We start from the raw sequence: 52,599 nt of genomic DNA, 5'->3' as shown, positions 1-52,599 counted from the left end.
CGATCTCGGCCAAGGGGCCGGGCGTCGTGACGGCCGGCGACATCTCGGAATCGAGCGGCATCGAGATCCTGAACAAGGACCACGTGATCTGCCACCTCGACGAGGGCGCGGACCTGTTCATGGAACTGACGGTCAACACCGGCAAAGGCTATGTCGCGGCCGACAAGAACCGCCCCGAGGACGCGCCGATCGGTCTCATTCCGATCGATGCGATCTACTCACCGGTGAAGAAGGTCAGCTACGAAGTCCAGCCGACCCGCGAGGGCCAGGTGCTCGACTACGACAAGCTGACCATGAAGGTGGAAACCGACGGCTCGCTGACGCCCGAGGACGCCGTGGCCTATGCCGCGCGCATCCTGCAGGACCAACTGTCGATCTTCGTCACCTTCGAAGAGCCGGAAGCCGCCGGCAAGGCCGAGGCTGAAGAAGGGCTGGAGTTCAACCCGCTCCTCCTCAAGAAGGTGGACGAGCTCGAACTCTCCGTCCGTTCGGCCAACTGCCTCAAGAACGACAACATCGTCTACATCGGCGATCTCATCCAGAAGACCGAAGCCGAGATGCTCCGCACCCCGAACTTCGGCCGCAAGTCGCTCAACGAGATCAAGGAAGTGCTTTCGGGCATGGGCCTGCACCTCGGCATGGATGTCGAGAACTGGCCGCCGGAAAACATCGAAGACCTCGCGAAACGCTTCGAGGATCAGTTCTGATAGCTCGGGTGGGCGCTCCGCGCCCACCCGGCCACTACCCGGGCATTCCGCCCCAAGGAGAGCGTCCCGCACGTGACGGGCGCCGGACAAAGCAAAACGAAGAAAGGAAGACATCATGAACCACGGAGCCGGCTACCGCCGCCTGAACCGTACCCACGAGCACCGCAAGGCGCTCTTCGCCAACATGGCCGGGTCGCTCATCGAACACGAGCAGATCAAGACGACGCTGCCGAAGGCGAAGGAACTTCGCCCGATCGTCGAAAAGCTCATCACGCTCGCCAAGCGCGGCGACCTGCATGCCCGCCGCCAGGCCGCGGCGCAGCTGAAGCAGGACGCGCATGTCGCGAAGCTCTTCGACGTGCTCGGCGCCCGTTACAAGGAACGCCAGGGCGGCTACGTCCGTGTCCTGAAGGCCGGCTTCCGCTACGGCGACATGGCTCCGATGGCGATCATCGAGCTTGTCGACCGCGATCCTTCCGCGAAGGGCGCCGCCGACCGGGCCCGCCTCGAAGCCGAAGAGGCCGCGGCGGAATAACGCCCCGATACAGAGCAGAAAAGAAAACCCCGCCCTGTCGGCGGGGTTTTTTCGTTTTTCCGCTCTTCTTTCACCCACTTGACCGAATCGCATCCGGGACTCATCGTCGCGCGAGTAGGCCATCTTGATGTCGTATTAAGGTTGTTAAGATGCTACCGAGCCGCGCCGATCCCGGCGTCGCGCATCGTTTTTTTGGAAGCACGTCTGGATTTGGGACAATGGATATGGACGGCAATTCGGCCAGAAGTGGAAAAGCGTTTATCTACCCCTCTTATCAACAATTTAAGGTTGACCAAACCAAGGGCAACTTGTCTAAAAAAGACATGTCCATGCAAGCGGCGATAGATCAGAAACTGAATGAATTGGGGCGGATTGCTCCGCTCGGATACTTCGTCGGCCTGCATATTCGGTTCACGTCGCCACTCATGACCTTCCAGACCTATGATCAGGCCTGGTTGGATCACTACACGAACAATGGGTACGTCCTGCGCGATCCGATGACCGCGTGGGGATTCAGCACGACAGGCTCCATCCGCTGGAGCGACTCGTCCCTGCCCGACCCGTTCGGACTGTTCAAGGAGGCCGCTGCCTACGGCCTGAAGTACGGTGCGACGATTTCCTACGGACCGATCAGCTCCAGGACTATTGCGAGCGTGGCGCGGGGGGACCGCGAATTCGACGATGGTGAGATCGCGCGGGTCGAGAAGATCGTTCATCGGCTGCATGACATCACCGAACCGCCGCAGGAGCTCACCAAGGCGCAGATTGAAGCTTTGAAGTGTATTGCGGGGGGTGACCGACACGCAGCCGCGGCTGCGAAGTTGGGGATATCGGAAAGCGCTCTGAAGGCAAGGCTGACGTCTGCTCGTCAGCGGCTGATGGCGCGAACGACGGCCGAAGCCATTCAGCGCGCCAAAGACGCAAGGTTGCTCTGACGGCTGGCGCCTCCCGCAAGGTTTTTACCTAACCACCAACCCTGCAGGAGGCTGCCATGCAGACTACGACACTTTCCTTCGAGAACCTTCACAACTATGGCGAGCTTTTCGCCAACATGCTTCGTGCCCGGCGGGAACTCTTCATCGTCCACAACAAGTGGAACCTGCCCGAGGCCATGGGCATGGAGTTCGACCAGTACGACACGCCGGCCAGCCGCTGGGTCGTGGTGCATGACGAGAATGGGAAGGTCCTCGCCGGTAACCGCCTGACGCCGACCACGGCCCAATGCGGCATCTACTCCTACATGATCCGCGATGCGCAGCGCGGTCTTCTCGACACGATTCCGTCGAACCTCCTGTATGACGAAGCGCCGGTTTCCGACCACGTCTGGGAAAGCTCGCGTCTTTTCGTCGCGCACGATACCCCCGCCAACATTCGCCGTCAGGTCCATGCCCGCCTGATTGCCGAAATCGGCAATTCTTCACGCCAGCTTGGTGCCAGCCGCTGCCTGACGCTTCTCGCAGCGAACTGGCCCCGCTGGGCCGGGCGCGTCGGTGTCGAGATGACCGCGATGGGCCCTGTGCTCAACATCGATGGGGTGGAAAACCAGGTCGTGTCGATGAATTTCGCCCCCAGCCTGAACTGACGGTGGCGCAGGCCCGGCAGGTTTTGCGCTTTCGCGCGATCGAGCGCGGAAGTAGTTTGAGCCGATGCAGGACCTGTTCGACACCGTTGCCAAAGACACTCCGCCAGAAGCCCCCCGGCCTCTGGCGGACAGAATCCGACCGCGGACTCTCGAAGAGGTCATCGGGCAGGACGAGGTTCTGGGACCCGAAGGCCCCTTGGGCGCGATGCTGGCCTCGGGCTCGCTCTCCTCGCTGATCCTCTGGGGGCCGCCAGGTGTCGGCAAGACCACGATCGCCCGGCTTCTGGCCGACCGCACCGACCTGACCTTCGTCCAGATCAGCGCGATCTTCTCCGGCGTGCCCGAACTGAAAAAGGTCTTCGACGCGGCGAAGCTCAGGCGCAGCCAGGGGCGCGGCACGCTTCTCTTCGTCGACGAGATTCACCGCTTCAACAAGGCGCAGCAGGACAGCTTCCTGCCCCACATGGAGGACGGCACGATCCTCCTCGTCGGTGCCACGACCGAGAACCCCTCGTTCGAGCTGAACGCGGCCGTCCTGTCACGCTCTCAGGTGATCGTCCTCACACGGCTGACACTCGCGGACCTGGAACGCCTCGCGCAAAGGGCCGAGCACGAAGTTGGCCGCCCCCTGCCGCTGACGCCCGAGGCGCGCGAGGCGCTCCTCGAGATGGCGGACGGGGACGGGCGGGCGCTTCTGAACCTCGTCGAACAGGTCATGGCCTGGAAGCTCGACCGCCCGCTGGACGTCAAGGCCCTCGGTCAGCGACTGATGCGGCGCGCGGCGAAATACGACAAGTCGGGCGACGAGCATTACAACCTGATCTCCGCGCTCCACAAATCCGTGCGCGGTTCCGATCCCGACGCGGCGCTCTACTGGTTCGGGCGGATGCTCGAGGGGGGCGAGGACCCGCGATACCTCGCGCGGCGCATCACGCGCATGGCAGTGGAGGATATCGGTCTGGCCGACCCCGAAGCGCAAACGCACTGCCTGCACGCCTGGGAGACCTATGAACGCCTCGGCTCGCCCGAAGGTGAACTCGCGCTCGCGCAGGCGCTCGTATACCTCGCGCTCGCGCCCAAGTCGAACGCGGGCTACGTGGCCTACAAGATGGCGCGCGATCTTGCGCGCAAGACCGGGTCCGAGCCGCCGCCGAAACACATCCTGAATGCGCCGACGAAGATGATGAAGGAACAGGGCTACGGTGCCGGCTATGCCTACGACCATGACGCGGAGGACGCGTTCTCGGGCCAGAACTACTTCCCCGAGGGGGTGAAGCGCCCGGTCCTGTACCAACCGGTCGAACGCGGGTTCGAGCGCGAGCTGAAGAAGCGCGTCGAGTGGTTCGCGAAGCTCCGCGAGAAGCGGGGCGGTTGACTCTTCCGCCCCCGCGACAGAGAGAAGCGCCATGATCCAGAACCTCTTATCCGTGGCCATTGGCGGCGCAATCGGCGCGTCGTGCCGCTACCTGACCAACGCCGCCGTGATGCGCACCATCGGCCCCGGCTTTCCCTGGGGCACGATCGTCGCGAACGTCCTCGGTTCGTTCCTCATGGGCGTCCTTGTCGTGCTTCTGGCGCACAAGGGCGGCATGCGTTTCGCGCCGTTCCTGATGACGGGAGTGTTGGGCGGCTTCACGACGTTCTCTGCCTTCTCCCTGGATGCGCTGACGATCTGGGAACGCGGCGACACGGCCTTCGCCGCGGCCTATGTCCTCGGTTCCGTCGTGGCATCTCTGGCGGCGATCGTCCTTGGTATGGCACTGGCCCGGGGGGCATTGGCATGAGCGGCGTGAAGGTCCTGACGGTTGCGGCGGACGAGGGCGAAAGCCGCCTCGACCGCTGGCTGAAGAAGCGCTTCCCGCAAGTGACGCAAGGCGCGGTGGAAAAGATGTGCCGCACCGGCCAGATCCGGGTGGACGGAGGCCGGGTGAAGGCGTCGACCCGCGTCGCGCCCGGAATGCAGGTCCGCGTGCCGCCGCTGCCTGAGACCGGACCTGCGCGGGCAAGGGACGAGATCACGGTTCCGGAGTCCGACGCACAGATGATCCAGTCCGCCGTGCTCTGGAAGGACGAACACATTATCGCGCTGAACAAGCCGCCGGGCCTGCCCTCGCAGGGCGGCTCCGGCCAGGGGAATCGCCACGTCGACGGCCTGACCGAGGCGCTGAAGTTCGGCTACAAGGACCGCCCGAAGCTCGTCCACCGGCTCGACAAGGATACATCTGGCGTCCTTCTTCTGGCGCGGACCGACCGGATAGCGCGGGCGCTGTCGGAGGCGTTCCGCCACCGCACCACGCGGAAGATCTACTGGGCGGCGGTCGCCGGGGTCCCGACTCCGCGGATGGGCACGATCCGCTTCGGCCTCGTGAAGGCGCCGGGTCGCGGCGGTGGGGGCGAGGGCGAGAAGATGCTCTGCGTGCCGCCCTCGAAGATCGATGCGACCGAAGGCGCCAAGCGCGCCACGACGGATTACGCGGTGATCGATGCGCTCGGCACCCGCGCCGCCTGGGTCGCGCTCGTCCCGGTGACGGGGCGAACGCACCAGCTGCGCGCCCACATGGCCGAGATCGGGCATCCTATCGTCGGCGACGGGAAATACGGTGGCTCGGGGCAGGAGAACCTCGGCGACGGCTGGGGCGCGCAGCTCGGCGGGGAGATCAGCCGGAAGCTGCACCTGCATGCCCGCTCCTTCGCCTTCGATCACCCGATCACCGGCAAGCGGATCACGCTGACGGCGCCGCTGCCGCCCCATATGGCGAAAACCTGGGCGACGGTCGGCTGGCGGGAAGGCGACGCCCCCGCCGATCCCTTCGAGGAAGAAGAATGACCGACGCACTGCGGCTCATCGTCTTCGACGTGGACGGGACGCTGGTGGACAGCCAGAACCACATCCACGATTCGATGATCGGGGCCTTCGAAAGCCTGGGCCTGGCACCCCCGCCGCTGGACGCGGTTCTTTCGATCGTCGGGCTGTCGCTGCCCGAAGCCATCGCGCGGCTCGCGCCTGGGGCCGAGCCCCCGACGCAGGCGCGGCTGGTAGATGCCTACAAGGCAGGCTACTTCACCCGGCGTTCCGCCGGAGTCGCGCCGCTCTACCCCGGCGCGCGGGAGGCCGTGACCCGCCTTGCGGCCCAGCCGGAGACGCTTCTCGGGATCGCCACCGGTAAATCGCGCCGTGGTCTGGACCATGTGCTTTCCGCGCATGGGCTCGACGGGCATTTCGTGACCCGCCAGGTCGCCGACGATCACCCGTCCAAACCGCATCCCTCGATGCTGCTGGCAGCCCTTTCGGAAACGGGGATGCAGCCGGCGCGGGCCGTGATGATCGGTGACACGAGCTATGACATCGAAATGGGCCGGGCGGCCGGAATGGCGACGATCGGCGTCGCCTGGGGCTACCACGCGGCCGAGAGGCTGGCCGAGGCGGGCGCCGGACGCATAGTCGCGGATTTTGCTGAACTTGAAACGGCGCTCGCCGAAGCATGGGAGATCGCCGAATGAGTGAATGGGCGCCGAAACGGTTCTGGAAGGAAGCCCGCGCCGAGGAACTGCCCGGCGGCGGCTTCACCGTGACGCTCGACGCGCGCCGGGTGAAAACCCCCGCGAAGGCTGACCTTGTCCTGCCCACACGCGCGCTTGCAGAGGCCATCGCGGCCGAGTGGGACGCGCAGGAGAAGAAGATCGATCCGCACAGGATGCCGCTGACGCGGGCCGCCAACTCGGCGATCGACAAGGTGGCCGTGCAGCGGGAGGAAGTCGCGGAACTGATCGCGGCCTATGGCGGCAGCGACCTTCTCTGCTATCGCGCTACCGGGCCGGAGGCGCTGGTCTCGCGTCAGGCGGAGCATTGGGACCCGATTCTCGATTGGGCGCGCGAAAAGCTTGGCGCGCCGCTCGTCGTGACGGCGGGCGTGATCCATGTCGAACAGCCGCAGGAAAGCATCGCGGCGCTCTCCGCGCGTGTCGCGGCGCTGTCTCCGTTCGAACTCGCGGCGCTTCACGACCTCGTCGCGCTTTCCGGCTCGCTCGTCCTCGGTCTCGCGGTGGCTCAAGGCGCGATCAAGCCGGCACGCGCCTGGTCCCTCAGCCGGATAGACGAGGACTACCAGGCGGAACTCTGGGGGCACGACGAGGAGGCGGCCGAAGCCGCGGAAATCAAACGCGCGGCCTTCCTTCAGGCGCATCGGTTCTGGACCCTGGTGACGGTGACGGGGTGACATTCTGCCGCGCGAGCAAGGCGCTCGGAGAGGAAGGCTTACGCCACGTCCGGCCGGGAGGCGACGCGATAGCGCCCTTGACGCCCCGATCGGAATTATCTCAAACTCGCCCGCAGTGGGGAACTCCCTGGCACCGACCGCTGTCGATCGTCCGGGGCCAAAGATAAACGCCTATGGAAGGCGGAAACTCAGGAAGAGGTAAGCATGAAAAAATCCGTATTTCTCGGCACGCTGGCCCTGGCGGGTCTCGCGTCGGGGCTGGCGTTTGCTGGGACGCTGGACGACGTCAAGGCGAGAGGCGAGTTGATCTGTGGTGTGAACACCGGCCTCGTCGGCTTCGGTGCGCCGGACGCGAACGGCAACTACCAGGGCTTTGACGTCGATCTCTGCAAGGCGGTCGCGGCGGTTGTCCTGAGCGACCCGTCGAAGGTGAAATACGTTCCGACGACCGGTGAGACCCGGTTCACGGCGCTCGCTTCGGGCGAAGTCGACCTTCTGGTGCGCAACAGCACCTGGACCTACTCCCGCGACAACGACCTGAAACTCGACTTCGTGGCGGTCAACTACTACGACGGCCAGGGCTTCATGGTGAAGAAGGACCTCGGCGTCGCCTCGGCGAAGGAACTCGACGGCGCGACGATCTGCATTCAGACCGGCACCACGACCGAACTGAACCTCGCCGACTACTTCAAGGCGAACAACATGAGCTACAACCCGGTTTCCGTGGTCGATGACGCGGAGGCGCAGCGCCAGTACATGACCGGCGCCTGCGACGCGTTCACGACCGACGCCTCGGGCCTCGCTGCCGCTCGTGCCGCCATGGGCGACCCGGAAAACCACATCATCCTTCCCGAGATCATCTCCAAGGAACCGCTTGGCCCGGTCGTCCGCCACGGCGACAACAACTGGGCTGACGTCGTGCGCTGGACCTTCTTCGCGCTCGTCACCGCGGAAGAAAAGGGCGTGACCTCGACCAACGTGGCCGAAGTGGCCAGCTCCAGCCAGGACCCCGAAGTGAAGCGCCTTCTCGGCGTCGAGGGCGACCTGGGTGCGATGCTCGGGCTTGACGCCGACTGGGCGATCCGCGCCATCAGCGCCGTCGGCAACTACGGCGAAATCTTCGCCCGCCACATCGGCGAAAGCACCCCGATCGGTCTGGCGCGCGGCCTGAACGCGCAGTGGACGCAGGGCGGCCTGATCTACTCGCCGCCGTTCCGCTGACATATGCCTGAAGCGAAGGGCGCGCCCCACGGGACGCGCCCTTCGTGCATCGAAGGACAAAGACCGGATCGCGCAAGGCAAGAACTGGCCCAAGAAGAAAAAGGGCCGGCGGTGCGCGGGGTAGGGGAGGTTCAGAATGGCGACGGCATCTGACGCGCCCAAGGCCGGATTCCGGCCGAGCATGCTCATCTATGATACCAGGTATCGGTCGATCACCATCCAGGTGTTCGTGCTCATCCTGTTCGTTCTGGGGCTGGTCTGGCTTCTGGACAATACGGCGAAGAACCTCGCCGCCGTCGACAAGGACTTCAACTTCGGCTTCCTCTGGACCCGGGCGGGTTACGACATCAACCAGCGCCTCGTCGAATACACGAACGACAGCACCCACGGACGGGCGCTGCTGATCGGGATTCTGAACACGCTCCTCGTCGCCGTTCTGGGCTGCATCCTCGCAACGGTCGTCGGCGTGCTCGCGGGGATCCTGCGGCTGTCCCGGAACTGGCTCATCTCGCGGATGATGACCGTCTACGTGGAGATCTTCCGCAACATTCCCGTGCTGCTCTGGATCCTCCTGATCTTCGTCATCCTGACCGAAACCACGCCGTCGCCACGTGATTTCCGCGTCACGGACGAGATGATCGCGGCCGGCGAGGCACCGAAGGCATCGCCGTTCTTCTTCGATTCGATCGTCATAACAAACCGCTCGGCGGTTATCCCGGAGCCCCTGTTCACGCGGAGCCTCGGCAATATCGACATCGGCATCTTCCTGATCAGCATCGACCTTCTCGCCTTCCTCGCGGCCATCGCGGCCGGGGTCTTCGCGAATCGCGCGCTCGTCCGACACGCGCAACGCGTTCAGGAGGCCACCGGCATAAGACCGGTCACCTGGTGGAAGAGCATCCTCCTGATCCTCGGCCCGCCGATCCTCACCCTCTACGCGCTGGGCTTCTACCTCGGCTATGGCGAGCTCGCGGGCTTCAACTTCGTGGGCGGCATCCAGGTGCTGCATTCCTTCACGGCGCTCTGGCTCGCGCTTTCGCTCTATACCGGCGCCTTCATCGCCGAGAACGTGCGCGCCGGCATCCTGTCGGTTTCCAAGGGCCAGACCGAGGCCGCCTCCGCGCTGGGCTTGCGGCCGGGGCGGACGATGCGGCTCGTGATCCTCCCGCAGGCGCTCCGCGTCATCATCCCGCCGCTGATCTCGCAGTACCTCAACCTGACGAAGAACACCTCGCTCGCCGCGGCCGTCAGCTACATGGACATCAAGGGCACGCTTGGCGGGATCACGATGAACCAGACCGGGCGGGAGCTCGAGTGCATGCTTCTGATGATGCTGATCTACCTCGTCCTCAGCCTGATGATCTCGACGGTGATCAACATCTACAACCACGCCATCCGGCTGAAGGAGCGTTGAGATGAGCGATCAGACCAACGCCTCCGCTCCGTTCGTCCGCAGGGAGATGATCGCCGAACAGCCGGCGCCCGCCAGCGAGGCAGGTGTCGTGAAATGGCTGCGGGAAAACCTCTTCTCCGGACCCGTCAACACGATCCTCACCCTGATCGGGCTGACCGTGATCTATTACATGGTCTCTTCCGCCTGGCCCTGGTTCCGGCACTCCGTCTGGAACGCGAGTTCCCTGCACGAATGCAAGGAGATCGTGACCAGCAACTACGGCGAAGGCGCTGTCGGCGCCTGCTGGGCGATGCTGAGAGAGCGCTGGCACCAATTCCTGTTCGGCTTCTACCCGCCCGAGGAATACTGGCGTCCGACCTTCGCCTTCGGTCTGCTCTTCGTGGCGCTGGCCCCGGTGCTCTACTTCGGCAACCGCAAGACCTGCAGTGTCGTCGTCGGTACGGTCGCGGTGCTGCTCCTCGTCTACTTCCTGCCGCATGAGGGGCACCCGGTCGCGAAATTCGTCGCGGCTGCCTCTCTTGCTGCGCTCGGCGCCCTTGCCTGGTTCGCGCCCAAGCGGCTTCTGTGGTTCACGCCGCTTTATCCGGCGCTCACCTTCTGGCTGCTCTGGGGTGGGTCCGTCTGGACGCCGGTCTTCGCGCTTGCGGGCGTGGCGGTCGGTGTTCTCGCCTACCGGCTGGCGGGCAGCCTTGGCACCGTGATGGCCACGTCGATCGGTTTCCTCGCGACGGTGCTCTGGTGGCTCTTCCTGTCGGGCAGCGTCGCTGCACAGGTGAACGGGCTTCTGCCGATCGGGCTGGAGCACGTCGATTCCGACCGGTTCGGGGGCTTCCTCCTTGCCGTCGTGATCGGCGTCACGGCGATTTCGGGGTCACTGCCGCTCGGCATCCTTCTTGCGCTGGGGCGGCGGTCGGACATGTTCCTGATCAAGTCGCTCTGCGTCGGCTTCATCGAGGCGATCCGCGGCGTGCCGCTGATCACGCTCCTGTTCACCGCGTCGCTGCTGCTGAACTACTTCCTGCCGCCGGGCACGACCTTCGACATCATCCTGCGCGTCATCATCATGGTCACGATCTTCGCCGCGGCCTACCTCGCCGAGGTGGTGCGCGGGGGCCTCGCCGCCCTGCCGCGCGGCCAGTACGAGGCGGCGGACGCGCTCGGCCTGGACTACTGGAAGGCGCAGCGGCTGATCGTCATGCCGCAGGCGCTGAAGATCTCGATCCCCGGGATCGTCTCGGTGTTCATCGGCCTCTTCAAGGACACGACGCTCGTGTCGCTCGTGGGCCTCATGGACCCGCTGCGCGGCGTGACCCAGGTCGTCCGCTCCGACATTGCGTGGAAGGGCATCTACTGGGAGCCCTACATCTTCGTCGGCGCCATATTCTTCGCCTTCTGCTTCGGCATGTCGCGGTACTCGATGTACCTCGAACAGAAGCTGAAGCGTGAACACCGTTAAGGAGCTCCTCATGTCGGACCCACATGCCATCGACCGCGAGATCGACCGCAGCCACATGCAGGTGTCGGACGAGGTCGCGATCCAGATCACCCGGATGAACAAGTGGTACGGGGCGTTTCACGTCCTGCGCGACATCAACATGACGGTGATGAAGGGCGAACGGATCGTGATCTGCGGCCCCTCTGGATCGGGCAAATCCACGCTGATCCGCTGCATCAACCGCTTGGAGGAGCATCAGTCCGGCCAGATCGTCGTGGACGGGACGGAACTCACCTCGGACCTGAAGAACATCGACAAGGTGCGCTCCGAAGTCGGGATGGTGTTCCAGCACTTCAACCTCTTCCCGCATCTCTCGATCCTCGAGAACTGCACGCTCGCCCCGATCTGGGTGCGCAAGATTCCGAAGCGGGAAGCCGAGGAAACCGCGATGCATTTCCTCGAAAAGGTGAAGATCCCCGAGCAGGCTCACAAGTATCCCGGCCAGCTTTCAGGCGGTCAGCAGCAGCGCGTGGCGATCGCGCGGTCGCTCTGCATGAAACCGCGGATCATGCTCTTCGACGAGCCGACCTCGGCGCTCGACCCCGAGATGATCAAGGAAGTGCTCGACACGATGATCGAGCTGGCCGAGGAAGGAATGACGATGCTCTGCGTCACCCACGAGATGGGCTTCGCCCAGGCCGTGGCGAACCGGGTCGTCTTCATGGACCAGGGCCAGATCGTCGAGCAGAACGAGCCGCGGGAATTCTTCAACAATCCGCAGTCGGACCGGACGAAGCTGTTCCTGAGCCAGATTCTCGGCCACTGATACGTGGGGCGTTCAGCCCCGCGTCGACGGAACGAAGAAATCCAGGACCGAACCGAGCCGGGGCGCGACGTCGCCCCAGGCCGGGATCTGGAAATCCACGACAAGCGTCGCCGCCGTCGGGTAGCGGTCGAAGTCCGGGTGGTGCGGCCGTTCGGCGGGCAGCATCCCGGCGAATTCGCCGATGCCGGGATTGTGGCCCAGCATCATGACGGATGCGCCGACCGCGGCCTTGAGCACCTTCAGCATCAGGTCCGGCCCGGCATGATAGAGCGCCGCCGACATCTCCGGCTCGGGCGCTTCGGGCAGGGCCGCGGCGACGCTGTCCCAGGTCTCCGCCGTGCGCCGCGAGGTCGAGCAGAGGATCTGGTCCGGCAGGTAGCCACGGGAGGCGAGCCATTCGCCCAGTTCCTTCGCCGCAGCCCGGCCACGCGGGTTGAGGGGCCGCTCGTGGTCGTCCAGCGTCGGGTCGTCCCAGGAGGATTTCGCGTGCCGCGTCAGGATGAGACGCCGGTGACCTTCAGGTATCATGTGTGGAAAAGCCTCATGTGATGGGCGTTCTGTTCGGAAAGCCTGCCATAGCTTTGGCTGACGGGGCAAGCGCGGCGCACCGCGCAGCCTTGCGTCAGACAGTCGGATCCGGCCCCCGTGTCGAGGAAGCCGTGGCAGGTGGCGACATCGTATTGCGCCTCGGTCAGTGCGCGCGGCGGGCAGGCCCGAAGGCAAGGCTTGTCTTCGCAAGCGGCGCAGGGGGGCGTCGCAGGCGCGGGCGGCAACTCGAGCCGGTGATCCAGCGCCAGAGCGCCACGGAACGACGCAAACAGCCCCATCCTGGCATGGACGAGAAGCGTGACGGGAGAGGCCCAGCATCGCTCGGACCGCAGCGCCCAGGAATAGAAGGGCGCATGGGGCGGCCCCCCGAAGGGATAGTGCGCCTTCGCCCCGACATCCGCCGCGATCTTGTCGATGACCCGCTTCGACCAGCGGTCGAGCGGGTCGGGCGCGCCGTCGGCCCATTCCGGCGTGGCCTTGAGATGGGCCCAGAACCCCGGCTCCGACGGCGAAAGCAGAAGCAGCGTCCCGACGCCTTCCAGCCCGTCGTCGGCGCGCGGATGGAACCCCCCCGCAATCATCAGTGATTGCGCGGCGGCCAGCCCTCCGATGGCTTCGATCGTCGTCACTGGCTGCGCGGTTTGACGCGCGGCTCGGTCGACCGGATGATGCTTCCGGCGCCGTGATCGGTGAAAAGCTCCAGCAGGCAGGCATTGGGCTGCCGTCCGTCGAGGATGACGACCGCGCGCACGCCCTTTTCCAGCGCGGCCAACGCGGTTTCCGTCTTGGGGATCATGCCGCCGGCGATCACGCCCTTGTCGGTCAGCGCCTTCACGTCGGCGGGCGTAAGCTGGGTGACGACGGCGCCGGTTTCGTCCTTCACCCCGGTAACGTCCGTAAGAAGAAGGAGGCGGTCGGCCTTCAGGGCCCCGGCGATTGCGCCTGCGGCGGTGTCGCCGTTGACGTTGAAGGTCTCGTTCTCCTCGCGGCCCGTGGCGACCGGCGCCACGACCGGAATGATCCCGGCATTATAGAGGTCGCGCAGCACCTGCACATTCATCTCGACCGGCTTGCCCACGAACCCGAGTTCCGGGTCGTCGGCCTCGCAGACCATGAGGTCATCGTCCTTGCCGGAGATTCCGACAGCGCGGCCGCCCTGGTCGTTGATCGCCTGCACGATCCGCTTGTTCACGAGACCGGACAGGATCATCTCCACGACCTCGACGGTCGCCTTGTCGGTGACGCGCTTGCCGCGCACGAATTCCGACTTGATGCCCAGCTTGTTGAGCATGTCGTTGATCATCGGCCCGCCGCCGTGAACGACGATCGGGTTCACGCCGACCTGGCGCATCAGCACGATGTCGCGCGCGAATTCCGCCATTGCGGCCTCGTCGCCCATGGCGTTCCCGCCAAACTTCACGACGACCACGGCGCCTGTGTAGCGCTGAAGGTAGGGCAACGCCTCGGAAAGCGTGCGGGCGGTGGCAATCCAGTCGCGGTCCATCTTTTGCTGTCTCATCCCTTCACGTCCCCCAAGGAAGGTCTTTGTGATAGTCGGTCCCGCGCGCCCTGCCAAGGGCCGCGCGCGCCGTTGCCTTCGCCCGCGTTTGGGATAGGTTCTGGCGGGATGGAATGGAGGCCGGAATGGCAGAGAGCGGCGAAGGCAAGGTCATGGTCCTGACGGGCGCGAGCCGGGGAATCGGTCACGCGACGGTCAAGCGCTTTGCGCGCGAGGGCTGGCGGGTCATCACCTGCTCGCGCCAGCCGTTTTCGGAACACTGCCCTTGGGGAGGCGGGCGCGAGGATCACATCCAGCTGGACCTCGCCGACCCCAACAAGACGATCGAGGCGATCAAGGTGATCCGTTCGAAGATCGACGGCAGGCTCCATGCGTTGGTGAACAACGCCGGGATCTCGCCCAAGGGACCGGACGGCAAGCGCCTGAACACGCTGGAGACGGACCTGAAGACCTGGGGCCATGTCTTCCACGTGAACTTCTTCGCCTCCGTCGTCCTCGCGCGTGGACTGAAGGACGAGCTTTCCGCCGCGAAGGGCTCGGTCGTCAACGTCACCTCCATCGCCGGAAGCCGCGTCCACCCCTTCGCGGGCGCGGCTTACGCGACCTCCAAGGCGGCGCTGGCCGCGCTGACGCGCGAGATGGCCTATGACTTCGGCCCGCTCGGCGTGCGGGTGAACGCGATCGCGCCGGGCGAGGTCGAAACCTCGATCCTCTCTCCGGGCACGGAAAGGATCGTTGAAAGCCTGCCGCTGCGGCGCCTCGGCCAACCGCGCGAGGTCGCCGACGTGATCTGGTTCCTCTGCTCGGACGCGTCGAGCTACGTCACCGGCACCGAGATCGAGGTTAACGCCGGCCAGCACGTCTAGGCCGGGCGCCTCACTCCAGAGAGGCGATGATCGCGCGGAGCGTCTCGATGCCCTCGCCCTTTTCGGACGAGGTCACCACGATCTCGGGATAGGCGGCCGGGTGCTTCTGCAACGCCTTGCGGACCTGCGCCAAGACGCGCTCCCGCTCCGCCCGGCCGATCTTGTCGGCCTTGGTCAGCACGACCTCGAAGCTGACGGCCGACTTGTCGAGAAGCGTCAGAATCTCCTCGTCCACCTTCTTCACGCCATGCCGTGCGTCGATCAGCACGAAGGCGCGGCGCAGCGTCGGGCGGCCGGACAGGTATGCCTTCAGCAGCGCCTGCCACTTGGCCACCACGGCGACGGGGGCCTCGGCGAAGCCATAGCCCGGCAGGTCCACCAGGTAGAGGTTCGGGGCGGTGAAATAGTTTATTTCCTGCGTCCGGCCCGGCGTGTTCGAAGCGCGGGCGAGGCTCTTGCGCCCCGTGAGCGCGTTAATGAGGCTCGACTTCCCGACATTCGAGCGCCCGGCGAAGCAGACCTCTACCCGGTCCGCGGGCGGCAGGCCATCCATCGCGACGACGCCTTTCAGGAAGTCGATCTGCCCCGCGAACAGCAGACGTCCGGCTTCCCTCGACTCGTCCGACGGTTCGGGCGCTAGGGGAAACGCGACCTCCATCACAGCACCTCCAGGTGATCGCCCGCGGCAATGGTCCCGCCCGAGATGACGCGGGCATAGACGCCGAATTCCTGCTCTCCGCGAAGGCTGCGGAGCGCGGTCAGCGTGTCCGCGTCGATCACGCCCGTTTCCGGGTTCGAAGAGGTCGCCTTGCAGCGGATGATCGGTTCGACGACTTCGAGGATCGCTCCGCCGATCCGCAGGCGTTTCCCGATCCAGTCGAACTCTTCCCAGGGAGCGAGATCGCTGAGCCAGAGGTTTCCTCGCCACCGATAGGGCGAAAGCTTCATGCCCATGGCGCCGCCCAGGACCGCGTTGGAGGCAAGGTTGATGAGCGAGACCGAGGGATAGTCCGTGTCGGTCATGCCCCGACCCGGCACCGAGACGATCCGCGCCGGTTGCGCGCGATCGGCAGGGCAGAGTGGCCGCACCCAGTCGAGGAACCGCTCGGTGTCCGTCGCGTCGTCGGGACGGAAGGTGATCGGCGCGCGGCCGGGATGGGTCAGCGTGATCGTCCGCCGCTCTTCGTCCAGCCGGGCGTCGATCGCCATGAGCGACGGCGCCTTCGCTCCGCGCGAGAAGTTCGCGCAGGGCACCCATTCCGGTGCATCCGCGTCGATCTTCGCCGCCTCGTGTGCGACGGCCCAACGCCGGTCCCAGGGCAGGCAGGCCCCCTCAGAAAGCACGACGGACGCGAGTTCCTCGCGTCCGTGCGACTTGATCGGGTGGCGGATGATATGCGCCAGATACGGTGTCACTTCGCCTTGCCCTTGGGCTTTTCCGGTTTCTTGGGCGCCTCGGTCTTGGCCCCCTTGCGGGAGAAGCTCTTGCGGATGTTCCCGAAGAGGTCGGGCCGGTGGCCGTGGCTCGTCATGATCAGGTATTGCTGCGCAAAGGTGATCGTGTTGTTCGCGATCCAGTAGAGCACGAGACCCGAGGCGAAGCCGCCAAGCATGAACATGAAGATCCAGGGCATCCAGGCGAAGACCGCCGCCTGGGTCGGGTCGGTCGGTGCAGGGTTCAGCTTCTGCTGGAACCACATCGAGATGCCGAGGAGTATCGGCAGGATGCCCAGCGAGAAGATGAAGAAGATCGAGCCCGGCTCCGGCGTCGCAAACGGCAGGAGGCCGAAGAGGTTCAGGATCGAGGTCGGATCCGGCGCCGAGAGGTCGTGGATCCAGCCGATCCAGGGCTGGTGATACAGTTCGATCGTGACGAAGATCACCTTGTAGAGCGAGAAGAAGATCGGGATCTGCAGAAGGATCGGCAGGCAGCCCGCGGCGGGGTTCACCTTTTCCTTCTTGTAGAGCGCCATCATCTCCTGCTGCATCTTCTGGCGGTCGTCGCCGACGCGCTCCTTCAGCTTTTCGATTTCGGGCTGAAGCTCCTTCATCTTCGCCATCGAGACGTAGGACTTCCGCGCCAGCGGGAAGACGATCGCCTTGATGATGAAGGTCAGCGCGATGATCGACCAGCCCATGTTGCCGATGAAGCCATGCAGCCAGTGCAGGACCCAGAAGATCGGCTTCGTGAGGAAGAAGAACCAGCCCCAGTCGATCGAATCGATGAAGCCCGCGATCCCGATCGAGGTCTCGTAATCGCGGATAGTCTCCCATTCCTTGGCGCCAGCGAAAAGCATCGTGTCGACGCTAGCCGTTGCGCCGGGGGCGACATCCATCACCGGAAGCCGCGCCTCGGTCTGGTAGATGTCGGCGCCGGGGACGTATTTCACGACCGAGGTGAAGGCCTGACCGGGGTTCGGCGCGAGCGTCGCCATCCAGTACTTGTCCGTGAAGCCGATCCAGCCGTTCTCGGCGACGTCGATCACATTCGCGGGAACGCCTTCGCGTTCGGCGACATCGAGGTCCGGGATGTCCTTGTACTTGGTCTCTTCGAGCTTGCCGTCCGACATCCGCACGAGACCCTCGTGCAGCACGAAGAAGTTCTTCGACTCGGGTTGGCCGTGGCGGGCGACGATGCCGTAGGGGGCGAGCCGGACAGGCGCCGCTCCGCGGTTCTCCACCGATTGCGTGATCGTGAAGAGATAGTCGGCGTCGACCGCCACCTTGCGGCTGAACACGAGGCCCGCGCCGTTGTCCCAGGTCAGCGTGACGGGCTTGCCGGGCGCGAGCGTGTCGCCCTCTGTCAGCGTCCAGACCGTGTTCGGGTCGGGCAGGAGCTTGCGGTCGAGCCCGCCGGCGGGAAGCCAGCCATAGACCGCGTAATAGGGTTTCGCCGCGCCGATTTCGGTGCCTCCGACCGGTGCGAGCAGGCGGATATTGGCGGAATCAGGCTCGAGCGTCTCGCGGTAGTCCTTGAGAAGCAGGTCGTCGATACGTCCGCCGAGGAGCGAAATCGAGCCTTCGAGGCGCGGGGTGTCGATCTTCACGCGCGGCGTGGCCGCGAGCTCGGTTGCCGTCGTGTCCGTGGTCGGGCCGGCCGTGACTTCCGTCGGCGCGGTCGGGACCGGCGGCGCGGCCGGGGCTTCTGCCGTCTGCGACTGGGAGGCCGGCGCCGTCGTGTCGACCGGAGGCGTATCCGGAGCGAAGAGCGTGTACCAGACCAGGATCACGAGGAAGGAGAGAACCGTCGCAAGGATGAGGTTCTTGTTCTGATCGTCCATGAGGGGAGGTCCACTGGCCAGCAAATTTCCCGGCAGGTTCAACAGAACGGAGGGGCAAAGGTCAAGCGGTTTTCAGGTCCGCGCCCAGAGCCGGCCGGGCGCGAGGAGCTTGCAGACAAGCCTTCGCCGCCTTCCCGGCGCGGCCATCGGCGCGGTTTTCGCACCCACGTCGGCTCGACGGGAGCGGCCTCGGGGTGTCACCCACGCTCAACCCGTGCGCCGGCCGACGCTTGGCGTCGCCTGGAGTTTCGTGCGGTGTCGTTCGAGCCACCCGATCGTGCCCTCGAAGGGCATCGGCCGGGCGATCCCGAAGCCCTGGACGTGGCTGCATCCAAGCTGCGCCAGCATCGCGTGTTCGCCGATCGTCTCCACCCCCTCGGCCAGTGTCGCGAGGCCCAGCCTTTCCGCCATCGAGAGGATCGCGGCAACCATCTCCTGCTGCCCCTTGTCCGTGTCGACCCGCGTCACGAAGGAGCGGTCGATCTTGATCCGGTCCACGTCGAAGCGGCGGATGCTGGCGATGGAGGCATGCCCGGTGCCGAAATCGTCAAGATCGATGCCGCAGCCCAGCTGGGCGAGCGCGGCGATGTTGCGCACGATCACGTCGTTGGCGGACTCCGCCACCACGGATTCGAGAACCTCGACGACCAGCCGCTCCGGCTCGAGATCGAAACGGTCAAGCTCCCACTTCAGTTTCTCGGGAAGTTTTGGGTTCCGCAGCTCTTCCCGGCTGAAGTTGACAGCGACCGCAGGCACCTTCAGCCCCGCCCTGTCCCAGGCCTTGAGCGCCGAGAAGGAGTGGAACAGCACGACTTCCGAAAGGCGGGAGGACAGCCCGGCTGTCTCGATCGCGTGGAGGAATTCGGACGGGGGCAGCAGCCCGCGTTTCGGGTGCATCCATCGCGCCAGCGCTTCGAAGCCCGAAACCGCTCCGGTGTCGTTGGACAGCTGGGGCTGGAAATAGGGAAGGATCATCCCGTCTTCGAGCGCGTCCTCGACCTCGTCCTGAAGCAGTGCCCGCGCCGCGATTGCCGCCTGCACCTCGGCAGAGAAGGCGCGAATCGCCCCCGGCCCGCAGCGTTGCGCCTCGTCCATCGCGCTCTCCGCTGCCGAAAGGATTGCCACGCCGCTGGGACCTGGTGACCTGTTCGCCAGGCAAAACCCGACCGATATCCGCAGATAGACCGTTGCCGCATCGATCGACAAGGGCGCCTCGGCCGCCGACTGGAGCCGCGCGGCAAGCTGGATCACCGATTCCAGGTCCGCCCGCCGGACCGGTGCAAGCGCCACCCCGAAGCGCGCGCCGTCGAGCCGAACGACGAGGTCTGCCCCGCGCAGGGCGGCCGAAAGCCGTTCCGCCGTCCGTTGCAGTGCCTGGGTCAAAGCCCCTTCCCCGAATTTCCGGACCAGGTCGTCCGCCTCGTCGATCCCCGCGACGAGGCAGGCGGTGGTCCTGCCCGTGTTCGGTGCCGCGGCGAATGCCGCATCCAGCGCGGCGATCGCGGCGGCGCGAAGCGGAAGGTCCGTCACCCCGTCACGGGGGAGTTCGATCGCGGGCGTTTTCTGAGTGGGTTGGCGCGTCGAAAGATAAACCGTCGGCAGCGCGCAGGCCGAGGCGAGGGCCAGGCCGCCCGGACCGTACCAGAGAAGGGCAAGCGCGAGGGCGGGCAGGAAGACAAGGAACTCCGGCCGGAACAGGGCGAACCGGCCACCCGCGATCTCTCTCCGCGCATTCCCATCCGACATCGGCGAACCTTCCGCATGGAGGCGGCCGAGAGCCGCCGGTTTCCCGGAAGGCTAGGGCGAAGTGGTCATCTATGGGTTAATCGGTTTCCCGAAGGATCGGGGGATTATCGCTAAAATCCGACTTAACTGCCGCGCTCCGTTCGAGCCCTGCGAAATCGAACAGGGCCGGGTCCAGAAGATGCGAGGGCCGCGCGTTCATGAGCGCGCGGAACATGACCTGCCGCCGACCGGGGCTACGCGCCTCCCATCCGTCGAGGATCTGCTTGACCTGCTGGCGCTGCAACCCGTCCTGGCTGCCGCAGAGATCGCAGGGGATGATCGGGTAGTTCATCGCGCGCGCGAAGCGTTCGCAATCTGCCTCGGCCACGAAGGCGAGCGGGCGGTAGACGAAGAGGTCGCCGTCCTCGTTCACGAGCTTCGGCGGCATCGTCGCGAGCCGACCGCCGTGGAAGAGATTCATGAAGAACGTCTCGAGGATGTCGTCGCGGTGGTGGCCGAGCACCACGGCCGAACAGCCCTCCTCCCGCGCGATGCGGTAGAGGTTGCCGCGCCGGAGCCGCGAGCAGAGCGCGCAATAGGTCCGCCCCGCGGGCACCTTCTCGGTCACGATGGAATAGGTGTCGGCGTATTCGATGCGATGCGCCACGCCCATCCGTTCGAGGAATTCCGGCAGAACGGTCGCCGGGAAGCCGGGCTGCCCCTGGTCGAGGTTGCAGGCCAGAAGCTCGACCGGCAGGAGTCCGCGCCACTTCAACTCGTGCAGAACGGCTAGAAGCGTGTAGCTGTCCTTGCCGCCCGAAAGGCAGACGAGCCAGCGCGCGCCGCGCTCGATCATCCCGTATTGCTCGATCGCTTCCCGCGTCTCGCGCACGATACGCTTGCGGAGCTTCTTGAACTCCGTGGAGGTCGGCGCGCCGTGGAACAGCGGGTGGATATCGTCGAGATCGTCGAGCATGGGCGTCCTATGCCAGATCGCGCGAGCGCGGGGAAGTCAGTCGCCCTTCTTCGGCGGCACCGGGTCATAGCCCGATCCACCCAGAGGGTGGCAGCGGCCGATACGGCGCGCCGCCAGCCAGCTGCCCTTGATCGCGCCGTGCTTTTCCAGCGCTTCCAGCGCGTAGGCCGAGCAGGTCGGCTGATACCGGCAGCCGTGCCCGACCCAAGGCGAAAGGATCAGCCGGTAGGCCCGAACGGGCAGGGCGACGATATGGGCGAGGGGCGTCATTGCTTGTCCCGGCTCCCGTGGATCTGGCCGAGCGCCCGAATGAGATCCGCGTTCATCGCGGCGAAATCGCGAGTGACCGTGGCCTCTGGGCGCGCCACAAGGACATAGTCCCAGCCGGGCCGTCCGTGAAGGGGCAGGACCGCACGCGCGATCTCGCGCAGGCGCCTTTTGGCGCGGTTGCGGATCACGGCGTTGCCGATCTTCCTCGATGCCGTGAAGCCCACGCGGATTGTATCTGGCGCCGCCTCGTGGGGGCGCCGCTCCCGTGCCTGAAGCAGAAATCCCGGTGTGCCCTGCCGTCGGGCCTGCGATGCGCGCACGAAATCTCCGCGCCGCCGCAGAACCTCCAGACAAACGGAAACCGCCGGGGCCATTCCCGCCTTCTGGTCTTGAAGACCTTCCGCGGGCGCCTCCGGCGGTGTCATGCCGTGAGCCGTGCTTGCGGCCCTCAGGCCGAAAGAACCTTGCGGCCTTTGGCGCGGCGGGCGTTAAGGACCTTGCGGCCGCCCTTCGTCGCCATGCGCGCACGGAACCCGTGGCGGCGGGCGCGAACCAGGTTCGAGGGCTGATAGGTGCGCTTCATCGTTCCATCTCCGTCAGGCGCGGCGCGAACCGGAAGGATTCGAGCACCGCGATCATTCGAAGCCCGGTCTTTAGACGCGCTTCCGACCCAAGTCAATTCGCGCGCAGAGTTTTTTCTGCAACATTTCCGCCCTTCGTAAAGGCGAGGCGCGGGAATTGTTACAGCCGCCCCGCCTGCGTGTCGCAAAGGGCTCACCCGGCATCAAGGCGGCGTGATGCGGCTGGCTTTGGGACGGCGGGCAGCGCATCTTCGTGACGTGTTTTCAAGGAAGAGCGGGATCCCATGGACGGGGCGGACGGCAAGAACGGCGAAAAGCGCGCGGGTCTCCTGCGCCACCTTCCGCTTGCCGTGATCGTGACGGCCGCGGCGCTGGGCGCGGTCTTTCTGCGCGATGTCCTGAGCTTCGATACGCTCAGCGCGCACCGAGACGCGCTCCTCGACTTCCGCGACGCGAATTACCTCGCCACGGCGCTGGCCTTCGTCCTCACCTACGTCGCCGTGGTTGCCCTGTCTCTGCCGGGGGCGGGAATCACCTCGATGACGGGCGGTTTCCTCTTCGGAACGGCGGCCGGCACGCCGCTCAACATCCTGGCGGCCACGATTGGCGCCACGCTGATCTTCCTTGCAGCGCGATGGGGCGCGGGGCAGCGCCTGGCGCAGCGGATGGACGACTCCGAGGGCCGGGTGAAGCAGGTGAAGCTGGCGATCGACGCCAACCAGTGGGAGGCTCTGTTCCTGATCCGCCTCGTGCCGATCGTGCCCTTCTTCGTGGCGAACCTGCTTCCGGCGCTCTTCGGCGTGCCGCTCTTCCGTTTCATCGTCTCGACCGCGCTGGGCATCATCCCCGGCGCGCTGGTCTTCACCTCGCTCGGCGCGGGCCTGTCGGAGGTGTTCGCTGCCGGGGAAACGCCGGACCTCGACATCGTGTTTGCGCCGCACATCCTCTTGCCGATTCTTGGACTCGCGGCCCTTGCGGCGCTTCCAATCGTGCTGAAGGCGCTGCGAGGGAGGGCGCTGTGACCGAACGCATCAAGGCCGACATCTGCGTGATCGGGGCGGGTTCGGGTGGCCTGTCCGTAGCCGCAGGAGCGGCGCAGATGGGCGCGCGCGCCGTCCTCGTCGAGGGTGCGGAGATGGGGGGCGATTGCCTGAACACGGGCTGCGTGCCTTCGAAAGCGCTGCTCGCCTCCGCCGCCGAGGCGCAGCGCTCCGGCGCCCGCTTCGGCGTGACGCGCGTCGAGCCGCAAGCCGATTATGCCGCCGCGATGGAACATGTCGAGGCGACCATTGCCGCCATCGCGCCGCATGACAGCCAGGAGCGCTTCGAGAGCCTCGGGGTCCGCGTGATCCGCGCTTGGGGGCGGTTCACCTCGCCTTCGGATCTCGCCGCTGGCGACGCCGTCATCACCGCCCGCCGTTTCGTGATCGCCACTGGCTCGCGCCCCTTCGTGCCGCCGATCCCGGGGCTCGAGACCGTGCCGTATCTGACCAATGAAACCCTCTGGTCGCTTCGCGAGCGTCCGGCGCGGCTTCTCGTCATCGGCGGCGGCCCGATCGGGATGGAGCTTGCCCAGGCGCACCGCCGCCTTGGCTGCGAGGTCACGGTCATCGAGGCCGCGACCGTGCTCAACCGCGAGGACCCGGAGCTTGCCGCGATCCTTCTGGACCGGCTCCGGGCCGAGGGGGTCGAGATCGTCGCGGGCGCGAAGGTCGCCAGCGTCACGGGTCAGGGCGGCGCGATCCGGGTGGAGGTCGAGGGTGGGCGGACGTTCGAAGGCACCCATCTCCTGGTCGCGGCGGGGCGCGTGCCGAACACCGAAAGCCTCAACCTCGACGCGGCCGGCGTGGAGACGAACAAGTCGGGTATCAGAACAGACGCGCGGCTCCGCACCACGAACCGCCGCATCTACGCGATAGGCGACGTGGCGGGGCGGGGCCAGTTCACGCATCTCGCGGGCTATCACGCGGGCGTCGTCGTGCGCTCCGCCGTGCTCGGGCTGCCGGCCAGGGCTCGCCACGACCATATCCCCCGCGCGACCTATACCGATCCCGAACTGGCCCATGTCGGCCTGACGGAGGCCGAGGCGCGCAAGCGCCATGGCGACAAGCTGACCGTTCTCCGCGCGCCGCTCTCCGCCAACGACCGGGCGCAGGCCACGGCCCGCACCGAGGGCATGGTGAAGGTCATGGCGGTCGGCGGCCGTCCGGTAGGGGTGTCCATCGTCGGCCCCGAAGCGGGGGAACTGATCGCCCCGTGGGCCCTGGCGATGGCGAACGGGCTGAAACTATCTGCCTTCGCCAACACTGTTCTTCCCTATCCGACCCTGTCGGAGGCTTCCAAACGCGCCGCGAGTACCTATTTTACGCCCAAACTCTTTGATAATCCTTGGGTGAAACGGGTGGTGGGTTTCGTGCAAAGGTTTATTCCCTGAGCCACCCGCGAAGGGGCCATATGTTCTTCAATACCCTCTCCGGCCGGTTCCTCCTCTTGACGACGGCGTTCGTCATGCTGGCCGAGGTGTTGATCTTCGTGCCCTCCGTGGCGCGTTTCCGCGAGGACTACCTGCTCTCGCGCCTCGAGCGTGCGCAGCTTGCCTCGCTCGCGCTTCTGGCAACCGACGAGATGATCGCGCCCGAACTGGAGGCCGAACTTCTCTCCAATGCCGGTGTCTTCAACGTCGTCCTTCGCCGCGACCAGGTGCGCCAGCTCGTCCTGTCCTCGCCGATCCCCGCGCCGATCCAGGCCACGTATGACCTGCGCGATGCGGGGGAATGGGAGCTCATCCGCGATGCACTCGCCTGCCTGATCGACCCTGAGAACCAGGTGATCCGGGTGATCGGCGACCCGGTGAAGAGGGCCGGCCTTCTCATCGAAGTCACGATGGAGACGGCACCGCTGCGCGACGAGATGATCGCCTACGGCATCCGCATCCTGCTGCTTTCGGCGGTGATATCGGTCGTGACCGCGTTCCTGCTGTTCCTCGCCGTCCAGCGCCTTCTCGTCACGCCGATCAAGCGGGTGGTGCGCCACATGTCGGCCTATGCCGACGCGCCGGAGGACGCCCGACGCATCATCGAGCCCAAGGCCCGCGTCGCGGAACTGCGCGAGGCGGAGGACGCGCTTCAGATGATGCAGAAGCAGCTCACAGGCGCGCTGAAGCAGAAGGAGCGTCTCGCCCAACTCGGCGGCGCGCTCGCGAAGATCAGCCATGACCTCAGGAACATCCTGACCACGGCTCAGCTTTTCGCGGACCGGATGGAGGCAAGCAAGGACCCGGCCGTCCAGCGTGCCGCGCCGAAGCTCGTCGGTTCGATCAGCCGCGCGGTGAACCTCTGCGAGGCGACACTGGCCTTCGGCAAGGCCGAGGAGCCGCCGCCGCGGCTTGGGCGCTTCATGCTTTCGGGCCTCGTCTCCGACGTCGTGGACAGCGAACGCCTCTCGGCCAATGCCGCGCATATCGACTTCGTCATCGACGTGCCCCCGAACTTCGCGATTCGGGCCGATCAGGAACAGCTTTACCGGGTGCTGACGAACCTTGTCCGAAACGCCCGCCAGGCGATCGAGGCGACGGGTGAACCCGGCACGATCGAGATCGGCGCGGGCGAGGACGAATCGGAATGGTGGATCCGCGTCGGCGATACCGGCCCCGGTCTGCCGGAGAAGACGCGCGAACACCTTTTCCAGGCGTTCCAGTCCGGGGGCAGGAAGGGCGGCACGGGTCTCGGCCTCGCCATCGCTGCCGAACTGGTGCGGGGCCACGGCGGAACGCTCATGCTCGTCCGCTCCGACGCGGCAGGGACGGAGTTCATGCTCCATCTGCCCAAGACCGTGGGCGCGGCGGATCATGCTCCCGCCCCCGATGCGACGCCGGCGGTGGGTGCCTGAGCGGGCAAAGCAACGTCGGGTTCGAAAGTATTTCGTTTTCGCCCTTGCATTGCCCCGCCACGGGGGCTAAATGCCGCCCCACGCGCCCGTAGCTCAGCTGGATAGAGCACCAGACTACGAATCTGGGGGTCAGGAGTTCGAATCTCTTCGGGCGCGCCATTCCCCTCTCATCGAACGGAATGCGGATAGCCCGAAAGGGTCCGACGTGTCGGACCGCCATTTCCCGAGGCTGTATTCCAGTCGGGCCCGCTCAGAGCCCGAACGCGATATCCGTGCGCGAGGACGTCGCAAGCGCTTCCATGCAGCCCTCCTGGGCTCCGCCCGCCGTCGAACATTCCGCAACGCTGTTCACCAGCAGGCGGGAGATGTTGCCGCAGGAATCCTCAGCGAGGTCGAACTGCACGACCTTGGTCTTGTTCACCGGCAGCTTGCCGAATTCGAGGATGAGAAGCCGGGACACCGCCCCGTCCTTGTCGAACACGGCGACTTCGTAGGAGGCCGCCTCCAGTTCGACGCCCATGTTGTTGGTGGCCACGTAGGTCAGTCTGCAGCCGCCGTTCACTTCGCGGGCCGTGTTGAGCTCAAGGTTGAAGCTGCTGTCCTGGGCGAAACCCGGCGATGCCAGAGCGGCCACGGCGCCGAATGCGGCAACGGACACCAACGAAAAGACGGAGTTTTTCTTCACAGCTTATCCTCCCAAGATCGATAACACACATCCAACGCAAAACTCTTTTGTTACATCTGGTTATCACGCGGTGGGGATTCTCGCAAAAGATTATCCCCCCGCGCTCCGGACTCGCCGGTCCGGAAACCGCGGTTGCCCGAATTCGGGGCAACCCGGACTTGTCAGCGACAGGAAGAAGCCGCCCGGCGGGACCGGGCCGCGGCGCCGGATTCCACGGCCGTGACCCGCCCCGCGATTGTCGCAGCTGTCAAAACGGTCTGTCGACCGGCCGCGCGACATCGGCACGGCATCGCCCGCTGTCTGCCATAGTTTGGCCCTTCGTATTGGCGAACGTCATTACAACGGAGCGGACATATTGGAGGGCAATCCGATGAAACTCGCAGCAAAATTCTTCGGTATTCTTGGCCGTCGCGGGGATGTGGAGCTTCACCCGAGCGATCCCTTCGCCCGGCGTCTCGATACCGTCGCGGTGCTGGCCTGTGGGCCGCTGACGCGCGCGGCCAACGCAGGGCGCAGAAGCGTCTTCAGCTCCCGCAAGGCGGCCTAAAAATCCACCCGCACGCCCGGAAGGTTCAGTTCCTTCAAGAGGTCACGGACTTCCTGGCGCGCGGCGATGTTCGAGATGTTGAGGTTCCCCACCCCGACATCGCGCAGATCGAGCAGCGTGAGGCCGCGCGGGAACAGTTCCCGGAAGATCACGCGCTCGGAAAAGCCGGGCGCGACGCGGAACCCGATCCGGCGGGACAGTTCCGAAAGCGCCTGACCCACCTTCTTCTTGTTATGCATCTGCTGCGCGCCGAGGCGGTTGCGAAGCACGATCCAGTCGATCGGCTTCAGCCCCGCCCGCGCCCGGAGCTGGCGCGCGTTCCAGACCATCTCGGCATAGATCGACGGCCCGGTGACCCGGCCCGTGTCGGGATTGATCCGCGCCAGGAGGTCGAAGTCGATGAAGCTGTCGTTCAGCGGCGTGATGAGCGTGTCGGCAAGCGAATGGGCAACCTGGGAGAGCCGGGTATGCGACCCGGGGCAATCGATCACGATGAAGTCGCATACGGCATCGAGTTCCGCCACCGCCGCCGAGATGCGGTGGTCCTGCGCGTTCTCGCCCGGGCTGAGCGTGGCCGGATCGACCTCGGGCAGTTCGCGGTAGTCGGGCATGGGAAGCTCGAGCCCCTCCCGGACAACTTCTGCCTGGCGGTTCTCGATGTAGCGGCCGAAGCTGCGCTGCCGCAGGTCGAGGTCGAGGGCGCCGACGCGGTGCCCCATGCGCAGAAGCGCCGTCGCCACATGCATGCAGGTCGTCGACTTTCCGGACCCGCCCTTCTCGTTCCCCACGACGATGATATGCGCCAAGCGTTCGTCCCCGTATCCTTGCTCCCCGGCCCCAGCCCCGGGGATTCGAAAAAGGCGCGCCGTTCCCGGCGCGCCCTGACGCTATAAAGCAGACCTTCCGGAGGGAAGGGCCGAAACCTCAGAAACCGAGGCCGGCGTACTTGTTCTTGAACTTCGACACGCGGCCGCCGGTGTCCATCAGCTTCTGCGAGCCACCGGTCCAGGCCGGGTGAGACGTCGGGTCGATGTCGAGCGCCATCCGGTCGCCTTCCTTGCCCCAGGTCGAACGAACCTGGAACACGGTGCCGTCCGTCATCTTGACGTCGATCATGTGGTAGTCGGGATGGGTATCTTTTTTCATGATCCGGCTCCTCAGGCTTCAGCGCCAGCTTTGGGCTTGTAGTTGGTGACCTCGGCGATCCGGGCCGACTTGCCGCGGCGGGAGCGCAGGTAGTACAGCTTGGCCCGACGGACGCGGCCGCGACGGACGACCTCGATCGAGTCGATGTTGGTCGAGTAAAGCGGGAACACACGCTCCACGCCTTCGCCGAAGGAAATCTTGCGGACGGTGAACGAAGCCGACAGCGTGTTGCCGCCCTTGCGGGAAATGCAGACGCCTTCGTAGTTCTGGACGCGCGAGCGCGTGCCTTCCGTCACCTTGTAGCCGACACGGATCGTGTCGCCCGCCTTGAAGTCGGGGATCGACTTGCCGAGAGCGGCGATCTGCTCGGCTTCGAGTTTCGCGATAATGTCCATCGCGTAGTCCTTTCCTCTGCTCGCGGTTATTCCGCGAAGATGGGTGACACCTCAGAGCTCTTGGTCTTCTTCCGGGTCCGTTCCGTGCTTGGCACGGAACGCCCGCCAGAGGTCAGGTCGTCGTTCCTTTGTAAGCCTCTCGGCTTCGGCTTTCCGCCAGCCGGCTATCTTCGCGTGATGACCGGACAGAAGAACCTCCGGTATCTCGCGGCCTTGCCAGACGGTGGGCCTAGTGTACTGCGGGTGTTCAAGAAGCCCGTCCGAAAAGGATTCCTCCTCGGTGGACGCCTGATTCCCGAGCACGCGGGGTATAAGGCGAACGGTCGCGTCGATCAAGGCCATTGCCGCGATCTCTCCGCCCGTCAGGACGAAGTCCCCGAGAGAGACCTCTTCGACCGCGTAATGATCCAGCACGCGCTGGTCGACGCCCTCGAACCGTCCGCAGAGAAGCGTCATCCCCTCGGCCTGTGACAACCGTCGGGCCATGGCCTGGTCGAAGGGCTTGCCGCGGGGGGAGAGGTAGATGACCGGCCAGCGTGCGCGGTCGATCGGCGTGCCGATCGCGGCCTCGTCGAAGGCTCGGCCCACGACGTCGGCGCGCAGCACCATGCCTGCGCCGCCGCCCGCCGGGTTGTCGTCCACGTTGCGGTGCTTGCCTTCGCCGAAGGTCCTCAGGTCAATCGTCTCCAGCGCCCAGAGCCCTTCATGAAGCGCCTTGCCGGTCAGTGACAGGCCCAGGGGGCCGGGGAATGCCTCCGGAAAGAGCGTGATGATCCGCGCCGTCCATGCGCCCCTGAGCCGCGGCGCCGGCGTCATAAGCTCGCGCGGCTTGAGCGAGGCGGAAACGGACAGCCGTCCATGCGACTTCGCGGGCTTCTCTGTCATGGTGCAACGATCCCCTGCCGGGCGGCGCGGCCGCCCCTGCGAAACCCGACCTGCCTCGCCGGAAATGCGCCGAAGGTCAAGCGCGCCCGGATCGGAGTGGCGGTCAGGACGGGGGGCGCCGCGTCCGGTCGCGCGAATTCGCAGGCGGCAGCTCCACCAGACGCTTCCTTGCATCGTCGTCGAGGCCGAGGAGGTCCAGCACGGGCGCGAGGGGGCCGAAGGGCCTTGCCGCCGATCGCTCCAGCGGTGCCCGGTGCACCGGCCAGGGCGCCACGGCTTCTGCCACCGCATCCACGATATCGCCGAGCGCTTCCGCCCCGGCAACGGACGCACTGAAGTCTCCGAGGTCCGCTGCGATGGCGCCGCGGTCGGCCAGATGTCCGTGCAGGCTTTCGAGCCAGTCCCGGGGCGCGCGGGTCGTGAACAGGAATTCGAGCCGCAACGGATCCCCGATCAGTTCCTCCGCGACCTCCGCGAGGCAGCGCATCAGCTCCGGCGCGGCGGCGTAGGACGTGACGCCCCGCCGCCCCGGCATGTGGCCGCAAAGGTCCTCGGATGACAGGATCAGCGTTTCCCCATCTTGGAGGCGAAGCTTGGCCAAGAAGGCCGCGAGCAGGCCCCGGAAGAGAGCCAGTTCCACCGGGTCCTGCCGGACCGAATAGGCCCGCGCGGTTTCGGCGACGGCCGTCATGTCCTCCCTGAGCGCCACGTGAATGCCCGGCCCCAGCCGGTCGTGGTTCGCCTGAAGCATGCGTTGCAGGGAAGTCGTCCCGGTCTTGTGGAAGCCGGGATGGACGAGGATGCGGATCATTCCGCTTCCGCGCCACCCGTCGTGCCGCGGTGCTGGTCCGCTTCTTCCGCTTCCGCGTCGCCGGTCTGGGGCTCGCGCACCATCAACCCCAGCGGTATCGCGAAGGCCGAGAGAACGATCGGCAGGATGAGCGGCAGCGCGATGACCCCGCCGAGCAGCGTGCCAAGCCCCCGGCCGAGCGAGAACAGAACGAAGATCAGGACCATCTGGAACATGGTCAGCCCGCCCAGATAGGCCGCCAGTATGGTTGGCGCTCCCTGCGTCTCTGTCCTTGCCCAGCTGCGGGGCCGCAGAAGCACGACCCAAAGAAGGTAGACGGCGAGGAAGATGAGAGCCGACGTCATGGGCGCGCCGGTCAGTCCGGAAAGGAATGGGCCGAAATAAAGAAGCGCCGCCGTGAGAGAGAACAGCGCCATTCGTGGGCTCATGCCTGGGTTTCCTCCTCTGGCGGATCGGCGATGATCCGCCCCGCTGCAAGATCGACCGTCGGCACGATAGCTTTGGTGAATGGCAGAAGTAAGGCAGCCTTCCGCCCGGGTCCCTGGACCTCGAGGATGTCGCCGGCGCCGTGGTTGTAGATCGCGGTGACTTTCCCCAGTCGCGCGCCCCCGGTGTCGAGCACTTCGAGCCCGATCAGGTCCGCGTGATAGAATTCGTCGTCCGGAAGGCTCGGCAGCTTCGAACGGTCGGCGTAGAGCGCCACGCCGCGCAGCGCCTCGGCCTCCTCGCGCGTCCGGACCCCGCCGAGACGCGCGGCGAGCCCGCCCGGAACCGCGCGGGTGATCTTCACCGTGAAGCTCCGCTTTCCGTCCTCGGTGCACAGCGGCGCGTAGTCCGCGATCGCGTCGGGTTCGGAGCAGAAGCTTTTCAGCCGGACCTCGCCGCGGACCCCGAAGGCCCCGGCTATGGCGCCGACGCAGATACGGTCAGTCCCGCTCATCAGGCGTTCCCCCCAAGGAAAGGCCGGGCGAAGCGCCGCCCGGCCCTATGGTTCCGAAGTGGTATCCGGCCTTATTCGGCCGAAGCCTCTTCCGTGGGCGCGGCGGCCTTGGCGGCCTTTTCCTCGGCGCGCTTCTTCGCCTTCGCGCCCGGCTCGGCCTTCTTCATGTTCTTGCGCTCGGTCTTCGCCTTGACGCCAGCGGCTTCGAGGAAGCGGGCGATCCGGTCGGTCGGCTGCGCGCCGCGGTCGAGCCAGTGCTGCACACGCTCCATGTTCATCTTGACGCGCTCTTCGCTGTCTTTCGGCAGGAGCGGGTTGTAGGTGCCGAGCTTCTCGAGGAAGCGGCCGTCGCGCGGCATGCGCGAGTCGGTCGCGACGATCGAGTAGTGCGGGCGCTTCTTCGAGCCCCCACGGGCGAGGCGGATCTTCATAGCCATGTCGGTTCTCCTTGGTTTGGCTGTTTCCGGCCGGGGCCGGTCATTTCTGCAGTTTCTCGTGGTGCCTGATCACTTCGGAAATGACGAAGTTCAGGAATTTCTTGGCGAATTCGGGGTCGAGGTCGGCCTCTTCGGCCAGCCGCTCGAGCCGCGCGATCTGGTGGGCCTCCCGCGCCGGGTCCGAAGGGGGCAGGGCGTATTCGGCCTTCAGCTTTCCCACGGCCTTCGTGTGCTTGAACCGTTCGGCGAGCGTGTAGACCAGGATCGCGTCGAGCCGGTCGATCGAGGCGCGATGCTCCTTCAACAGGTTCGCGGCGAGGGCGACGGCGTCGGTCATCAGACGGCCTCCGGTTCCGGGTGGCGGTAGACGTGAATATTCTGGCCGTCGTGATCCTCGGTGCGCTCGATCGTGGCGCCGAGGCGCCGGGCCAGCGCGTTCGATCGGTCGTTGTCCTCGTGAACGAGGCTGATGAGCGGCCCCATTCCCCAAGCCTGCGACGCATGGGCCCTCGCGGCCAGCGCCGCCTCGTGGGCATAGCCCTTGCCTTCGAAGCCGTCGAAGAGGTGCCAGGCGAGTTCAGGTTCCGGCCAGCCGGCTGGATAGATCACTCCGACGCGGCCGACGAAGGTTTCGTCGGCCTTTCGGTCAACGGACCACAAGCCGTAGCCGCGCAGCGCCCAATGACCGATCCCGGCCGCGAGGATGCGCCACGCGCCGAATTCGTCGGTCTTGCCGCCGATGAATTTCGTCCGCTCGCTCTGGCCGAAGGCCCGGATCGCCGCAAGGTCGCTTTCGGCGGGGCCGCGCAGCCGCAGGCGTTCCGTTTCCAGAACGGGGATGTCGAACGGCAGGGTCACTTTTTCTTCCCGAAGCCGCCAAGTCCCGACAGCCCGCCGGGAAGGTTAAGCCCGCCGGGGGCGCGTCCGAGGCCGCCGAGGCCGCCGGGGAGTTTCCCCTGCATCGCCTTCGCGGCTTCTTCCAGTTCGCGCGGGTCCATCTTCGACGGGTCGGGCATGCCGCCCTTGCCGAACATGCCCTTCATCGCCTGCTTGAGCATGCCGCCCTTGCCCATCTTCTTCATCATGTCCGCCATCTGACGGTGCATCTTCAGAAGCTTGTTCAGTTCGGACACCTCGAGCCCCGCGCCCGCAGCCACCCGCTTCTTGCGGCTGGCCTGCATCAGGTCGGGGTTGGCGCGTTCCTTCTTGGTCATGGAATTGATGAGCGCGATCTGGCGCCTCAGCATCGTGTCGTCGAGGCCCGCATCCTGCGCCTGGCGCGACATCTTCGCCATGCCGGGCATCATTCCCATGATGCCTTCCATGCCGCCCATCTTCAGCATCTGATCGAGCTGCATCTTCAGGTCGTTCATGTTGAACTGACCCTTGGCGAAGCGCTTGGCCATGCGCTCGGCCTGCTCCGCCTCGATCGTCGCCTGCGCCTTCTCGACGAGCGCGACGATGTCGCCCATGCCGAGGATGCGGCCCGCGATGCGCTCCGGCTCGAAGGTTTCGAGCGCGTCCATCTTCTCGCCAAGGCCGACGAAGCGGATCGGCTTGCCGGTCACGGCGCGCATCGACAGCGCCGCGCCGCCGCGGCCGTCGCCGTCCATCCGGGTGAGAACCACGCCGGTGATGCCGACCTTGCCGTCGAATTCGGTGGCAACGTTGACTGCGTCCTGACCGGTCAGGCCGTCGACGACCAGAAGCGTCTCGCGCGGCTTCGCCACGTCGCGGACGGCCTGGACCTCGTCCATGAGAACTTCGTCGATGTGCAGACGGCCCGCAGTGTCGAGCATGTAGACGTCATACCCGCCGAGCGTCGCCTGCTGCTTGGCCCGCTTGGCGATCTGAACGGCGCTTTCGCCCTTCACGATCGGCAGCGTGTCGACCCCGATCTGGGTGCCGAGGATCTGCAGCTGCTCCATCGCCGCCGGGCGGTTCGTGTCGAGCGACGCCATCAGGACGCGCTTGCCGTTCCGGTCCTTGAGGCGCTTGGCGAGCTTCGCCGTCGTCGTGGTCTTGCCCGAGCCCTGAAGGCCGACCATCAGGATCGGCGCGGGCGGGTTGTCGATCTTCAGCGCGCCGGGATCGCCCTCGCCCTTGAGGACGTCGATCAGCGCGTCGTGCACGAACTTGACGACCTGCTGGCCCGGCGTGACCGATTTCGTCACCGCCTGGCCGGTGGCCTTGTCCTGCACCGCCTTCACGAAGTCGCGCGCGACCGGAAGCGAGACGTCCGCCTCCAGAAGCGCCACGCGAACTTCGCGCAGCGCGGTCGCGACGTCGGCTTCGGACAGCGCGCCCTGTTTCGTCAGCCGTTCAAAGACGCCAGACAGGCGTTCCGACAGATTTTCGAACATCCCCTGGCCTCCTTCGACCGGTTGCGTACATGCCGGATGTAGTCACCGGCGCTCCAAACACCAACGGCACCAGTGGGCGCAACGCGCTGACTGGTGTCGATCCCCGCACAATGGCGATGGGACCGGAAGCTTTGAGGCCTCCGGGAATTGAGGGGCCGTTTAGGCTGGAAAGGGGCTGCGAGTCAAGCGGGCCCTTCCGCGGGGCCCGCCGATCTCGCATGAACTCAGGCGGCGAGCTTCTCGACGGCGGCTTCCGCCGCCTTGAGCGTCTCCTCGGGGTTGAAGACCATCGCGTCGGCGGCGATGAATTCGACTTCCGTTATGCCGAAGAAGCCCAGCATGTGCCGGATATACCCCGACGCGAAATCGATGTCCGAGCCGATCTTGGTGCCGTCCGAGGCCATCGCCACGATCGCGCGCTTCCCGGTCAAAAGGCCGACCGGCCCCTTGTCCGTGTAGACGAAGGTCTCGCCCTTGCGCGCCAGATGGTCGATCCAGCTTTTCAGCTGCGCCGGCACGCCGAAATTGTAGACGGGCATGCCGATCACCAGGATATCGGCGGCCTTCACCTCGGCGAGAAAGGCGTCGGAGTATGCGGCGATCCTCGCCTGCTCAGGTGTCCGCTTTTCGGCCGGAGTGAACACCGCCCCGATCCAGTTTCCGTCGATCTGGGGCACGCCCTCCGACAGGTCGCGGACGGTCACCGTGGCGCCGGGATGCGTCGCTTGCAGCCGCCCGATGATGCGGTCGGTGAGCGTGCGGGAAACGGAGCCTTCGCTCTTGATGGATGCGTCGATGCGCAGGATGCTGGTCATGTCAGTAGCTCCTTTGAGTGGGTACCGGTCAGACTTTGTGCCTTGCGCGAATGAACACAATTCAGATAATCGCACTCAAATTGTTAGCTGGCGCACAGAAGCATGCCTCTGAGCAACTGGGACGAAGTACGCACTGCCTACCAGGTGGCGCGTGTCGGCACCGTGTCCGGCGCGGCCGAGGTGCTTGGCGTGCACCACGCCACTGTCATCCGCCACGTGGACGCACTTGAGGAACGGCTTGGCGTCAAGCTTTTCCAGCGGCACGCGCGCGGATACACCCCGACCGAGGCGGGGCGCGAGCTTCTGACCGTCGCGCAGGCGACCGACGACCAGTTCTCACAACTCGCCGCGCGCCTTTCCGGCGCGGGCAGCGCGATGAAGGGCGAACTCATCGTCACGTCGCTGCCGGGGCTTTCGGTCCTCGTCACCCCGACGCTCGCGCGCCTTCAGGCCGCGCATCCGGACCTGACGGTGCGCTACGTCACCGACACCCGGCTGTTCCGGCTCGAATACGGCGAGGCGCATGTCGCCATCCGCGCCGGCGCGAAGCCGCAGGAGCCCGACAACGTGGTCCAGCCGCTCGCCGAGTTCCGGGTGGCGCTTTACGCTTCGCATGCCTACGCCGATACCCACGGCCTCCCGCAGTCCGAGGGCGATCTTGCCGGCCACAGGTTCATCGCGAGCGAAAGCGAGGAGGCCCGCGCGCCCTTCTACCGCTGGCTCACCGGGCGCGTGTCGTCGGACCGGATCGTGTTCCGCTCGAACGACGCCGAGGCGCGGGCCGATGCCGTCGCTGCGGGCGTGGGGCTGGGTTTCCTGCCGGTCCTGCCGCCCCGCACGGACCTGATCGAGGTTCTTCCGCCGCGCGCCGAATGGGCCTCGATGCTCTGGCTCGTCACCCATGTGGACCTGCACCGCACGCCGAAGGTGCAGGCGTTTCTCACCGCGCTCAAGGAAGACGCGCGCGCCACCTGCGACGGGGGATAGGATTGGGCGCCCTTTCCCAGCCCGCGCGCGGGCATCTCGCGATGCTTCTCTTCTCTGCCCTCGTCGCGGGGTCGTTCTCGCTCGGCACGATGGCGGCGAACCTGATCGCGCCAGCCGCGCTCACCGCAATCCGGTTCTGGATCGCGGCGGCAATCATCGGCTCGGTGGCTCTCGCCACCAAGGGCATCCGCCGGGGCGATTTCGCCGCGCCCTGGCGCTATCTCGCGCTGGGCGGGACCTTCGGGGTCTACTTCGTCCTGATGTTCGAAGGGCTGAAGACCGCGCCGGCGGTCTCAGCCGCCGCGGTGTTCACGCTGACGCCAGTCATGGCCGCAGGCTTCGCCTGGCTGCTCCTGCGCCAGATGATGACGCCGCGAATGGCTCTTGCGCTTGCCGTCGGCGCGAGCGGCGCGCTCTGGGTGATCTTCCGCGCCGACCTCGCGGCGCTGCTGCGGTTCGAGGTCGGGCGTGGAGAGGTCATCTATTTCTTCGGCTGCGTCGCACACGCGGTCTACACGCCGCTGGTCCGGCGGCTGAACCGGGGCGAGTCCCCCGTCGTCTTCACCTTCGGAATGCTGGTCGCGGGCGGCGTCATCCTCACCGCATATGGCTGGGGCGATCTCGCCGCGACGGAGTGGGCGGAGTTGCCCCTGATCGTCTGGATCACGCTTCTCTACATATCCATCTTCGCGAGCGCGGCGACCTTCGTCATCCTGCAGTACGCGACGCTGAGACTCCCCTCGGCCAAGGTCATGGCCTATACCTATCTCACGCCATCCTGGGTCATCGTCTGGGAAATCGCCCTCGGCAAGGGCGCGCCCGGCGGGCTCGTCCTGGGCGGCATCGGGCTGACGGTCATCGCGCTCCTGATGCTCCTGAAGAACGACACGCCCGCTTGACCGGGATCAATGCAGGTGGCACCGCTTGTGCACACCCTGAGGCGACGACGCGAACGGAGGGCGCGATGGCGGCCCAGACCAAGCAAGAGCTTCTGGCCCTCACGAAGTCCGAATACCGGAAACTCCGCGACCTGATCGCCGGAATCCCGGAAACCGTGGCTGCCGAGACGGGCGACGACGGCATATCCATCAAGGACACGATCGCGCAGCGGGCGCATTGGGTCGAATTGCTTCTGAAGTGGTACGAGGACGGCAAGGCGGGGCGGGTCGTCCACAAACCGGCCGCTGGCCACAAGTGGACGGACCTCAAGACCTACAACGCCAAGGTCCGCAAGGATTCACGCGCGCGCGGCTGGGACGAGGTCAAGGCGGAGCTCGAGGCGGCGCATGAGCGTCTCGTCACGCTTGTCACGGAAAGCGAGGAATCCGCCCTCTACGGAAAGAGGCTCTACGACTGGATGGAGGACTGGACGCTCGGCCGCTGGGCCGAGGCGACGGGAGCGAGCCATTACCGGTCGGCGCGCAAGGCGATCCGGCAGATCCTGAAGGAACACTCGGGCGCGGCCTAGTCCGGCGCGTCACGTTTCCGGCAGGGAATCTTCGCCCAGGAGCATCGGAAGATCGCCGTCCTCGGTCAGCTCCGCCTCCAGGAACCGTTCGAAGGCGTCGTAGTCCAGCCCCTCGAACTGGCCGAAACCCTGCATCCAGACCGAAGCCACGCGCATCGCGTCAGGTTCGAGCTTGCACCACTTGACCCGCCCGCGCCGTTCCTGGCTGATCAGGCCTGCATCGGCGAGGACGGAGAGGTGTTTCGAAATCGCCGCCAGCGAGATGTCGAAGGGCTCGGCTACGTCCGTCACCGCCATGTCGTCTTCAAGAAGCATGACGAGGATCGTCCGCCGCGTCGGGTCGGCGAGGGCGGCGAAGATCGCGTCGAGCGCGGGATCCTGGGGCGTATCCATGCGTACTCTCTGCGCCCGGACGGAAAAATCGTCAACCTGTCGGTTGAATATCGAAAACCGGGGCCCGAGGGCCGCGCGGCAAAGGAAATCGCTCCCGCTCGAGTTCGAGAGAATATGAAATTTACTTGTTATCAGATACTTGACGCGAATCTTGCGTCGGCAGACGCGCCTTGACTCATGCCCCTAGCGGTTCTAACAACCCGTCGACTGTCCAAGGGGGCGTTCCGGATGGCCGAAGAACCCGATCAAGAGCGTCTGAAGGCGCTTGAAGAACGGATCGCGGAGGCCAAGCGGGCGCAGCAGCCGAAGCCCCCGAAGGACGAGCACTACACTGCGGCCAGCCAGGGCTGGCGCATGGTTATCGAGCTGGTTTCGGGTCTCGGGATCGGCTTTGGCATCGGGTACGGGCTCGACACGGTCTTCGGGACCATGCCGTTCCTGCTGGTGCTGTTCACATTGCTGGGCTTCGCGGCCGGGGTGAAGACGATGCTTCGCACCGCCTCCGAATTCCAGGGCGGAAGAGAAACGGGGCAGGGCCCCGGCGACGAGAGGGACTGAACGTGGCGACTGAAGCTGAAGCCGAAGGCCTGGTGTTCCACCCGATGGACCAGTTCATCGTGAAGCCGCTTTTCGGCGGTGACGCGATTTCCTGGTACACGCCGACCAACGCGACGCTCTGGATGGCTGTCGCGGCTGTCGCGGTCATCCTGCTCTTCGTGATCGGCACGCGTGGCCGCGCGATCATCCCGTCGCGGATCCAGTCGGTTGCGGAACTCGCCTACGGCTTCATCCACAAGATGGTCGAGGATGTCGCGGGCAAGGACGGCCTCAAGTTCTTCCCCTACATCTTCACGCTTTTCCTCTTCATCGTCTTCTCGAACTTCCTCGGCCTCCTGCCGAAGGCGTTCACGCCCACCTCGCACATCGCGGTTACGGCGATCCTGGCGGTTGGCGTGTTCCTGACGGTGACGATCGTCGGCTTCGTCAAGAACGGCGTTCACTTCCTGGGGCTCTTCTGGGTCTCCTCGGCGCCGCTGCCGCTGCGCCCGATCCTCGCGGTCATCGAAGTCATTTCGTACTTCGTGCGTCCGGTCAGCCACTCGATCCGACTTGCCGGCAACATGATGGCCGGCCACGCGGTGATCAAGGTGTTCGCGGCCTTCGCGCCCCTGGTCCTCTTCTCGGGCATCGGCATCGCCGTGACCCCGCTCTCGATCGTCGCGATCACCGCGATGTACGGGCTCGAAATCCTCGTGGCCTTCATCCAGGCCTACGTCTTTACCATCCTGACCTGCGTCTACCTCAAGGATGCGCTGCATCCGCACCACTGAGGTCGGGAACCGAAATCTCAGCCAATTCCAAATCAAGGAGTGACGAATATGGAAGGCGATATCGTTCAGATGGGTGCTTACATCGGTGCCGGCCTTGCCTGCATGGGCATGGGTGGGGCTGCCGTCGGTGTGGGCAACGTTGCCGGCAACTTCCTGTCGGGCGCCCTGCGCAACCCGTCCGCCGCGGCCGGCCAGACCGCTACCCTCTTCATCGGCATCGCCTTTGCCGAAGCGCTCGGGATCTTCTCGTTCCTCGTCGCGCTTCTGCTGATGTTCGCCGTCTGATCCCAGCAAGGCATTCCTTGCGCGTGGGTGGGGGCCTTTCGGCGCCCACCCTGGGTTTTAAACGGCCGAGGTGACCGACATGGCAACTGAAACCGAAGCGGCGGCGGAACACGCCACTGAAGCGGCGGGGGCGGCAGGAGAAGCCGTGACCCATGCCGCCGAGGCTGCCGGGCACGCGGCGGAATCCGCCGGCATGCCGCAACTCGACTTCGCGACCTTCCCGAACCAGATCTTCTGGCTGGTGGTGACGCTTGTCGTCATCTACTTCGTGCTGTCGCGCATCGCGCTCCCCCGCATCGCCGGCGTTCTCGCCGAGCGGCAGAGCACGATCACCAACGACATCGCGGCGGCGGAAGAGCTGAAGCTGAAGGCCGAGGAGGCCGAGAAGGCCTACAACCAGGCGATCGCCGACGCTCGCACCGAGGCCCAGAAGATCGTGGCCGAGGCGCGTGCAGCCATCCAGGCCGACCTCGATGCGGCGACGGCCAAGGCCGATGCCGAGATCGCGGCGCGGTCCGCCGAGTCCGAGGCCCGGATCACGGAGATCCGCGCCGGTGCGGTCGAAGCCGTGGGCGCCGTTGCGCGCGATACGGCGGCGGCCCTGGTCGCGGCGCTTGGTGGCAAGGTAGACGAGAAAGCCGTTGACGCGGCGGTCTCGGCGCGGATGAAAGGTTGAGACGATGAAGAAGCTCTCCCTCCTCCTCGTCCTCGCGGCGACCCCGGCGGCGGCGGCCACTGGCCCCTTCTTCTCGCTGCGCAACACCGACTTTGTGGTGACGCTCGCGTTCCTGCTTTTCGTCGCGGTGCTGTTCTATTTCAAGGTGCCTTCGCTTCTTGGCGGGCTCCTCGACAAGCGTGCGAGCGCGATCAAGTCGGAACTGGACGAAGCGCGCAGCATCCGCGAAGAGGCGCAGACGCTCCTGGCCTCCTACGAGCGCAAGCACAAGGAAGTCCAGGAACTCGCCGACAAGATCGTCGAGACGGCGAAGCGCGAAGCGACCGATGCGGCCGAGCAGGCGAAAGCCGACCTCAAGGCCTCGATCGCGCGGCGTCTTGCCGCCGCGGAAGACCAGATCGCTTCGGCCGAGGCTGCGGCCGTCCGCGAAGTCCGCGACCGGGCGATCGCCGTGGCGACCCAGGCGGCTGGCGACGTTGTCGCCAAGCAACTCGGCGCCGCGGAGAAGGCTGCCCTGATCGAGGGTGCGATTTCCGAAGTCAGCGCCAAGCTGCACTGACGCGAAAGCGGTGAACTGAAAGAAACCAAGGACCCGGCCCCAGCGGCCGGGTCTTTGCTTTGAGGGATCAAAGTCGGCGGCGTTCCTGTTCGAACCTCAGGCGTGCAACGGATTCCTTCCGATCGGCCTTCTGCTGGGCGGCAAGCTCGTCCTCGATGTAGCTGAGATGCGCTTCGACCGCGGCACGGGCGGCAGCCGGATCCCGCGCCTGCAGCGCTTCATTTATCGCGCGGTGCTGATCCAGGAGCGTGCTGCGCGTCGTGCGGACGCGGAACAGCATCTGACGGTTATAGAAGACGCCGTGGCGCAGCATGTCGAACATCGACCGCATCATGTGCAGCATGACGACGTTGTGGCTGGCCTCGATGATTGCCATGTGGAATTCGGCATCGAGCCCGGATTCGACATCTGGGCTGCGCCGGGCATGGGCGGTTTCCATCTTCGCAAAGATCGCGCCTATGACCTGAAGGTCGGTATCGGAGGCGAATTTCGCCGCGCGCTCGGCGGCCAGCCCCTCCATGTCGCGGCGGAAGGAGAGATAATCGAACACGGCCTCGTCATGCCGGCTGAACAAGCGGATCAGCGCGGGCGAGAATGCGGAGCCCAGCACCTCCGCGACGAAGATCCCGGCACCTGCCCGGGTTGTCAGCAGGCCGGCCTCCTGCAGTTCTGCCACGGCTTCCCGCAACGAGGGGCGCGACACGCCAAAGCGTTCGGACAGCTCCCTCTCAGAGGGCAGGCGTTCGCCCGGGCGCAAAATGCCCTGGAGAATGAGCTGCTCGATCTGGCGCACTACGGCCTGAGAGAGTTTTTCGGATTCGACCTTCTGGAACGGCATTTCTTCCACCAAAACTGGCCAAGATTTATGACCACGATCCCGTGATTACAACGAAAAAGGCCGGGCGTGCGCCCGGCCTTCGTGTTTTGGGCCCGATCTGTCGTCAGGCGTTGGGACGGATGATGATCTCCACACGCCGGTTGAGGGTCCGGCCCTCGGGCGTCAGGTTCGAAGCCACCGGCTGGCTTTCGCCGCGACCGTAGGTGACGATCCGGCCGCCGGAGACGCCGCCGTTGCGCAGGATGGCGCCGACCGCGGCGGCGCGACGTTCCGACAGGTCCTGGTTATACGCGGCCGAGCCAGTGTTGTCCGTGTGGCCAACGATTTCGATGGTGCTGTTCGGATACTGGTTCAGGTTGTCCGCAAGTGCGTAGAGATCGCCACGCAGGTCGGACCGCACGGCGGCGCTGTCCGTCGCGAAGAGGATCCCCTCGGGCATGGTCACGATCAGTTCGCGGCCGGTGTTCTGGATGCGGACCTGGTCATTGCTGATATCGCGCTCAAGGTCGCGACGCTGGCGGTCGAGCTGGGTGCCGATGGCGCCGCCGATCGCGCCGCCGATGATCGCACCCGCTGCCGTCTTGGCCAGCCGGTCATCGTCGCTCTGCGCGCCGATCAGGCCGCCGATGACGGCACCGGCGACGGCGCCGGATTGTGCGTTCGAGGGCTGACCCGAGCCGTAGGTGTCGGTGCAGGCCGAAAGGGCGAGCGCGCCGGTAAGGACGACGGGAATTGCGATTCTCATGTTCTGCCTCATGCGTAGTTGGTTCCGCCTTGGAACTCGGGCGCAACCTTGTCGCTTGGGCCGTGATATTCAATAACAGCTGCAAAAGTCAGCAGGTTTCCGCCCATCAGGCGGCGCCGCTGTCCGCGCGGGCGGCCTCCCAGGCGAGCATCGCGCGCTTGACGGGCAGGCCCCAGTGATACCCGCCGAGCCCTCCCGACTTGCGCAGCGCACGGTGGCACGGAATCAGCCAGCTGACCGGGTTGCGGCCGACGGCAGTTCCGACCGCCCGGACGGCACGCGGGCTTCCGATGGACTGCGCGATCTCGGAATAGGTCGTGACATGCCCGGAAGGGACGGACAGAAGCGCTTCCCAGACCTTGATCTGGAACGGCGCCCCGATCAGGTGCAGCTTCGCCTCCCCCTTCTGGCTGAAGGCCGCCTCGACCCAGGGCGCAATCGCTGCGGGATCTTCGACATAGTCCGCCGCCGGCCAGCGCGCGCGAAGGTCCGCCATCGCCTCTTCCCTCCCGGATTCGGCCGTGAACGCGAGCCCGCAGAGGCCACGTTCCGTCCCCATCGCCAGCGCCTCGCCAAAGGGCGAGGGGAAGAGACCCCAGCGGATCGTCAGGCCCTCGCCGGCACGGGCGAAATCGCCGGGGCTCATCGCCTCCCAGCGCAGGAAGAGGTCATGGAGGCGCCCGCTTCCGGAAAGGCCCGCCTCCAGCGCCGTGTCGAGCACGGTGAAGCGTTCGGCCAGCAGGCGGCGGGCGAGGTCCAGTGTCAGGTATTGCTGATACCGCTTGGGCGAGACGCCGACCCAGCGCGAGAAGACCCGCTGGAAATGCGCCGGGCTCATCCTGAGCCGCGCCGCGAGGTCGTCTAGCGACAGCGAAGGCCCCTCGCTGTCGATGATCTCCAGCGCGCGGGCAATGACGTTGTAGTGGTAGCGCGGATCGTCGTTCGGCGTTTCGGACATCTCGGTTCTCCTCGCGCAGACCCTAGGCGAGGCGCCGACCCCGCGCGACCCGAAACTTGCGCGAAGCAATCCCGCCGGATCCGGCCGCTGGTCAATCGGGCGCTTGCCGCTGGTGCCCCGACCGGGCATATCAGCACGCATGGCCAAGCAGCTCGACTACAGCACGATGACGGAGATCTTCCGCCGCTTCCAAGAGGCGGAGGCGGAGCCGAAGGGCGAGCTCGAACATGTCAACGCCTTCACCCTTCTCGTGGCCGTCGCGCTGTCTGCTCAGGCCACCGATGCCGGTGTGAACAAGGCGACGCGCGCCTTGTTCAAGAAGGCCGACACGCCCGAGAAGATGCTCGATCTCGGCGAGGAGCAGCTGATCGAGCACATCAAGACCATCGGTCTCTTCCGCCAGAAGGCGAAGAACGTGATGAAGCTGTCGCGGATTCTCGTCGACAAGTATGACGGCAAGGTGCCCTCGTCCCGCGCGGCGCTGATGACGCTGCCCGGTGTCGGACGGAAGACGGCGAACGTCGTTCTCAACATGTGGTTCCGACACCCGGCGCAGGCGGTGGACACGCATATCTTCCGGGTCGGCAATCGCACCGGGATCGCCGTCGGCAAGGACGTCGAGGCGGTGGAAAGGGCGATCGAGGACAACGTGCCGGTCGAGTACCAGCTTCACGCCCATCACTGGCTGATCCTGCACGGCCGTTACATCTGCGTCGCGCGCAAGCCGAAATGCGGCGCCTGCATCATCCGCGACCTCTGCCTCTACGAGGAGAAGACCCAGTGACGAAACGCTACCAGGTCGTCGGCATCGGCAACGCCATCGTCGACGTGCTGAGCCAGACCGACGACCATTTCCTCGATCACATGGGGATCGAGAAGGGGATCATGCAGCTCATCGAGCGCGAGCGGGCCGAAACGCTCTACGGCGCGATGCGGCAGCGGACGGAGGCGCCGGGCGGTTCCGTCGCGAACACGCTTGCCGGGCTCGGCAACCTCGGGCTCAAGACCGCCTTCATCGGCCGCGTGCGCGATGACACGCTCGGGCGGTTCTACGCGAAGTCGCTGGAACTCGAAGGAACGGATTTCCCGAACGCACCGGTGCCGGATGGTTCGCTGCCGACTTCGCGCAGCATGATCTTCGTCACGCCCGACGGCGAGCGTTCGATGAACACCTATCTCGGGATCTCCGCCGATCTGGGACCCGAGGACGTCGCCGAAGACGTGGCCGGGGACGCGGAATTCCTGTTCCTCGAAGGGTATCTATTCGACAAGGACAAGGGGAAGGAGGCCTTTCTCAAGGCCGCGCGCGCCTGCCACAAGGGCGGCGGCAAGGCCGGGATCGCGCTGTCGGATCCGTTCTGCGTGGACCGCCACCGGGCGGACTTCCGGCGGCTCGTCCGGGACGAGATGGATTACGTGATCGGCAACCAGCACGAATGGATGTCGCTGTACGAGACCGACAACCTCTCGCTCGCGCTGACTCAGGCCCAGGCGGAATGTTCGGTCGTCGTCTGCACCCGCTCGGGCGAGGACGTGGTCCTGATCCGCGACGGCGAAAGGGCCGAGGTGCCGGTGCACAGGGTCGTTCCAGTCGATGCGACGGGGGCGGGTGACCAGTTCGCCGCAGGCTTCCTCTACGGGTTGGCGACGGGGCTGAACCTGAAGACGGCCGGCCACATGGGCACGATCGCGGCCTCGGAAGTCATCAGCCATTTCGGCGCGCGGCCGGAGGGCGACGTGAAGGCGCTGTTCCGGGGGCAGGGACTGATCTGAGGCTCAGCGCAGTTCCTGCCGGATGACGATCTTCAGGGCCGGTCAGAACCTCACATCGGTCGAGCCGAGCGGCAGCGTGGCAGATCACTCGCCAAGCTTCGCGTGAACCTCCTCGAGGTCGATCTCTCCCAACGGCATCTTGTTGGCCGGGTTTTCGAAGTCGTAGCGGAAGAGCTGGAAGTCGCGCTTGTAGATTTCCCAGACGAGGTGCATCGACAGGTCGTCGAAATAGTCCTCCACCGGATGCGCGCGCTTCGGGCCGTGGCCTTCGCTTTCGTTGAAGCGCGGGACCTTCGCGAGATCGACCTTCACCGGCGTTTCGATCCGGTCCAGGACGTGTTGCATCCCCTCGTTGAACTTCTCGGTGAAGACGATGTGGTCGTAGCGGCCGCCGTTCACGATGAAGGTGGACACATGCCCCGACATCGCGGACCAGTGAATGTCCGGCTCCATCGGGCGGCGCCAGCGGATCGTGTCGCGCGCGAAGAGCAGGAAGCGGCGGAAGGACGCGATCTGGTCGAAATCGTCCTTGCCTTCGGGCCCGCCGACCTCGACCCCATATTTCTGCATGATCTGAGGCACGAGATTCCCGCGGTAGCGTTTGCCGTTCCGCTGGATGCCGCAGATCTTGTCGAAGAACGACGACAGGATGCGCGTATAGGGGTTGCGCACGCAGGTGAAGGCATAGGACCTGTGCGCCTTCACGTTGGCCTCGATCAGAGGCTGGCTTTCCTCCTGCGACCACTTGTGCAACCCGGACGTCGAGTCGTGGATATCGCCGTCGAAGAAGCGGCCGTGGTCCGAATAAAACATGATCTGCCCGATCGTGGAGCAGGCGCATTTCGGGACGACGCGATAGACGACGCTCTCGCTTTCGGTCATCCAGGTGCCGGGAAAACCCATATCCTCATACCTCTTTCGGCCGCGTCATTCGCTGCTACGCGCGGCGCACTAATTCCTGACTAAAGATCAAAGAACCCCTGTCTTTTCAATGTCCGATCACGCTATCAAGCGGGGCGACCCGAAATCACTCGCGTAACCGACTGCGGACATGGCCAAGATCGCCTTCATACTCCTGTGCCACAAGGATCCGGAAGGGATCATCCGGCAGGCCGAACGCCTGACCGCCGCCGGCGACGCGATCGCGATTCACTTCGACGGACGGGCCAAGAGCGCCGACTACGAACGCATCCGCGCGGCGCTTAAGGGCAACCCGGCGGTCACGTTCGCAAAGCGACGCGTCAAATGCGGCTGGGGCGAATGGAGCCTCGTCGCCGCGACGCTGAGTGCGCTGAAGTCGGCGGTTGACGCGTTCCCCGATGCCACGCATTTCTACATGCTGTCGGGCGACTGCATGCCGGTGAAGTCGGCCGAATACGCGCACGGGTTCCTAGACGCCGAGGATGTGGACTACATCGAGAGCGTCGATTTCTTCGGTTCCGACTGGATCAAGACCGGCATCAAGGAAGAGCGGCTGGTCTACCGGCACTTCTTCAACGAGCGCACGCAGAAACGGCTCTTCTACACCGCTTTCGAACTCCAGCGCCGCCTTGGCCTGAGGCGCGAGATCCCGGCCGACCTGCAGATGATGATCGGCTCGCAATGGTGGTGCCTGAGGCGGCGCACGGTCGAGTGGGTTCTGGATTTCTGCCGTCGGCGCAAGGACGTGATGCGTTTCTTCCGCACGACCTGGATCCCGGACGAGACGTTCTTTCAGACGATCGTCCGCCATCTCGTGCCCGAGACCGAGATCCGCAGCCGCACGCCCACCTTCCTGATGTTCACCGACTACGGAATGCCGTTGACCTTCTACAACGATCACTATGACCTGCTGCTTGGCCAGGACTATCTTTTCGCCCGCAAGATCAGCCCCGATGCGACGGAGTTGAAGCGGCGCCTCGCGGAGCTTTGGGCCTCGGAGGGCGCCGGGTTCGAGATTTCGGACGAGGGCCGCAGTCTTTTCCGCTTCCTCTCGGGCAGGGGCCGTATCGGCCGGCGCTTCGGTTTGCGCGCGTGGGAGGCGGAATCCACCCTCGGCGCCGGGCGCGAGCTTCTGATGGTCGCGTGCAAGAAATGGCACGTGGCCAAGCGGCTCGTGGAACGGGTGCGGGCGCACACCGATATCCCCGCCGTCGAGTATGTCTTCAACGAAGCGGATACTCCGATGCCCGATCTCGGCGGTATCGAATCGTCGATCGAAAAGCGCGGGCGCCATCGCCGGTCCTTCCTCAGGATGCTCTTCGAGCATTACGGCTCGGACCGCCTGGTGATCTGCGTCGACCCGTCCGAGTTCGATCTGATCCGCGACCTCTCCTCCGACCGGGCGCGCACGAGTCTTCTGGAGATCGTCTGCGACTTCAGCGACGACTACCTGACCGGTCACGCCCGCCGCGTCGGCCTCGCGGGGGAGAAGACGCCGCGGGAAGTGCTGGACCGGCTCCTGCCGACGATCCGCCGTGACATCGCCTTCGAAAGCGAGAGAATGCGGGACGCCGATCTGCCTCGCCACATCCGGATCGGGAGTGATGCGTCGGCGGACGAAACCGCCGCCGCGCTGGCGCGTTTCCTCGACGTGCCGATCGAAACCGCGCGCCACCTCGCCGCCGACCACCTTTATTCAGATTGAGGGAAGCCATGGCCTATACCTACGATGACCAGAACATATTCGCCCGCATCCTCCGCGGCGAGATCCCGAACGACACCGTTCTTGAAACCGAGCATACATTGGCGTTCCGCGACATCCGCCCGCAGGCGCCCGTCCATGTCCTCGTCATCCCGAAGGGCCGCTATGTCTGCTTCGACGATTTCTGCCTGAACGCGAGTGTGGATGAGATCGCGGATTTCCACCGCACCGCCGGCGAGGTCTGCCGCATGCTCGACATCCAGCCTGGCGAGGGCGGCGCGGGATACCGGACGATTTCCAACGCCGGCGCGAACGGCGTGCAGGAGGTGCCGCACTATCATCTCCACATCCTTGGCGGGCGGATGCTCGGCCGGATGCTGCAAAGGGCGGATTGACGCGCTGCCCGCCTTGTCCGCGCGCCGCAGATCGCTATCATGCGGCGCCGGAAAATGCCGCGCCGCCGCGCGGCCAGGAAATGGACCAGACGCATGACCATCGAAGCCCCGGAAACCGAGATCGTGAGCCAGTGGAAAGTCGCCTGCGACGGCGGCGAGGGGGCGCTTGGCCACCCCCGCGTCTGGCTCGTGATTCCGCATGAGACGGGCTTCGTCGAATGCCCCTACTGCGACAAGAAATACGTGCATCAGGCATTCGCCGAAAAGGCGAAGTGACAGGCCGCCTCAGCGCGGGCCACGACTGCGGCGGGCCGCGATAGCGCCCAGCATGGCCCCGACCTGAGCCCGCAAGAAGACGACCGCCGTCGTGTGGGCGCCTGTGCCTTGGCTCATGCGGGAGGCGCAGCCTGCCGCGATCCCGACGAACCCGCCCAACGGAAGTCCCGAGGCGCCACGCAAGACGTCCCCAAGGTCTCGCTGCAAGGGTGGAACAGCCGCGGCGATCATGCGATGAGTGTCCTGCGCAGAAAGAGGGGAGGATCCCATGGCCTTCGGCAAGGGTTGCCATCTGCATCTGATCGACGGCTCGGCCTTCATCTTCCGCGCCTACCACGCGCTGCCTCCGCTGACCCGGAAATCCGACGGCCTTCCGGTCGGCGCGGTCGCGGGTTTCTGCAACATGCTCTTCAAATACGTGGAAGGCATGAATGGCGGTGACGCGCCGACCCATGCGGCGGTGATCTTCGACTATTCCTCGAAGACCTTCCGCAACGACATCTACCCCGAATACAAGGCCAACCGCCCCGAACCGCCCGAGGACCTGCGCCCGCAGTTTCCCCTGACCCGGGACGCGACGCGCGCGTTCAACATCGCCTGCATCGAGCTTGACCAGTACGAGGCCGACGACATCATCGCGACGCTTTCGCGCCAGGCGGTCGAGGCGGGCGGAACCGTCACGATCATCTCCTCCGACAAGGACCTGATGCAGCTCATCGGGAACGGCGTGGAAATGCTCGACGCGATGAAGAACAAGCGCATCGGCGTCGAGGAGGTCGAGGAGAAGTTCGGGGTCAAGCCCGACCGGGTCGTCGATGTGCAGGCGCTGGCCGGCGACAGCGTCGACAACGTTCCCGGCGCTCCGGGTATCGGCGTCAAGACCGCGGCGCTGCTCATCAACGAATACGGCGATCTCGAAACGCTTCTGGACCGCGCGGGCGAGATCAAGCAGCAGAAGCGCCGTGAGACCCTCATCGAGAACGCCGAGCAGATCCGAATCTCGAAGCGGCTCGTGACGCTCGACCAGAACACGCCCCTGGACTTCACGCTCGACGAACTCGAGGTGAGGGAGCCCGATCCCGAGGAGCTTCTGGGCTTCCTCGCCAGGATGGAGTTCCGCACGCTCACCAAGCGCATTGCGGACAAGATGGGAGTCGAGGCGCCGGCGATCCTCGACACGACGCCCGAAGGCGCGGAGCCCGCAGCGGTCAAGACCGCCGAAAAGGCCGTTCCCTTCGACCACTCCACCTACGAATGCGTCCGCGACGCCCAGGCGCTGGCCCGCTGGATCGACCAGATCCGGGAACGCGGCTACGTCGCCGTGGACACGGAAACGACGAGCCTGGACGAGATGCGGGCAGAGCTTGTCGGCATCTCCCTCTGCGTGGAACCGGGGCAGGCCTGCTACATCCCGCTCGGCCACCGCGAGGGCGGCGGCGATCTTTTCGCCTCGGACAAGCTGGCCGAGGGCCAGATGCCGATGGACGAGGCGCTGGCGCTTCTGAAGCCCGTTCTGGAGGACGATGCCGTTCTCAAGATCGGTCAGAACATGAAGTATGACGCGAAGATCTTCTCGCGGAACGGCATCGACATCGCCCCGATCGACGACACGATGCTGATGAGCTACGCGATGAACTCCGGCCTGCACGGCCACGGCATGGACCTCTTGTCGGAGCGCTATCTCGGGCACAACCCGATCCCGATCAAGGACCTGCTCGGGTCGGGCAAGTCGGCGCTGACCTTCGACCGCGTGCCGATTGACGAGGCCGTGAAATACGCGGCGGAGGACGCCGACATCACGCTTCGTCTCTGGCGTCTCTTCAAGCCGCAGCTTCCGGCGGCACAGGTGACGACCGTCTACGAAACGCTCGAACGCCCGATGGTCGCGGTGCTCGCCCGGATGGAGATGGACGGGGTCAAGGTGGACCGGGACACGCTGTCGCGCATGTCGAATGCCTTCGCGCAGAAGATGGCGGCGCTGGAGGACGAGATCCACACGCTCGCGGGCGAGAAGTTCAACGTCGGAAGCCCAAAGCAGCTGGGAGAGATCCTCTTCGACAAGATGAGCCTGCCGGGCGGGTCCAAGGGCAAGACCGGGGCCTACGCGACCGGCGCGGATGTGCTGGAGGATCTGGCGGCCGAAGGTCACGACCTGCCCGCGCGGGTGCTGGACTGGCGGCAGCTGTCGAAGCTCAAGTCGACCTACACGGACGCCCTGCAGGAGCATATCCACCCCGAGACGGGACGCGTGCACACGTCCTACGTGATTTCGGGCGCGGCCACCGGCCGCCTCGCCTCGACCGACCCGAACCTTCAGAACATCCCCGTCCGCACCGAGGAAGGCCGGCGCATTCGGGAAGCCTTCGTGGCGGAGAAGGGCAACGTCCTCGTCTCGCTCGACTACAGCCAGATCGAGCTGCGCATCCTGGCCCATGTCGCGGGCATCCCCGCGCTGAGGGAGGCGTTCCGCGACGGCGTGGACATCCACTCGATGACCGCGAGCCAGATGTTCAACGTGCCTCTGGAAGAGATGACGCCGGAAATCCGCCGTCGGGCGAAGGCGATCAATTTCGGCGTGATCTACGGCATCTCGGGTTTCGGCCTTGCCCGGAACCTCCGGATCCCCCGCGCCGAGGCGCAGGCGTTCATCGATACCTATTTCGAGCGTTTCCCGGGCATCAAGGAATACATGGACGAGACCGTGGACTTCGCCAAGAAGCAAGGCTTCGTACAGACCCTGTTCGGGCGCAAGATCCACACGCCCGACATCAACGCGAAGGGGCCGACGGCAGGCTTCGCGAAGCGCGCCGCGATCAACGCGCCGATCCAGGGTGCTGCGGCCGACGTCATCCGCCGCGCGATGATCCGGATGCCGGAGGCGCTTTCCGGCCTGCCCGCGAAGATGCTTCTGCAGGTCCACGACGAACTTCTCTTCGAGGTGCAGGAAGACGCGGCGGAAAAGACCATCGTGCGCGTGCGCGAGGTGATGGAGAGCGCGGCGGAACCGGTGGTGAAGCTCGACGTGCCGCTGACGGTCGACGCGGGACAGGGCCGGAACTGGGCCGAGGCGCACTGACCTCGGCTTGACTTCGCCCTTGCCGGGACCAAGGTTGGCCTCAGAGGTGACGCATGCCGCATGACCATGGCCATCACGGCCATCATCATCTGGATTCCGATGCCGGCGACCGGCGGGTGGCGATCGCCGTAGCGGTCAATCTCGTCCTGACCTTCGCTCAGATCGTGGGGGGCCTGATCTCGGGCTCGGTCGCGCTGATCGCGGACGCCGTCCACAATTTCTCGGACGCGGTGTCGCTCATCGTCGCCTACGGCGCCCGCCGCATCGCGCGCCGTCCGGCCACGCCCGAAATGTCCTTCGGATATGGCCGCGCCGAGGTCGTGGCGGCGCTCGTGAACTACACGACGCTCATCATCATCGCCCTGTGGCTCGGGTTCGAGGCGGTGATGCGGCTCATCGATCCGCCGCCCGTCACCGGCTGGATCGTCGTCCTGCTCGCCGGGATCGCTCTGGTCATCGACCTCGTGACGGCCGCGCTGACCTGGCGGCTGTCGAAGGAAAGCGTGAACATCCGGGCGGCCTTCCTGCACAACCTCGCGGACGCCGGCTCCTCGGTGGCCGTCATCATCGGCGGCACGCTGATCCTTCTCTACGACTGGCGTCTCGTGGACCCGATCATCACGCTCCTGATCTCGGCCTACATTCTCTGGCATGCCGCGTCCGAAGTCGGGCCGGTCATTCGCGTCCTGATGCTCGCGGCGCCGGACGGCACGCGCGCGGCCGCGATCCGCGCGCGGATGGAGAAGGTCGAAGGGGTGGAGGACGTGCACCACCTTCACCTCTGGCAGATCGACGAGCGCCGCGCCTCGGTCGAGGCCCATATCGTCGTGGCGGAGGGGCACGAGGCCCCGACCGTCGTGGCCGATGTGAAGCGCGCGCTGGCCGGGGATTTCGGCCTGACCCATGTCACGCTGGAAACGGAAACCCGCGCCTCGGGCTGTTCCAGCGCCGCCTGCGCGGCCTGACGCTCAGCGCCGCAGCCAGCCGAGATCTTCCCGCGTCGCGCCTTCGGGATGGTATACGGCGCTGACCCAGACCTCGGCCTACGCCGCCGCGAAACGCTCCATCATCGGGAGTCCCGTGCAAAGAAGCGTCAGGTTCGCGGCGAAGCGCGGCATCAGCCGAGTTCCGACGACGGGATGATCGGGAAGAACATGCCGGAGGACCACAGGCCGAACCAGCTTTCGCCCTCGTGCATCTCGTGCGCGCCAAGCTCCACCAGGCGGTAGAAGGTCTTGCGGTCGATCAGCGCGTCGAGGTTCGCGCGCACGCGGACATAGGGCGAGGGCTCGCCCGTTTCCGGATCGCGGACAACGCGAATCGGGTGGTCTTGCCCCGCCACGACGACGTCCTCGACATTCGTCGTGAAGGTCACCTTCTGGTCCCGGCCCTCGCCTTCCGTCTCGGCGTCCACCGCGACGAAGGGCGCGTCCTGCACGCGAATGCGAACCTTTTCGACCGGCGTGACAAGGAAATAGTCGTCCCCGTCCTTGCGGATGATCGAGGAGAAGAGCTTCACCAGAGCATGCCGTCCGATCGGCGTTCCAAGGTAGAACCACGTGCCGTCGCGGCGGATCTCCATGTCGAGATCGCCGCAGAA

The 52,599-nt window shown here is 65.7% G+C and carries 63 protein-coding genes and 1 tRNA gene (2 of these 64 cut by a window edge); 34 read left to right on the top strand and 30 right to left on the bottom strand.

What is annotated here, in order from left to right; genetic code table 11:
• The 13 genes from ABCN56_RS16505 to ABCN56_RS16445 all read left to right on the top strand — a co-directional run.
• A protein-coding gene (locus ABCN56_RS16505; protein ID WP_343081917.1) for a DNA-directed RNA polymerase subunit alpha crosses the window boundary here: on the top strand, positions 1–707 show its 3' portion. The gene continues 310 nt to the left of window position 1, outside the view; only the last 707 of its 1,017 coding nucleotides appear in the window; the start codon falls outside the window, past its left edge; it ends in the stop codon at positions 705–707.
• A 115-nt stretch (positions 708–822) separates the two neighbouring features.
• A complete protein-coding gene (gene rplQ, locus ABCN56_RS16500) occupies positions 823–1,242 on the top strand; it encodes a 50S ribosomal protein L17 (RefSeq protein ID WP_343081916.1) in 420 nt (139 codons plus the stop codon).
• 323 nt (positions 1,243–1,565) lie between these two features.
• Positions 1,566–2,177 carry a helix-turn-helix transcriptional regulator gene (locus tag ABCN56_RS16495; protein ID WP_343081979.1) on the top strand — a complete coding sequence of 204 codons (612 nt, stop codon included), beginning with the start codon at positions 1,566–1,568 and terminating at the stop codon, positions 2,175–2,177.
• A 56-nt stretch (positions 2,178–2,233) separates the two neighbouring features.
• A complete protein-coding gene (locus tag ABCN56_RS16490) occupies positions 2,234–2,824 on the top strand; it encodes an acyl-homoserine-lactone synthase (protein ID WP_343081915.1) in 591 nt (196 codons plus the stop codon).
• 64 nt (positions 2,825–2,888) lie between these two features.
• A complete protein-coding gene (locus ABCN56_RS16485) occupies positions 2,889–4,199 on the top strand; it encodes a replication-associated recombination protein A (protein WP_343081914.1) in 1,311 nt (436 codons plus the stop codon).
• Positions 4,200–4,230: 31 nt separating this feature from the next.
• A complete protein-coding gene (gene crcB / locus ABCN56_RS16480; protein WP_343081913.1) occupies positions 4,231–4,608 on the top strand; it encodes a fluoride efflux transporter CrcB in 378 nt (125 codons plus the stop codon).
• Positions 4,605–5,651 carry an RluA family pseudouridine synthase gene (locus ABCN56_RS16475; RefSeq protein WP_343081912.1) on the top strand — a complete coding sequence of 349 codons (1,047 nt, stop codon included), beginning with the start codon at positions 4,605–4,607 and terminating at the stop codon, positions 5,649–5,651. The genes crcB and ABCN56_RS16475 overlap by 4 nt, the downstream gene beginning before the upstream one ends.
• Entirely contained in the window at positions 5,648–6,325 is a 678-nt protein-coding gene (locus ABCN56_RS16470; RefSeq protein ID WP_343081911.1) for an HAD-IA family hydrolase, read from the top strand. Before ABCN56_RS16475 ends, ABCN56_RS16470 begins: the two co-directional genes overlap by 4 nt.
• On the top strand, positions 6,322–7,041 hold the full coding sequence (locus ABCN56_RS16465) for an ATP12 family chaperone protein (RefSeq protein ID WP_343081910.1): 720 nt from the start codon (positions 6,322–6,324) through the stop codon (positions 7,039–7,041). The genes ABCN56_RS16470 and ABCN56_RS16465 overlap by 4 nt, the downstream gene beginning before the upstream one ends.
• Positions 7,042–7,245: 204 nt before the next feature.
• Complete coding sequence (locus ABCN56_RS16460; protein WP_343081909.1) at positions 7,246–8,262, top strand: amino acid ABC transporter substrate-binding protein; 1,017 nt, start codon at positions 7,246–7,248, stop codon at positions 8,260–8,262.
• A 136-nt stretch (positions 8,263–8,398) separates the two neighbouring features.
• Positions 8,399–9,676: an amino acid ABC transporter permease gene (locus ABCN56_RS16455; protein ID WP_343081908.1), complete on the top strand. Its 1,278-nt coding sequence runs from the start codon at positions 8,399–8,401 to the stop codon at positions 9,674–9,676.
• Between the two features lie 46 nt (positions 9,677–9,722).
• Entirely contained in the window at positions 9,723–11,132 is a 1,410-nt protein-coding gene (locus ABCN56_RS16450) for an amino acid ABC transporter permease (RefSeq protein WP_425466118.1), read from the top strand.
• A 10-nt stretch (positions 11,133–11,142) separates the two neighbouring features.
• Positions 11,143–11,937: an amino acid ABC transporter ATP-binding protein gene (locus tag ABCN56_RS16445; RefSeq protein WP_343081906.1), complete on the top strand. Its 795-nt coding sequence runs from the start codon at positions 11,143–11,145 to the stop codon at positions 11,935–11,937.
• Between the two features lie 12 nt (positions 11,938–11,949).
• Here the strand turns inward: ABCN56_RS16445 and ABCN56_RS16440 are convergent, their stop codons facing one another.
• From ABCN56_RS16440 to argB, 3 genes are read right to left on the bottom strand one after another with little or no spacing between them, the layout of a single operon-like run.
• Positions 11,950–12,465 (bottom strand): SixA phosphatase family protein, encoded by a 516-nt coding sequence (locus ABCN56_RS16440; RefSeq protein WP_343081905.1) that lies wholly within the window; start codon positions 12,463–12,465, stop codon positions 11,950–11,952.
• Entirely contained in the window at positions 12,462–13,067 is a 606-nt protein-coding gene (locus ABCN56_RS16435) for a ferredoxin (RefSeq protein ID WP_425466117.1), read from the bottom strand. The genes ABCN56_RS16440 and ABCN56_RS16435 overlap by 4 nt, the downstream gene beginning before the upstream one ends.
• A 44-nt stretch (positions 13,068–13,111) precedes the next feature.
• On the bottom strand, positions 13,112–13,990 hold the full coding sequence (gene argB / locus ABCN56_RS16430; protein WP_343081978.1) for an acetylglutamate kinase: 879 nt from the start codon (positions 13,988–13,990) through the stop codon (positions 13,112–13,114).
• 140 nt (positions 13,991–14,130) lie between these two features.
• Between argB and ABCN56_RS16425 the strand changes: the two genes are divergently transcribed.
• Positions 14,131–14,871, top strand: a complete 741-nt coding sequence (locus tag ABCN56_RS16425; protein WP_343081903.1) for an SDR family NAD(P)-dependent oxidoreductase — start codon at positions 14,131–14,133, stop codon at positions 14,869–14,871.
• 10 nt (positions 14,872–14,881) lie between these two features.
• Here the strand turns inward: ABCN56_RS16425 and yihA are convergent, their stop codons facing one another.
• The 8 genes from yihA to rpmH all read right to left on the bottom strand — a co-directional run bounded on the left by yihA (position 14,882) and on the right by rpmH (position 21,706).
• Positions 14,882–15,529, bottom strand: a complete 648-nt coding sequence (gene yihA, locus ABCN56_RS16420; protein ID WP_425466115.1) for a ribosome biogenesis GTP-binding protein YihA/YsxC — start codon at positions 15,527–15,529, stop codon at positions 14,882–14,884.
• Entirely contained in the window at positions 15,529–16,287 is a 759-nt protein-coding gene (locus ABCN56_RS16415) for an MOSC domain-containing protein (protein ID WP_343081901.1), read from the bottom strand. The genes yihA and ABCN56_RS16415 overlap by 1 nt, the downstream gene beginning before the upstream one ends.
• Complete coding sequence (gene yidC / locus ABCN56_RS16410; RefSeq protein ID WP_343081900.1) at positions 16,284–18,152, bottom strand: membrane protein insertase YidC; 1,869 nt, start codon at positions 18,150–18,152, stop codon at positions 16,284–16,286. The genes ABCN56_RS16415 and yidC overlap by 4 nt, the downstream gene beginning before the upstream one ends.
• A gap of 207 nt (positions 18,153–18,359) precedes the next feature.
• Positions 18,360–19,898, bottom strand: a complete 1,539-nt coding sequence (locus ABCN56_RS16405) for an EAL domain-containing protein (RefSeq protein WP_343081899.1) — start codon at positions 19,896–19,898, stop codon at positions 18,360–18,362.
• 76 nt (positions 19,899–19,974) lie between these two features.
• The gene (gene ttcA, locus ABCN56_RS16400) at positions 19,975–20,853 is read right to left on the bottom strand and encodes a tRNA 2-thiocytidine(32) synthetase TtcA (RefSeq protein WP_343081898.1); all 879 of its coding nucleotides are present in this window, start codon (positions 20,851–20,853) and stop codon (positions 19,975–19,977) included.
• A 36-nt stretch (positions 20,854–20,889) separates the two neighbouring features.
• Positions 20,890–21,123, bottom strand: a complete 234-nt coding sequence (yidD, locus tag ABCN56_RS16395) for a membrane protein insertion efficiency factor YidD (RefSeq protein WP_343081897.1) — start codon at positions 21,121–21,123, stop codon at positions 20,890–20,892.
• Complete coding sequence (gene rnpA, locus ABCN56_RS16390; protein ID WP_343081896.1) at positions 21,120–21,548, bottom strand: ribonuclease P protein component; 429 nt, start codon at positions 21,546–21,548, stop codon at positions 21,120–21,122. The genes yidD and rnpA overlap by 4 nt, the downstream gene beginning before the upstream one ends.
• Positions 21,549–21,571: 23 nt before the next feature.
• A complete protein-coding gene (rpmH, locus tag ABCN56_RS16385) occupies positions 21,572–21,706 on the bottom strand; it encodes a 50S ribosomal protein L34 (RefSeq protein WP_343081895.1) in 135 nt (44 codons plus the stop codon).
• Positions 21,707–21,988: 282 nt separating this feature from the next.
• Between rpmH and ABCN56_RS16380 the strand changes: the two genes are divergently transcribed.
• The 4 genes from ABCN56_RS16380 to ABCN56_RS16365 all read left to right on the top strand — a co-directional run bounded on the left by ABCN56_RS16380 (position 21,989) and on the right by ABCN56_RS16365 (position 25,751).
• Positions 21,989–22,726, top strand: a complete 738-nt coding sequence (locus tag ABCN56_RS16380; protein WP_343081894.1) for a TVP38/TMEM64 family protein — start codon at positions 21,989–21,991, stop codon at positions 22,724–22,726.
• The gene (locus tag ABCN56_RS16375) at positions 22,723–24,138 is read left to right on the top strand and encodes a dihydrolipoyl dehydrogenase family protein (RefSeq protein WP_343081893.1); all 1,416 of its coding nucleotides are present in this window, start codon (positions 22,723–22,725) and stop codon (positions 24,136–24,138) included. Before ABCN56_RS16380 ends, ABCN56_RS16375 begins: the two co-directional genes overlap by 4 nt.
• 20 nt (positions 24,139–24,158) lie before the next feature.
• The gene (locus ABCN56_RS16370; RefSeq protein ID WP_343081892.1) at positions 24,159–25,592 is read left to right on the top strand and encodes a sensor histidine kinase; all 1,434 of its coding nucleotides are present in this window, start codon (positions 24,159–24,161) and stop codon (positions 25,590–25,592) included.
• A gap of 82 nt (positions 25,593–25,674) precedes the next feature.
• Positions 25,675–25,751: transfer RNA gene (locus ABCN56_RS16365), tRNA-Arg, on the top strand.
• Between the two features lie 91 nt (positions 25,752–25,842).
• Here the strand turns inward: ABCN56_RS16365 and ABCN56_RS16360 are convergent.
• Positions 25,843–26,277 carry a hypothetical protein gene (locus tag ABCN56_RS16360; RefSeq protein ID WP_343081891.1) on the bottom strand — a complete coding sequence of 145 codons (435 nt, stop codon included), beginning with the start codon at positions 26,275–26,277 and terminating at the stop codon, positions 25,843–25,845.
• Between the two features lie 370 nt (positions 26,278–26,647).
• Here ABCN56_RS16360 and ABCN56_RS16355 point away from each other — a divergent pair, with 370 nt between their 5' ends.
• Positions 26,648–26,824 carry a hypothetical protein gene (locus ABCN56_RS16355; protein ID WP_343081890.1) on the top strand — a complete coding sequence of 59 codons (177 nt, stop codon included), beginning with the start codon at positions 26,648–26,650 and terminating at the stop codon, positions 26,822–26,824.
• Here the strand turns inward: ABCN56_RS16355 and ABCN56_RS16350 are convergent.
• From ABCN56_RS16350 to ABCN56_RS16295, 12 genes are all read right to left on the bottom strand, one after another.
• Positions 26,821–27,630, bottom strand: coding sequence for a division plane positioning ATPase MipZ (locus tag ABCN56_RS16350; RefSeq protein WP_343081889.1), 810 nt, complete (start codon positions 27,628–27,630; stop codon positions 26,821–26,823). The genes ABCN56_RS16355 and ABCN56_RS16350 overlap by 4 nt on opposite strands.
• 118 nt (positions 27,631–27,748) lie before the next feature.
• Positions 27,749–27,970: a 50S ribosomal protein L31 gene (rpmE, locus tag ABCN56_RS16345; protein WP_343081888.1), complete on the bottom strand. Its 222-nt coding sequence runs from the start codon at positions 27,968–27,970 to the stop codon at positions 27,749–27,751.
• An 11-nt stretch (positions 27,971–27,981) separates the two neighbouring features.
• On the bottom strand, positions 27,982–28,365 hold the full coding sequence (gene rplS, locus ABCN56_RS16340; RefSeq protein WP_343081887.1) for a 50S ribosomal protein L19: 384 nt from the start codon (positions 28,363–28,365) through the stop codon (positions 27,982–27,984).
• 51 nt (positions 28,366–28,416) lie between these two features.
• Positions 28,417–29,250, bottom strand: a complete 834-nt coding sequence (trmD, locus tag ABCN56_RS16335; RefSeq protein WP_343081886.1) for a tRNA (guanosine(37)-N1)-methyltransferase TrmD — start codon at positions 29,248–29,250, stop codon at positions 28,417–28,419.
• A 103-nt stretch (positions 29,251–29,353) separates the two neighbouring features.
• Positions 29,354–30,061: a hypothetical protein gene (locus tag ABCN56_RS16330; protein ID WP_343081885.1), complete on the bottom strand. Its 708-nt coding sequence runs from the start codon at positions 30,059–30,061 to the stop codon at positions 29,354–29,356.
• A complete protein-coding gene (locus ABCN56_RS16325) occupies positions 30,058–30,489 on the bottom strand; it encodes a hypothetical protein (protein ID WP_343081884.1) in 432 nt (143 codons plus the stop codon). Before ABCN56_RS16325 ends, ABCN56_RS16330 begins: the two co-directional genes overlap by 4 nt.
• The gene (rimM, locus tag ABCN56_RS16320; protein ID WP_343081883.1) at positions 30,486–31,001 is read right to left on the bottom strand and encodes a ribosome maturation factor RimM; all 516 of its coding nucleotides are present in this window, start codon (positions 30,999–31,001) and stop codon (positions 30,486–30,488) included. Before rimM ends, ABCN56_RS16325 begins: the two co-directional genes overlap by 4 nt.
• A gap of 71 nt (positions 31,002–31,072) precedes the next feature.
• A complete protein-coding gene (rpsP, locus tag ABCN56_RS16315; RefSeq protein WP_343081882.1) occupies positions 31,073–31,438 on the bottom strand; it encodes a 30S ribosomal protein S16 in 366 nt (121 codons plus the stop codon).
• Positions 31,439–31,478: 40 nt separating this feature from the next.
• Positions 31,479–31,775: a chorismate mutase gene (locus ABCN56_RS16310; RefSeq protein WP_343081881.1), complete on the bottom strand. Its 297-nt coding sequence runs from the start codon at positions 31,773–31,775 to the stop codon at positions 31,479–31,481.
• The gene (locus tag ABCN56_RS16305; RefSeq protein WP_343081880.1) at positions 31,775–32,296 is read right to left on the bottom strand and encodes a GNAT family N-acetyltransferase; all 522 of its coding nucleotides are present in this window, start codon (positions 32,294–32,296) and stop codon (positions 31,775–31,777) included. The genes ABCN56_RS16310 and ABCN56_RS16305 overlap by 1 nt, the downstream gene beginning before the upstream one ends.
• Positions 32,293–33,801, bottom strand: a complete 1,509-nt coding sequence (gene ffh / locus ABCN56_RS16300) for a signal recognition particle protein (protein WP_343081879.1) — start codon at positions 33,799–33,801, stop codon at positions 32,293–32,295. The genes ABCN56_RS16305 and ffh overlap by 4 nt, the downstream gene beginning before the upstream one ends.
• Before the next feature lie 224 nt (positions 33,802–34,025).
• The gene (locus tag ABCN56_RS16295) at positions 34,026–34,616 is read right to left on the bottom strand and encodes an FMN-dependent NADH-azoreductase (RefSeq protein ID WP_343081878.1); all 591 of its coding nucleotides are present in this window, start codon (positions 34,614–34,616) and stop codon (positions 34,026–34,028) included.
• Positions 34,617–34,718: 102 nt separating this feature from the next.
• Here ABCN56_RS16295 and ABCN56_RS16290 point away from each other — a divergent pair, with 102 nt between their 5' ends.
• From ABCN56_RS16290 to ABCN56_RS16280, 3 genes are all read left to right on the top strand, one after another.
• Entirely contained in the window at positions 34,719–35,603 is an 885-nt protein-coding gene (locus ABCN56_RS16290) for a LysR family transcriptional regulator (protein WP_343081877.1), read from the top strand.
• Positions 35,604–35,605: 2 nt separating this feature from the next.
• Positions 35,606–36,502: a DMT family transporter gene (locus ABCN56_RS16285; protein WP_343081876.1), complete on the top strand. Its 897-nt coding sequence runs from the start codon at positions 35,606–35,608 to the stop codon at positions 36,500–36,502.
• A 65-nt stretch (positions 36,503–36,567) separates the two neighbouring features.
• Positions 36,568–37,071: a ClbS/DfsB family four-helix bundle protein gene (locus ABCN56_RS16280; protein ID WP_343081875.1), complete on the top strand. Its 504-nt coding sequence runs from the start codon at positions 36,568–36,570 to the stop codon at positions 37,069–37,071.
• A 9-nt stretch (positions 37,072–37,080) separates the two neighbouring features.
• On the opposite strand, the gene ABCN56_RS16275 is transcribed toward ABCN56_RS16280, so the two are convergent.
• Positions 37,081–37,464 (bottom strand): ArsR/SmtB family transcription factor, encoded by a 384-nt coding sequence (locus ABCN56_RS16275; protein ID WP_343081874.1) that lies wholly within the window; start codon positions 37,462–37,464, stop codon positions 37,081–37,083.
• Positions 37,465–37,692: 228 nt separating this feature from the next.
• Between ABCN56_RS16275 and ABCN56_RS16270 the strand changes: the two genes are divergently transcribed.
• The 5 genes from ABCN56_RS16270 to ABCN56_RS16250 all read left to right on the top strand — a co-directional run bounded on the left by ABCN56_RS16270 (position 37,693) and on the right by ABCN56_RS16250 (position 40,315).
• Entirely contained in the window at positions 37,693–38,022 is a 330-nt protein-coding gene (locus tag ABCN56_RS16270; protein ID WP_343081873.1) for an AtpZ/AtpI family protein, read from the top strand.
• Between the two features lie 44 nt (positions 38,023–38,066).
• Positions 38,067–38,795: a F0F1 ATP synthase subunit A gene (locus ABCN56_RS16265; RefSeq protein WP_343081977.1), complete on the top strand. Its 729-nt coding sequence runs from the start codon at positions 38,067–38,069 to the stop codon at positions 38,793–38,795.
• Positions 38,796–38,843: 48 nt separating this feature from the next.
• The gene (locus ABCN56_RS16260; RefSeq protein ID WP_009157477.1) at positions 38,844–39,080 is read left to right on the top strand and encodes a F0F1 ATP synthase subunit C; all 237 of its coding nucleotides are present in this window, start codon (positions 38,844–38,846) and stop codon (positions 39,078–39,080) included.
• Positions 39,081–39,159: 79 nt separating this feature from the next.
• Complete coding sequence (locus tag ABCN56_RS16255; protein ID WP_343081872.1) at positions 39,160–39,756, top strand: F0F1 ATP synthase subunit B'; 597 nt, start codon at positions 39,160–39,162, stop codon at positions 39,754–39,756.
• Positions 39,757–39,760: 4 nt separating this feature from the next.
• Complete coding sequence (locus ABCN56_RS16250) at positions 39,761–40,315, top strand: F0F1 ATP synthase subunit B (RefSeq protein ID WP_343081871.1); 555 nt, start codon at positions 39,761–39,763, stop codon at positions 40,313–40,315.
• Positions 40,316–40,382: 67 nt separating this feature from the next.
• Here the strand turns inward: ABCN56_RS16250 and ABCN56_RS16245 are convergent, their stop codons facing one another.
• The 3 genes from ABCN56_RS16245 to ABCN56_RS16235 all read right to left on the bottom strand — a co-directional run bounded on the left by ABCN56_RS16245 (position 40,383) and on the right by ABCN56_RS16235 (position 42,856).
• Positions 40,383–41,153: an FCD domain-containing protein gene (locus ABCN56_RS16245; protein ID WP_343081870.1), complete on the bottom strand. Its 771-nt coding sequence runs from the start codon at positions 41,151–41,153 to the stop codon at positions 40,383–40,385.
• Positions 41,154–41,256: 103 nt separating this feature from the next.
• Positions 41,257–41,898 carry a YiaD family glycine zipper/OmpA-like lipoprotein gene (locus tag ABCN56_RS16240; RefSeq protein ID WP_343081869.1) on the bottom strand — a complete coding sequence of 214 codons (642 nt, stop codon included), beginning with the start codon at positions 41,896–41,898 and terminating at the stop codon, positions 41,257–41,259.
• Positions 41,899–42,004: 106 nt separating this feature from the next.
• Complete coding sequence (locus ABCN56_RS16235; protein WP_343081868.1) at positions 42,005–42,856, bottom strand: methylated-DNA--[protein]-cysteine S-methyltransferase; 852 nt, start codon at positions 42,854–42,856, stop codon at positions 42,005–42,007.
• 139 nt (positions 42,857–42,995) lie between these two features.
• Between ABCN56_RS16235 and nth the strand changes: the two genes are divergently transcribed.
• Together nth and ABCN56_RS16225 are read left to right on the top strand one after the other, a co-directional pair.
• A complete protein-coding gene (gene nth, locus ABCN56_RS16230; protein ID WP_343081867.1) occupies positions 42,996–43,640 on the top strand; it encodes an endonuclease III in 645 nt (214 codons plus the stop codon).
• The gene (locus ABCN56_RS16225) at positions 43,637–44,629 is read left to right on the top strand and encodes an adenosine kinase (protein WP_343081866.1); all 993 of its coding nucleotides are present in this window, start codon (positions 43,637–43,639) and stop codon (positions 44,627–44,629) included. The genes nth and ABCN56_RS16225 overlap by 4 nt, the downstream gene beginning before the upstream one ends.
• A gap of 84 nt (positions 44,630–44,713) precedes the next feature.
• On the opposite strand, the gene ABCN56_RS16220 is transcribed toward ABCN56_RS16225, so the two are convergent.
• Entirely contained in the window at positions 44,714–45,532 is an 819-nt protein-coding gene (locus ABCN56_RS16220; RefSeq protein WP_343081865.1) for a sulfotransferase family protein, read from the bottom strand.
• Positions 45,533–45,680: 148 nt separating this feature from the next.
• Here ABCN56_RS16220 and ABCN56_RS16215 point away from each other — a divergent pair, with 148 nt between their 5' ends.
• The 5 genes from ABCN56_RS16215 to ABCN56_RS16195 all read left to right on the top strand — a co-directional run bounded on the left by ABCN56_RS16215 (position 45,681) and on the right by ABCN56_RS16195 (position 51,964).
• On the top strand, positions 45,681–47,255 hold the full coding sequence (locus ABCN56_RS16215) for a DUF5928 domain-containing protein (RefSeq protein ID WP_343081864.1): 1,575 nt from the start codon (positions 45,681–45,683) through the stop codon (positions 47,253–47,255).
• A gap of 8 nt (positions 47,256–47,263) precedes the next feature.
• Positions 47,264–47,647: a histidine triad nucleotide-binding protein gene (locus ABCN56_RS16210; RefSeq protein WP_343081863.1), complete on the top strand. Its 384-nt coding sequence runs from the start codon at positions 47,264–47,266 to the stop codon at positions 47,645–47,647.
• Between the two features lie 93 nt (positions 47,648–47,740).
• Entirely contained in the window at positions 47,741–47,923 is a 183-nt protein-coding gene (locus ABCN56_RS16205; protein WP_343081862.1) for a zinc-finger domain-containing protein, read from the top strand.
• A gap of 268 nt (positions 47,924–48,191) precedes the next feature.
• Positions 48,192–50,999 carry a DNA polymerase I gene (polA, locus tag ABCN56_RS16200; RefSeq protein ID WP_343081861.1) on the top strand — a complete coding sequence of 936 codons (2,808 nt, stop codon included), beginning with the start codon at positions 48,192–48,194 and terminating at the stop codon, positions 50,997–50,999.
• Between the two features lie 53 nt (positions 51,000–51,052).
• Positions 51,053–51,964 (top strand): cation diffusion facilitator family transporter, encoded by a 912-nt coding sequence (locus ABCN56_RS16195; protein ID WP_343081860.1) that lies wholly within the window; start codon positions 51,053–51,055, stop codon positions 51,962–51,964.
• Positions 51,965–52,116: 152 nt separating this feature from the next.
• Here ABCN56_RS16195 and ABCN56_RS16190 read toward each other — a convergent pair whose 3' ends face one another.
• Positions 52,117–52,599 carry the 3' portion of a DUF1285 domain-containing protein gene (locus tag ABCN56_RS16190; protein WP_425466114.1) on the bottom strand. 93 nt of this gene lie beyond the right edge of the window, so 483 of the gene's 576 nt are visible here — the last part of the coding sequence; the start codon falls outside the window, past its right edge — the gene reads right to left on this strand; it ends in the stop codon at positions 52,117–52,119.

This window comes from Ostreiculturibacter nitratireducens, assembly GCF_032670585.1.
GTDB lineage: Bacteria > Pseudomonadota > Alphaproteobacteria > Rhodobacterales > Rhodobacteraceae > Ostreiculturibacter > Ostreiculturibacter nitratireducens.
This window is presented reverse-complemented; position numbering and strand designations above follow the sequence as displayed.

What these genes read in the sequence shown, in the direction of transcription:
- ABCN56_RS16275 (WP_343081874.1), bottom strand. Translation starts at nt 37,464, where the DNA reads ATGGATACGCCCCAGGATCCCGCGCTCGACGCGATCTTCGCCGCCCTC.
- ABCN56_RS16435 (WP_425466117.1), bottom strand. Translation starts at nt 13,067, where the DNA reads ATGATTGCGGGGGGGTTCCATCCGCGCGCCGACGACGGGCTGGAAGGC.
- ABCN56_RS16380 (WP_343081894.1), top strand. Translation starts at nt 21,989, where the DNA reads ATGGACGGGGCGGACGGCAAGAACGGCGAAAAGCGCGCGGGTCTCCTG.
- ABCN56_RS16490 (WP_343081915.1), top strand. Translation starts at nt 2,234, where the DNA reads ATGCAGACTACGACACTTTCCTTCGAGAACCTTCACAACTATGGCGAG.
- argB (WP_343081978.1), bottom strand. Translation starts at nt 13,990, where the DNA reads ATGGACCGCGACTGGATTGCCACCGCCCGCACGCTTTCCGAGGCGTTG.
- ABCN56_RS16255 (WP_343081872.1), top strand. Translation starts at nt 39,160, where the DNA reads ATGGCAACTGAAACCGAAGCGGCGGCGGAACACGCCACTGAAGCGGCG.
- yidD (WP_343081897.1), bottom strand. Translation starts at nt 21,123, where the DNA reads ATGACGCCCCTCGCCCATATCGTCGCCCTGCCCGTTCGGGCCTACCGG.
- ABCN56_RS16250 (WP_343081871.1), top strand. Translation starts at nt 39,761, where the DNA reads ATGAAGAAGCTCTCCCTCCTCCTCGTCCTCGCGGCGACCCCGGCGGCG.
- ABCN56_RS16210 (WP_343081863.1), top strand. Translation starts at nt 47,264, where the DNA reads ATGGCCTATACCTACGATGACCAGAACATATTCGCCCGCATCCTCCGC.
- rplQ (WP_343081916.1), top strand. Translation starts at nt 823, where the DNA reads ATGAACCACGGAGCCGGCTACCGCCGCCTGAACCGTACCCACGAGCAC.
- ABCN56_RS16220 (WP_343081865.1), bottom strand. Translation starts at nt 45,532, where the DNA reads ATGGGTTTTCCCGGCACCTGGATGACCGAAAGCGAGAGCGTCGTCTAT.
- ffh (WP_343081879.1), bottom strand. Translation starts at nt 33,801, where the DNA reads ATGTTCGAAAATCTGTCGGAACGCCTGTCTGGCGTCTTTGAACGGCTG.
- ABCN56_RS16475 (WP_343081912.1), top strand. Translation starts at nt 4,605, where the DNA reads ATGAGCGGCGTGAAGGTCCTGACGGTTGCGGCGGACGAGGGCGAAAGC.
- ABCN56_RS16455 (WP_343081908.1), top strand. Translation starts at nt 8,399, where the DNA reads ATGGCGACGGCATCTGACGCGCCCAAGGCCGGATTCCGGCCGAGCATG.
- rplS (WP_343081887.1), bottom strand. Translation starts at nt 28,365, where the DNA reads ATGGACATTATCGCGAAACTCGAAGCCGAGCAGATCGCCGCTCTCGGC.
- ABCN56_RS16265 (WP_343081977.1), top strand. Translation starts at nt 38,067, where the DNA reads ATGGACCAGTTCATCGTGAAGCCGCTTTTCGGCGGTGACGCGATTTCC.
- ABCN56_RS16485 (WP_343081914.1), top strand. Translation starts at nt 2,889, where the DNA reads ATGCAGGACCTGTTCGACACCGTTGCCAAAGACACTCCGCCAGAAGCC.
- ABCN56_RS16260 (WP_009157477.1), top strand. Translation starts at nt 38,844, where the DNA reads ATGGAAGGCGATATCGTTCAGATGGGTGCTTACATCGGTGCCGGCCTT.
- rpmE (WP_343081888.1), bottom strand. Translation starts at nt 27,970, where the DNA reads ATGAAAAAAGATACCCATCCCGACTACCACATGATCGACGTCAAGATG.
- ABCN56_RS16270 (WP_343081873.1), top strand. Translation starts at nt 37,693, where the DNA reads ATGGCCGAAGAACCCGATCAAGAGCGTCTGAAGGCGCTTGAAGAACGG.
- rnpA (WP_343081896.1), bottom strand. Translation starts at nt 21,548, where the DNA reads ATGACACCGCCGGAGGCGCCCGCGGAAGGTCTTCAAGACCAGAAGGCG.
- ABCN56_RS16205 (WP_343081862.1), top strand. Translation starts at nt 47,741, where the DNA reads ATGACCATCGAAGCCCCGGAAACCGAGATCGTGAGCCAGTGGAAAGTC.
- ABCN56_RS16460 (WP_343081909.1), top strand. Translation starts at nt 7,246, where the DNA reads ATGAAAAAATCCGTATTTCTCGGCACGCTGGCCCTGGCGGGTCTCGCG.
- ABCN56_RS16370 (WP_343081892.1), top strand. Translation starts at nt 24,159, where the DNA reads ATGTTCTTCAATACCCTCTCCGGCCGGTTCCTCCTCTTGACGACGGCG.
- ABCN56_RS16235 (WP_343081868.1), bottom strand. Translation starts at nt 42,856, where the DNA reads ATGTCCGAAACGCCGAACGACGATCCGCGCTACCACTACAACGTCATT.
- ABCN56_RS16330 (WP_343081885.1), bottom strand. Translation starts at nt 30,061, where the DNA reads ATGATCCGCATCCTCGTCCATCCCGGCTTCCACAAGACCGGGACGACT.
- ABCN56_RS16325 (WP_343081884.1), bottom strand. Translation starts at nt 30,489, where the DNA reads ATGAGCCCACGAATGGCGCTGTTCTCTCTCACGGCGGCGCTTCTTTAT.
- nth (WP_343081867.1), top strand. Translation starts at nt 42,996, where the DNA reads ATGGCCAAGCAGCTCGACTACAGCACGATGACGGAGATCTTCCGCCGC.
- polA (WP_343081861.1), top strand. Translation starts at nt 48,192, where the DNA reads ATGGCCTTCGGCAAGGGTTGCCATCTGCATCTGATCGACGGCTCGGCC.
- ABCN56_RS16465 (WP_343081910.1), top strand. Translation starts at nt 6,322, where the DNA reads ATGAGTGAATGGGCGCCGAAACGGTTCTGGAAGGAAGCCCGCGCCGAG.
- ABCN56_RS16290 (WP_343081877.1), top strand. Translation starts at nt 34,719, where the DNA reads ATGCCTCTGAGCAACTGGGACGAAGTACGCACTGCCTACCAGGTGGCG.
- rpmH (WP_343081895.1), bottom strand. Translation starts at nt 21,706, where the DNA reads ATGAAGCGCACCTATCAGCCCTCGAACCTGGTTCGCGCCCGCCGCCAC.
- ttcA (WP_343081898.1), bottom strand. Translation starts at nt 20,853, where the DNA reads ATGCTCGACGATCTCGACGATATCCACCCGCTGTTCCACGGCGCGCCG.
- ABCN56_RS16405 (WP_343081899.1), bottom strand. Translation starts at nt 19,898, where the DNA reads ATGTCGGATGGGAATGCGCGGAGAGAGATCGCGGGTGGCCGGTTCGCC.
- crcB (WP_343081913.1), top strand. Translation starts at nt 4,231, where the DNA reads ATGATCCAGAACCTCTTATCCGTGGCCATTGGCGGCGCAATCGGCGCG.
- yihA (WP_425466115.1), bottom strand. Translation starts at nt 15,529, where the DNA reads ATGGAGGTCGCGTTTCCCCTAGCGCCCGAACCGTCGGACGAGTCGAGG.
- trmD (WP_343081886.1), bottom strand. Translation starts at nt 29,250, where the DNA reads ATGACAGAGAAGCCCGCGAAGTCGCATGGACGGCTGTCCGTTTCCGCC.
- ABCN56_RS16195 (WP_343081860.1), top strand. Translation starts at nt 51,053, where the DNA reads ATGCCGCATGACCATGGCCATCACGGCCATCATCATCTGGATTCCGAT.
- ABCN56_RS16295 (WP_343081878.1), bottom strand. Translation starts at nt 34,616, where the DNA reads ATGACCAGCATCCTGCGCATCGACGCATCCATCAAGAGCGAAGGCTCC.
- ABCN56_RS16215 (WP_343081864.1), top strand. Translation starts at nt 45,681, where the DNA reads ATGGCCAAGATCGCCTTCATACTCCTGTGCCACAAGGATCCGGAAGGG.
- ABCN56_RS16240 (WP_343081869.1), bottom strand. Translation starts at nt 41,898, where the DNA reads ATGAGAATCGCAATTCCCGTCGTCCTTACCGGCGCGCTCGCCCTTTCG.
- ABCN56_RS16425 (WP_343081903.1), top strand. Translation starts at nt 14,131, where the DNA reads ATGGCAGAGAGCGGCGAAGGCAAGGTCATGGTCCTGACGGGCGCGAGC.
- ABCN56_RS16440 (WP_343081905.1), bottom strand. Translation starts at nt 12,465, where the DNA reads ATGATACCTGAAGGTCACCGGCGTCTCATCCTGACGCGGCACGCGAAA.
- ABCN56_RS16355 (WP_343081890.1), top strand. Translation starts at nt 26,648, where the DNA reads ATGAAACTCGCAGCAAAATTCTTCGGTATTCTTGGCCGTCGCGGGGAT.
- ABCN56_RS16450 (WP_425466118.1), top strand. Translation starts at nt 9,723, where the DNA reads ATGATCGCCGAACAGCCGGCGCCCGCCAGCGAGGCAGGTGTCGTGAAA.
- rimM (WP_343081883.1), bottom strand. Translation starts at nt 31,001, where the DNA reads ATGAGCGGGACTGACCGTATCTGCGTCGGCGCCATAGCCGGGGCCTTC.
- ABCN56_RS16280 (WP_343081875.1), top strand. Translation starts at nt 36,568, where the DNA reads ATGGCGGCCCAGACCAAGCAAGAGCTTCTGGCCCTCACGAAGTCCGAA.
- ABCN56_RS16310 (WP_343081881.1), bottom strand. Translation starts at nt 31,775, where the DNA reads ATGACCGACGCCGTCGCCCTCGCCGCGAACCTGTTGAAGGAGCATCGC.
- ABCN56_RS16495 (WP_343081979.1), top strand. Translation starts at nt 1,566, where the DNA reads ATGTCCATGCAAGCGGCGATAGATCAGAAACTGAATGAATTGGGGCGG.
- ABCN56_RS16445 (WP_343081906.1), top strand. Translation starts at nt 11,143, where the DNA reads ATGTCGGACCCACATGCCATCGACCGCGAGATCGACCGCAGCCACATG.
- ABCN56_RS16470 (WP_343081911.1), top strand. Translation starts at nt 5,648, where the DNA reads ATGACCGACGCACTGCGGCTCATCGTCTTCGACGTGGACGGGACGCTG.
- rpsP (WP_343081882.1), bottom strand. Translation starts at nt 31,438, where the DNA reads ATGGCTATGAAGATCCGCCTCGCCCGTGGGGGCTCGAAGAAGCGCCCG.
- yidC (WP_343081900.1), bottom strand. Translation starts at nt 18,152, where the DNA reads ATGGACGATCAGAACAAGAACCTCATCCTTGCGACGGTTCTCTCCTTC.
- ABCN56_RS16245 (WP_343081870.1), bottom strand. Translation starts at nt 41,153, where the DNA reads ATGCCGTTCCAGAAGGTCGAATCCGAAAAACTCTCTCAGGCCGTAGTG.